The following is a 50,809-nucleotide window of genomic DNA, read 5'->3' on the forward strand; positions in this document are numbered from 1 at the left end:
AGGTCGAGCACGCCGTTTTCGGTCGCGCGTGCGGCGATCGCCCTCAACTGCTTCACCTGCGCGGCGCTCGTGGCGACGAGCAGCTTGCCGGCGCGCCGGTGCGGCACATGATGGGTCTCGCAGAATTCGTACAGCAGGTCGCGCCCGTGCACGCACGACGTCGCCTTCAGCGACCCGCGCGGATAGTAGAGCCCCGCGTGGATCACTTCGCTGTTGCGCGAACTCGTACCGGTGCCGATCGCATCGGCGCCCTCGAGCACGAGCGTTTCACGCCCGCGCGCGGCCAGTTCGCGCGCAATCGCCAGACCGACGACGCCCGCGCCGATCACGACACAATCCATCTGCTCCATGACGTTTCGCGCCGCTAGCGCGTCGAGGGGAGAGAAGGGAATTGTACGTCCCGGTTCATCCGCTTGCCGAAGGTCGTGCAGCGTCTCGCGACGCCGCCGTGCTTGACGCGCCGTGCACGGCGCGACGCGCGGCACTGCGCGGCGCGCACGCCGCCAGGGCCGGGGCCGTGCGCGCGCCGCGCGTTCAGAAGCCGATCGGCCGGCGCTTCGCCGCGCCTTCGTCGGCCCGGATGTCGCGCGGCCCGATCGCGTCGCGCCCGTCGAGCCGTGCGGCGCCGAACGCGTGCAGCAGCGCGCGGCGCATCGTGCGCGGCGGGGTCGCGGCCAGCACGTCGAGCGCGTCGTCGCCGAGGGTGTCCGGGAAGCGCCGCCCCCACGCGTGCGACGTGCGGATCTCGTCGTAGATCGTCTGCGCGATCCGGCGCGCGCCGGCCGCATCGGGCGGCTCGATCTCGTACACGTTCATCCGGTTGAGCAGCGGCTCCGGAATCGCGTGCACCTCGTTCGCGGTCGCGATCCAGATCACGTTGCCCGCATCGATCGGCACTTCCGCGAATTCGTCGATGAATGCGCGCGCGGTGTCGTGCTCGAGCAACGCATACAGCGCGCCGAGCGGATCGTATTGCGCATCGCTGCCGGCCTTGTCGATCTCGTCGACCGCGATCACCGGGTTCGCGTAGCTGCCGTTCACCAGTGCATCGAACACCTTGCCGGGCTTCGCGTTCTTCCATTGCGACGACGCACCCGACAGGATCCAGCCGGCCGTCAGCGAACTCATCGGCACGTAGTGGTACGCGGTGCCGAGGAGTTGCGCGAGCGCCTTCGCGAAGTGCGTCTTGCCGATGCCCGGGGGCCCGAGCAGCAGGATCGGCATCAGTTCGAGCCGGTCCTCCGTTTCGAGGCACAGCGCGACCTGCTTGCGCACGTCTTCGAGCGGCTCGGCGAAATTGGGCAATGCCTCGCCGAGCGCGTCGAACGACGGCATCCGGTTCGGCTTCACGCAGAAGCGCAGATTGCCCGTCTTGAGCATCCTCTCGTAGGTGGCGCGCAATGCGTCGCTCGCGCTCTCGTTCAGGTCGCTCAGCGCCGTCTCGACCTGCTCGAGGTCGTACACCGTGCTGAAGGATGCCACCGCCAGTTCCTGTTTCACCATCGCCGTCGTCATACCAACCTCGCTGCCGCGTGCCGTCACATGACCATCAGACCCTTACGATTTCAGTGTAGCGATCCCGCATCCCCGCGCAAGCAAGCAGCCACGCGAGTCTGCTGCTAACACCCGCGCGCACTGCACGCCGGCGCGCCGCGGCGTATGATCGTCGGTTCACCCACCCGCCGCACCGGCCTGGCCGACCGCGCCCGCACGGCGCGTCGGACTCCGTCCCGAAGGTATGCCGATGTCCGTCCCCACTGCTGTCCCGCGCGTCGATGCCGATGCGATCGACGCCGTCGACGCGGCGCTCACGTCGCGCCGTGCGGTCCGCGCGTTCCTGCCGACGCCGGTGCCGCGCGACACGCTCGAGGCGATCCTCGAAGCCGCGAGCCGCGCGCCGTCGGGCACCAACATCCAGCCGTGGCGCGTGTACGTCGCGACGGGCGCCACGCGCGATGCGCTCGCCGCCGCGCTCACCGCGGCCCACGACGATCCCGCGCGCGACGAGAAGTACGTCGCCGAGTACGACTACTACCCGCGCGAGTGGGTGTCGCCGTATATCGACCGGCGCCGCAAGGTCGGCTGGGACCTGTACGGGCTGTTGAACATCGGCCGCGACGAGAAGGCGCGCATGCATGCGCAGCACGCCCGCAACTTCCGCTTCTTCGATGCGCCGGTCGCGCTGTTCTTCACGCTTGACCGCGTGATGACCTACGGTGCCTGGCTCGACTGCGGGATGTTCCTGCAGGGCGTGATGACGGCCGCGCGCGCACGCGGGCTCGATACCTGCCCGCAGGCCGCGCTCGTGCCGTTTCACCGGATCATTACCGAACACCTCGGCATTCCCGCCAACGAACAGCTGGTGTGCGGGATGTCGCTCGGCCATGCGGATCCCGACGCGATCGAGAACCGCCTCGTCACCGAGCGCGCGCCCGTTGCCGAGTTCACGCGCTTTTTCGCTTGAAAACGCATGACGCGGCCTTACCTTTCGAACAGGAACGCATCGTGCGGCGAACCTGCGGCGACGCGTCCCGTCACATCGCGACCGAAATCGATCGGGCGTAAGATGTGCGTCCGTTCCCCGCTATTCCGCGTTTCCGGAGACGTTTCATGCTGAAACACGGCCTGGCCGTCCTGCTCGCGAGCGTCGCGCTCGCCGCCCATGCGCAGAGCCCCGCACCGGCCTCCGTCGCATGGGAGATCCAGGTGGTACGCGACGGTCAGACCATCGACACGTTCCAGCAGCGCACCACCGTGGGTCAGACCCGTACCGATACCCATCGCTATCCGTCCGCCGTGCCGGTCGGCTGCGGCAATGCCGCGCGCGTCGTGCCGACCGAGCGTTCGCGCACGGTGACGGTCGCGCCGCTCACCGTCGATGCCGGCGCGAACACGGTGTCGCTCGCGCTCGACGTGCAGGAAACGATCGACGACGAAGGCGCGAAGCCGGCCGATCCGTGCGTGCCCGCGTCGCCGCGGCAAATCGTCGCGAGTCACCCCGGCCTGACAGTCGGCGCCGATGCGTGGACCGACTGGACGCTCGTCGAGCAACATCCGCACCTCGTGTACCGCGTGCGTGCGCACGTCGCGAAGGATTGAGCGTCATGTCCGCCGACGCCCTGTCCCTGCCGTTCGCCGAACCGCACGCCGCACCCGACGAAATCACCGCGGTGAGCTGGAACCTGCACAAGGGCCGCTCGCCGCTCGGCTTTACCGCGTGGAACGCGATGCGCAACTGGATGCAGTCGACGCACGCCGACGTGTATTTCCTGCAGGAAGCGATGGCGCGCCGCATGCCGCGCCCCGTGCTCGCGCCCGGCTTCGGCGCACCGATGGACGACTCGGTCGACGACATCTGGCACTGCCAGGCCACCGAGATCGCACATGCGCTCGACTGGCAGATCGCGCTCGGGCCGAACGTGTTCAAGCCGTCGTGGCGGCACGGCAACGCCATCCTGTCACCGCATCCGCTCGACCTCGGCGGCCGCTGGGACATCTCCGCGCACCGTTTCGAGCGGCGCGGGTTGCTGGTCGCGCGCGCGACGCTCGCGGGCGCCCGGCCGGTCACGCTGCTGTGCGCGCACCTCGCGCTCACGCGCGCGGCACGGTTGCGCCAGATGCACTGGATCGCGCACTGGATCGTGCGCAACGCAGGCGACGGCCCGCTGATGCTCGCCGGCGACTTCAACGACTGGCGCAACGATTCGGTCGCGCTGTTCGGCGAGATCGGGTTGTCCGAGGTCGCGACGCTGCTCGGCGAATCGGGCCGCACGTTCCCCGCGTTCTCGCCGGCGCTCGCGCTCGACAAGATGTTCGTGCGCGGGCTGACGCCGCTCGAATGGCGCGCGCCGTCCGGCGAAGCCGCGTGGCTGTCGGACCACCTGCCGTACATCGCGCGCCTGCGCCTCGATCCGCAATAGCGCTCCGACCTCGGCCCGCTCACGGCCGAAAAACTGAAAGGCGATTGAAATAATTCGTTGCGCCAAATCCGCGCGGCCACGGGGGTCAAGCCCGCGATCCGCGTCAACAGGGTAAAATAACGAGTTCCTCAATCGTCTGTCATCGAGAAGGCGCGTGTCCGACGCGCCGGCCGGCCGATCCGTGATCGGGCCGTCGCACTCGGTTTTTTTTGCCCGTTTTTGGGCCCGTTACTCGCGTTCGCTACGCGCGTCCGTTTTCAAAGCCATGAGCAAATACGACACCGCCACCGTCCAATCCGTCCATCACTGGACCGACACGCTGTTCAGCTTCACCTGCACCCGTGAGGCGAGCCTGCGCTTCAACAACGGCGAATTCACGATGGTCGGCCTCGAGGTCGACGGCAAGCCCCTCGCGCGCGCCTACTCGATCGTCAGCCCGAACTACGAAGAGCATCTCGAATTCTTCAGCATCAAGGTGCAGAACGGCCCGCTGACGTCGCGCCTGCAGCACCTGAAGGTGGGCGACACGGTGCTGATCGGCAAGAAGCCGACGGGCACGCTGGTCGCCGACAACCTGCTGCCGGGCAAGACGCTGTGGATGCTGTCGACGGGCACGGGCCTCGCGCCGTTCATGTCGATCATCCGCGATCCGGACATCTACGACCGCTTCGACAAGGTGATCCTGACGCACACGTGCCGCCTGAAGGGCGAGCTCGCGTACATGGACTACATCAAGCACGACCTGCCGGGCCACGAGTACTTGGGCGACATCATCAAGGAAAAGCTCGTCTACTACCCGACGGTCACGCGCGAAGCGTTCGACAACGAAGGCCGGATCACCGACCTGATCGCGACGGGCAAGCTGTTCACGGATCTCGACGTCCCGCCGTTCTCGCCGGAAAACGACCGCGTGATGCTGTGCGGCAGCACCGCGATGCTGAAGGACACGACCGAGCTGCTGAAGCAGGCCGGCCTCGTCGAAGGCAAGAACAGCGCACCGGGCCACTACGTGATCGAGCGCGCGTTCGTCGACTGATCGATCCCCAAATTTGCGCATCATCAAAAACCGGAGCAAAAGCTCCGGTTTTTTTTCGTCCCTACTTGGCGAATTCGTAACAAATTGGGATCATCCCATCTCAAATAGTTACATTTGGATACGTCATCGTCCGGTGCTCGGGTGTCAGTGTTTTTCCTACAACACCTTCATTCCGATTATTCACATTTACCCTTAAATGTCCGCCTGACATGACCTTTTCAGAAATTTTGAGATATTATTCGCCGCGCGTGGTTGCCGTTCGGATGAGAGTGGAAGGGTCGGATGCAAGTGTTACAAGACGTAACTTTTGTTACCTCGGCAGGGGGCGATTCTCTGGTGGCGACCGTCATCGAAACGGCAGCCGATCCACGCAGCCAGCCGGTGTCTGAACCGCTTTCTGACAGCAGGGAGAGTCATGGATACGTCGCTTAACGCGCCTTTGGGCGCCCACGCCCCGTTCCCGTCGCAACAGCGCGTGCCGGGCTGCGTCGCGACTCCGCCCATTGCCGACGCCGCGCCGAAACGTGGCGCCTCCGCCGCGCGGATCGCAGCGCTGTCTGCCCAGTTGCTCGCCGCCGACGAAGCGGCCCGCCGCCATCTGGCCGGCGAGCTGCACGACGGGCTCGGTGCCGAACTCACCGCTGCGCGTTTCGCGCTCGCAAACGTTCAAACGTGGCTGCCGGCCGATGCGCCGGAGGGTTGCCTGCGCGCACTGGCGCTGGCGCAGCAGGCGCTCGACGCCGCGACCGACGCGAATCGCCGGCTGATCGACGAGCGCGGCACGCCGGCGCTCGACGCGGGCCTGGTCGGCGCGCTGTCGTCGTGGGCCGACACTCATGCGGCCCGCACGGGCCTGCGCACCAGCTTCGTCTGTGCGGCCGACGCGCGCCTGACGCAGCTCGCCGGCGCCGGCGCGCTCGCGGTGTTCCGCGTCGCGCAGGAAGCGTTGTCGAACGTCGCGAAGCACGCACGCGCGACGTCGGTCGACGTGCGCATCGCCACCGACGGCACGCACCTGTCACTGATTGTCTCCGACGATGGGACCGGTTTCTCGCGGAGCCGCCGTACCGGCTACGGCCTGGCCGGCATGCGCGCCCGCTGCGAGGCGTTCGGCGGCAGCTTCGAGACGGCCACGCCGGCCACCGGCCACGGCACGCGCGTCACCGCGCGCTTCGCTTGGGATTCGCTGCTCGCGGTGCCTGTCGCGGCCCGCCGCGCGTCGCTTTCGTGAGGTAGCCATGAGCCTGAACATCCTGCTCGTGGACGATCACGCGATCGTCCGGCAAGGGATCCGCCAGTTGCTGATCGACCGTGGCGTCGCGCGCGACGTCACCGAGGCCGAAACCGGCGGCGACGCGATGGCCGCCGTCGACAAACAGGAATTCGACGTGATCCTGCTCGACATCTCGCTGCCGGACACGAACGGCATCGAGGTGCTCAAGCGCCTCAAGCGCAAGCTGTCGCGCACGCCGGTGCTGATGTTCTCGATGTATCGCGAGGATCAGTACGCGGTGCGCGCGCTGAAGGCCGGCGCGGCCGGCTACCTGTCGAAGACGGTCAACGCCGCGCAGATGATCGGCGCGATCCAGCAGGTCGCGGCCGGCCGCAAGTACGTGAGCCCCGCGATGGCCGAGGCGCTCGCCGAATACGTGTCGTTCGAGAACGAACCGCTGCCGCACGAGAAACTGTCCGACCGCGAATACCAGACGCTCTGCATGCTCGCATCGGGCAAGCGGCTCACCGACATCGCGAACACGCTGTCGCTGTCCGTGAAGACGGTGAGCGTGTACCGCTCGCGGCTGCTCGAGAAGATGCGGCTGTCGAACAACGCGGAGCTCACGTTCTACGTGATGAGCAACCGGCTCGTCGACATGGCGCCCACGGCCGGCGCCTGATTCCCCCACGTTTCGCCCGATTGGTCCGGGCCAGCGACGCGGCACCTGCCGCGTCGCCGCCCGCTGTCGCCCGCCTGAAGCGCAAGCGCTTGTTTTATCGGACGATTTTGTGACACAGCGCTGCGCTGCAGCGGGTCTTGCGCGCCAAATCGGCTAAAATTACGGGTTTTCACTCAGTCAGCGCTACCGCGCCCGCGCGCGCTGGCGATTCATCCGCAATGTCTCTCTTCCGCAAGAAAAACGTCGATCGCATGATCGCCGGCGCGCATGCCGCCGGGCTCAAGAAAGCGCTCGGCGCGATCGACCTCACCTTCCTCGGCATCGGCGCGATCATCGGCACCGGCATCTTCGTGCTGACCGGTACCGGCGCCGTGCAGGCCGGCCCCGCCCTGATGCTGTCGTTCGTGATCGCCGCGATCGCGTGCGGCCTCGCCGCGCTGTCGTACGCGGAATTCGCGTCCACCATTCCCGTCGCCGGCTCGATCTACACGTATTCGTACGCCACGCTCGGCGAGCTCGTCGCGTGGATCATCGGCTGGGACCTGATGCTCGAATACGGCCTCGCGTCGTCGGCCGTGTCGGTCGGCTGGTCGGGCTACCTGCAGTCGCTGCTGCAGGGCTTCGGGCTCACGCTGCCCACCGTGCTGACGGCCGCGCCCGGTGCGGTGCCGGGCGTCGTCACGTGGTTCAACCTGCCCGCGTTCCTCGTGATGATCGTGATCACGACGCTGCTGTCGATCGGCATCCGCGAGTCGACCCGCATCAACAACATCATGGTGTTCATCAAGGTGTCGGTCGTGCTGCTCGTGATCGCGGTCGGCGTGTTCCACGTGACGCCCGCGAACTGGAAGCCGTTCATGCCGCACGGCTGGAACGGCGTGTTCGGCGCGGCGGCCGTGATGTTCTTCGCGTTCATCGGCTTCGACGCGGTGTCGTCGGCGGCCGAGGAAGTGAAGAACCCGAAACGCGACCTGCCGATCGGCATCATCGCGTCGCTCGCGGTGTGCGCGGTGCTGTACGTGACGGTCGCCGCGGTCGCGACCGGCATCGTGCCGTCGGCCCAGTACGCGAACATCTCGCACCCGATCTCGTACGCGCTGCAGAAGGCCGGCGAGACGTGGGTGGCAGGCTTCATCGATCTCGGCGCCGTGCTCGGCATGCTGACCGTGATCCTCGTGATGAGCTACGGCCAGACACGCGTGATCTTCGCGATGTCGCGCGACGGGCTGCTGCCGGCAGCGCTGTCGCGCGTGCACCCGCGCTACGCGACGCCGTTCCTGACGACCTGGCTCGTCGGCCTGTTCTTCGGGCTGATCGCCGCGCTCGTGCCGCTCAACGTGCTCGCCGAGCTGATCAACATCGGCACGCTCGCCGCGTTCTCGATGGTGTCGATCGCCGTGCTCGTGCTGCGCCGCACGCACCCCGACCTGCCGCGTGCGTTCCGCTGCCCCGGCGTGCCGGTGGTGCCGATCCTCGCGGTCGCGTCGTGCCTGTTCCTGATGCTGAACCTGCAGCCCGTCACGTGGGCCGCGTTCGGCATCTGGCTCGTGATCGGCCTCGTGATCTACTTCCTGTATTCGCGCCACCACTCGAAGCTCGCGCACGGTCGCCACGACGCGCACTGAGCGACGTATCGGCGCGCGCAGGCCGCGCGTCGCGACGAACACCGCGCGGGCCCATCACTGGTGCCCCGCGCGTTCCCGAACCGGCCGCGGCGCCGCTCCCCCGATCGACCGCTGTCCGATCGTCGCAATATCTTGCCCGATTCTCCGGATTTGCCCGCACGAGCCAGCGCGCCGCCTGCACGTGCGCGCCGCGCGGTTCATAATCGCGCCATCGAACGGCGGCCCGCATCGGCGGTGTCGCCCGGCAACAGGAAGAAGATGATGGAAAGCGTCGATCTCGATGTATTGAAATCCAGCGCGCGATGGCTCGAAGAAGGGCGCCGCGTGCTGCTCGTGACGGTCGTGAAGACGTGGGGCTCGTCGCCCCGCCCCGAAGGCGCGATGCTCGCGGTGCGCGAGGACGGGCTCGTGGTCGGCTCCGTGTCCGGCGGGTGTATCGAGGACGACCTGATCACCCGGGTGCACGCAAGCGGGATCGCGGCCGACGCGCGCCCGGAAGCGCTCAAGTACGGCGTGACGGCCGAGGAAGCGCACCGTTTCGGGCTGCCGTGCGGCGGCACGATCCAGCTCGTGCTCGAGCCGCTCACGCGCGACAGCGGGATTGCCGCGCTGTGCGCGGAAGTCGAGGCCGGCCGCCTCGTCACGCGCACGATGACGCTCGCGACCGGCCGCGCATCGCTGTCGCCGGCGCAGGCAGCCGACGGGCTCGCGTTCGACGGCGAGCGGCTCGTGACGATCCACGGGCCGCGCTACCGGATGCTCGTGATCGGCGCCGGCCAGTTGTCGCGCTATCTGTGCCAGATCGCGGTCGGGCTCGACTACCAGGTGACGGTGTGCGATCCGCGCGAGGAATACACGGATGCGTGGGACGTGCCGGGTACGCGCGTCGTGCACACGATGCCCGACGATACGGTGCTCGACATGAACCTCGATGCGCGTTCGGCGGTGATCGCGCTCACGCACGACCCGAAGCTCGACGATCTCGCGCTGATGGAGGCGCTGAAGACGCCCGCGTTCTACGTGGGCGCGCTCGGCTCGCGGCGCAACAATGCGGCACGGCGCGAGCGGCTGCGCGAATTCGACCTGAACGAAGCGGAACTGGCCCGGCTGCACGGGCCGGCCGGCATCTACATCGGCAGCCGGACGCCGCCGGAAATCGCGATCTCGATCCTCGCCGAGATTACCGCCGCGAAGAACAACGTGTCGCTGCCGACGATCCTGCAGGTCGAGGGCGCGAAGGCCGCGCGCGAGATCGCGGCGAACAGCGGCGCGGCCTGCGGCCTCTGATCGCTGGCGACGCCGGCGCGCGGTCGCGCCAGGCAGGCGTCCGCGACGGGCGAAGCGGACGGAAGCGAACGAAATCGACGAAAGCGCACGCGCCGGCGCCAGGCCGGCGCGTGCCGCCGATCAGGTCAGGCCGGCGGCCAGCGCCGCGGCGACCGAACCGACCACCAGCACGACGCCGACCGTGCGGCGCTTGTTCAGCTCGGTCCACAGCAGCACGCCGGTCAGCGACAGCAGGATCAGCGAGCCCGCGATCGTGTCCATCAGCAGCACCCAGCCGAGATTCATCCCGACGCCGCGATGCAGGTTGTTCAGCGTCGTCAGGAACGTGTTGCCGGTGCGTTTCACCGCGACGTAGCCGTTGCCGACCCAGTATTCGGCCTGCACGTTCTGGTGCGGGCCGAACAGGCCCATCTGCCAGTGCTCCGGCTGCATCACGCGCTTGTCGCCCCATGCGACGGGCTGCGCCGGCTCCTTGCGCATGCGGCCCGGCTTGCCGTCGAAATGCAGTTCGTGCTGCAGCCACTTCGTCATCGCGGCGGGCGTCTTCGGCGCCGGATCCGGCAGCGCGATCTGCATCTCCTCGACCTGCGGCTCGCCGGTCGAAATCTTCAGCGGCGGCGCGCGGTGGTTGAGCAGCACGCCCGTCACGCCGAACAGCAGCCCGAGCACCGCGCCCCACAGCCCGACCCAGCCATGCACCTTGCGCAACCACTTGATGAAGGTCGCGCGGCGCGAACGCTGGCGGCGCGCGGCCAGTTCGTCGTCGCTCAGCGGGCGGGCCGCCGGGTGCAGCACGGTGACGCCGGCGCGGGAAGTCCCCGTCTTGGACGGATTGATCGTTTCGGGCGCGTTCACGCGAGTGATTCCATTCGTTCAAAACAACGGGCGGCGCGCAAAGCGTGCGCGCCGCCCGGGCAGTATGAAAATGAGAATGGATATCATTACACAAATCTATTGCATGCTCAATCCGCCCGGATACGGAGCGGCAAGCTCGTCGAGCGAGGAAATGCGGGCGAAGCGCGAGCGTTGCAGCACGATGCCGATCGATAGGCGAAAAATACCGACAGAATGACCTTGCAAGGTCAAGGCGGCATTTCGTAAGAAATCGCGCGGCGCAGCGCCGTTCAGCGCAACGGCGGCAGCGGAAAGCGCGATGCGGCGGCGTCCGGCGCGGGTTCGGTACGGTCGAGCGAGTACAGCCACGCGAGCAGATCCGCGACCGCCTGGTAGAGCTGCGGCGGAATCCGGTCGTCGAGATCGACCTGCATCAGCAGCGACACCATCTCCGGCGCCGTATGCACGTATAGCCCGGCATCATGCGCGCGCGCAACGATCATCTCGGCGAGCGCGCCGTAGCCCTTTGCGACCACGCGCGGCGCGGCATCGCCGCCCTGCGGATCATAGACGAGCGCGGCCGCGCGCTTGCGGGACGTCATGCTCATGACAGCACCTCGTCGTCGGTATCCGGCGCACGCGTCGCCGGGCCGCTGGCCAGGATCGACGTCGACGCCGAACCGCGTGCATACGCGGCGGCCGCCGCCTGGGCCGCAAACAGGTCGAAGCCGTCCGGGCCGTCGTCGACCGCGCGGATCGACAGCCCGCCCACCTTGAGCCCCGACACTTCGAGCCGTTGCCGCAGCGCCGCCTCGTGCCGCGTGAGCCGGTCGGCACCCGTCTGGTTCGCCCGCAGCCGCGCGACGAGCTGCGTGCCGTTCAGCACCAGCTCCGCGTCGACCGTGCCGAGCGACGGCAACGTCAGCGTGAGGCGCGTGCGCCACGCGATGCCGTCTCCCGTGTCGCCGTCGCCGTGCGGCGCACGGTTGCCCGGATCGTCGGGCTCGATCGTCCAGTCGAGCCGCGCGCCGGGCCACGCCTCGCCCGCCCAGCGGAACTGGTCGGTCGCGAGCGCGTCGAGCTGCTGCCTGACGAGCGGCACGGCGGCCGGATGCACGGTCGCGAGCGTCTGCGCCTGCGCATCGGACGACGCGGTGGCCAGCTCGGCCCGCGCGGGCGTCCAGCGCGCATCGGGCCGGTCGCCGAGCAGATCGGCCGTATCGTGCGGCAGCGGCGCCCCTTGCCGCGCGCCTGCCGGCAACGCCTGTGCGGGATCCCGCGCCGGCGCACCGCCCTGGGCCGGCGCGCCCGGCTGCGCGGCGGCGCGCGCGGACGCAGGCAATGGCGGGCGCTGCGCGAGCAGCTCGTCGAGCGGATCGGTCGAGCCATGCTGGGCGGCATCCGGATCGGCCGGCGCGAGCGCGGCCGCGAGGCGCGCCTGCGGCTCGCGCATCAGCGCCGCGAGCGGACGCTGGCCGGCCAGCCACTGCGCGAGATGGGATTCGTAGAAAAGGCCGCTTTCGCTCACGGCCTGCGCGAGCGCCGCGCGCAGCGCCGCGACGGGCAACGTCGCAGCCGCGTCGCGCGCCGCCGCAGCCGACGACGCAGCAGCCGAAGCCGAAGCCGGCGTGGAGGCCGCAGCCGGATCGGCGGCGGCTGGCGCGCGGGCCGGCGCAGCCGTATCGGTCAGCAGCACGGTGGGGTCGGCCAGCAGCGGCGCGCGCCCGACAACGGCCGGGGTCGCGTCGCCGCCCGCGCGCGAGATCGCGTCGAGCACGCGCCCGACATCGGACAGGGCGGTCTGGGTGGAAGCCGGCGGCGCGGCAGGCGGACTGCCGGCCGAAGGCGTGGACGACGCGCCGTTGCCCGGCGTGCCGACCTGCGAGGTCGCGCCGCCGCTGGCGGGTGCCGACACGGTGCCGGTCAGCAGGCTGTCGAGGCGGCTCGCCAGCAGGGCCGCCGCAACGGAGTCGATACCGGTCATGATCGGAGCCTGCTCATCTCAGCCACATCGTTGCGAATCCGGTAACGGCACGCCGGTGCCGTCCGCGGGAACTGCGCGCGTGCGCCAGCGGAGGCGTGCGCCCCGCGCCCGTTTCCCCGGAAACGGGCCCTACCCGCGCGCGCGGTAGAGATCGGTCAATACCTTGGTCGAGCGCCGCGCCTCGAACAGCGCGGACAGCCGCGCGAGGTCCGGGCTCGCGAGATCGCGAATCGCGGCGTCGTCGGCCAGGATGCGGCGGATCAGGTCGAGCTTGCGGCCGAGATCCGATTCGTCGAGCACGACGCCCGGATCGGCCTCCTTCAATCCGTCGACCAGCTGCATGAATTCGGCCTGCAACTCCGGCAACGCGCTCCAGTCGGCGCTGCGGGCAGCGCCCAGCATTCGGCCCGACACGGCGGCGAGCGCCTCGTAACGTTCGAAGTATTCGGCCTTGCGATTCATCGTGATGCTTCCACTGCCTGTTGTGCGGCCATCCGCGCGACTTCCGGGGCGATCCCCGTCCATGCTTCCTCGAGCGTCGCGAGCAGCCCGTCGACTTCGACCAGCATCGTGTCGCTCGCCTGCGCATTGGCTTCGAGCAGACGCCGGGTGATATACGCATACAGCGCGTCCAGCCGCGCCGCGATCTCGCCGCCCGCATCGAGGTTCAGCGACGCCTTCAGCCCGCTGTCGACGATCCGGATCGCCTTGCCGATCGCTTCGCCGCGCGCGGACACATTGCCTTGCTGCAAATGCATGCGCGCCAGCGCAACCGCCTGCCGCGCACCCTGGTACAGCATCGCGATCAACCGGTGCGGGGAAGCGCCCATCACCCCGGTCTCGACGCCGACACGCGCGTATGCACTGGCTCCAGCGTGTCCTGGGGAAAACATGCGCTTCTCCTTGTTGTGCCTTGGCTATACGGGAACCGCCGCCGTGCATCGCACGACGCGGCCTTCACCGGAGTTATCGGAAGGGATTTGGAAAGCTTTAGGCAAGCGGCGCGTGCCGCCTGGCGCAGCAAGGCCGGCCCGCAGCTCAGGCCGGATGGCCGTCCACGGATCGCTTTCCCTGAATAGCCGCCGTGTCAAACCGCCATCTGCATGATGTCGTTGTAAGCGCTCACCAGCTTGTTGCGGACCTGGAGCCCGAACTGGAAGCCGATGTTGGCTTTCTGCATGTCGACCATCACGTCGTTCAGCGACACGTTCGGCGCGCCGACCTCGAACGCCTGCGCCTCGCCGAGCGCGTGCTGCTGGTCGCCGCTGATCTTGTCGAGCGACGCCTTCATCGCGCTGGCGAACGTGCTGGCTGTCGCCGCGCCCGAGCCGGCCAGTGCCGCCGTCGGGCTCGCGACGCCGCCCGACGCCTGCGCGGCCATCGACTGCATCTGTTGCAACACCGAACCGATTCCGCTGACGTTCGCAGTCATGCTGTCCCCAAAACTGAGAGAGAGACCCGGACGCACCGGGAGATCCGCCGGCGCCGCACCACGCGCGCCATGCCGGATTCCGAAAAAGGATAGCAGCGCGCCGCGCGTCAAAGCCGCGAAAGTACGGGGGAAACCCCGCTCTTTTCGGTCGATCGGAGTGCGGCCCGGGTCACGATAATCGCATCGTGTCATTGTCCGCCCGCTCGTCCGAGCGAGCTCAGTCGTCCCGCTCCGGAGAAACTCGACGCATGGATTCGCAGGCCAACTCGCTGATCAACCCAGACGCCCGCGCGGGCCTCGCCAGCCCGGCGCCCGGCGCCGCCGCGGCCGCCGCGTTGCCAGGCGTGGGTGGCGCAGGCGCGGACTTCGGGCTTGGCGGCTTCGCGGAACGCATCCCCGGCATCTCGCGGATGAAGGGCAACCCGAAGCTGCCGTTCCTGATCGCCGTCGCATTCGCGGTCGCAGTCATCACCGCGCTCGTGCTGTGGAGCCGCGCGCCCGACTACCGCGTGCTGTACAGCAACCTGTCGGATCGCGACGGCGGTGCGATCATTGCCGCGCTCCAGCAGGCAAACGTTCCCTACAAGTTCGCCGATGCCGGCGGCGCGATCCTCGTGCCGTCGAACCAGGTGCATGAAACGCGCCTGAAGCTCGCCGCGATGGGGCTGCCGAAGGGCGGCTCGGTCGGCTTCGAGCTGATGGACAACCAGAAATTCGGCATCAGCCAGTTCGCCGAGCAGATCAACTACCAGCGCGCGCTCGAAGGCGAGCTGCAGCGCACCATCGAATCGATCAACGCGGTGCGCGGCGCGCGCGTCCATCTCGCGATCCCGAAGCCGTCGGTGTTCGTGCGCGACAAGGAAGCGCCGAGCGCGTCGGTGTTCATCGACCTCTACCCGGGCCGCGTGCTCGACGAGGGCCAGGTCCAGGCGATCACGCGGATGGTGTCGTCCGGCGTGCCCGACATGCCCGCGAAGAACGTGACGATCGTCGACCAGGACGGCAACCTGCTGACCCAGACCGCCTCGGCATCGGGCCTCGACGCGAGCCAGCTCAAGTACGTGCAGCAGGTCGAGCACAACACGCAGAAGCGCATCGACGCGATCCTCGCGCCGATCTTCGGCGCGGGCAACGCGCGCTCGCAGGTCAGCGCGGACCTCGATTTCTCGAAGCTCGAGCAGACGTCGGAAAGCTACGGCCCGAACGGCAATCCGCAGCAATCCGCGATCCGCAGCCAGCAGACCAGCAGCTCGACCGAACTCGCGCAGGGCGGCGCGTCGGGCGTGCCGGGCGCGCTGTCGAACACGCCGCCGCAGCCGGCTTCCGCGCCGATCGTCGCCGGCAACGGCGCGAACGCGCCGCAGACGACGCCGGTGAGCGACCGCAAGGACCAGACGACCAACTACGAAGTCGACAAGACGATCCGCCACCTCGAACAGCCGATGGGCAGCGTGAAGCGGCTGTCGGTCGCGGTCGTCGTCAACTACCAGCCGGTCGCCGACGCGAAGGGCCACGTGACGATGCAGCCGCTGCCGCCCGCGAAGCTCGCGCAGGTCGAACAGCTCGTGAAGGATGCGATGGGCTACGACGCGAAGCGCGGCGACTCGGTGAACGTCGTGAACAGCGCGTTCTCGACCGCGAGCGACCCGTACGCCGACCTGCCGTGGTGGCGCCAACCGGACATGATCGCGATGGCGAAGGAAGCGGCGAAGTGGCTCGGCATCGCGGCGGCCGCTGCAGCGCTCTACTTCATGTTCGTGCGCCCGGCGATGCGCCGCGCGTTCCCGCCGCCCGAGCCGGCCGCGCCGGCGCTCGCCGCGCCGGAAGATCCGGTCGCGCTCGACGGCCTGCCGGCGCCGGAGAAGGCCGAGGAACCCGACTCGCTGCTGCTCGGGTTCGAGAGCGAGAAGAACCGTTACGAACGCAACCTCGACTACGCGCGCACGATCGCCCGCCAGGATCCGAAGATCGTCGCCACCGTCGTGAAGAACTGGGTGTCCGATGAACGCTGAAGGCTTGACCAAGAGCGCGCTCCTGCTGATGTCGATCGGCGAGGAAGAGGCCGCGCAGGTATTCAAGTTCCTCGCGCCGCGCGAGGTCCAGAAGATCGGCGCCGCGATGGCCGCGCTGAAGAACGTCACGCGCGAGCAGGTCGAGGACGTGCTGCACGAATTCGCGAAGGAAGCGGAGCAGCACACCGCGCTGTCGCTCGATTCGAGCGACTACATCCGCTCGGTGCTGACCAAGGCGCTCGGCGAGGACAAGGCCGGCGTGCTGATCGACCGCATCCTGCAGGGCAGCGACACGAGCGGCATCGAGGGCCTGAAGTGGATGGATTCGGCCGCGGTGGCCGAACTGATCAAGAACGAGCATCCGCAGATCATCGCGACGATCCTCGTGCACCTCGACCGCGACCAGGCGTCGGAAATCGCGTCGTGCTTCACCGAGCGGCTGCGTAACGACGTGATCCTGCGGATCGCGACGCTCGACGGCATCCAGCCGGCCGCGCTGCGCGAACTCGACGACGTGCTGACGGGCCTGCTGTCCGGCAGCGACAACCTGAAGCGCAGCCCGATGGGCGGCATCCGCACCGCGGCCGAGATCCTGAACTTCATGACGAGCGTGCATGAGGAAGGCGTGCTCGAAAGCGTGCGCCAGTACGACGCCGAACTCGCGCAGAAGATCATCGACCAGATGTTCGTGTTCGAGAACCTGCTCGACCTCGAGGATCGCGCGATCCAGATGGTGCTCAAGGAAGTCGAGTCGGAAACGCTGATCATCGCACTGAAGGGCGCGCCGCCGGCACTGCGCCAGAAGTTCCTCGCGAACATGTCGCAGCGCGCGGCCGAACTGCTCGCCGAGGATCTCGACGCGCGCGGCCCGGTGCGCGTGTCCGACGTCGAAACGCAGCAGCGCCGCATCCTGCAGATCGTGCGCAACCTGGCCGAGAGCGGCGCGATCGCGATCGGCGGCAAGGCGGAAGACGCGTATGTCTGATTCGGCGAGCGATCGCGCGGGCACCCTCACCGCCTACCAGCGGTGGGAGATGGCGTCGTTCGACCCGCCGCCGCCCCCGCCGCCGCCCGACGACGCGGCAGCGGCCGCCGCCGCGCTCGCCGAGGAACTGCAGCGCGTGCGCGACGCCGCGCACGCCGAAGGCCATGCGGCCGGCCACGTCGAAGGCCAGGCGCTCGGCTACCAGGCCGGTTTCGAGCAGGGCCGCGAACAGGGTTTCGAAGCCGGCCAGGCCGACGCGCGTGAACAGGCCGCGCAGCTCGCGGCGCTCGCCGCGTCGTTCCGCGAGGCCGTGTCGACCGTCGAGCACGATCTGGCCGCCGACATCGCGCAGCTCGCGCTCGACATCGCGCAGCAGGTCGTGCGCCAGCACGTGAAGCACGATCCGGCCGCGCTGGTGGCCGCCGTGCGCGACGTGCTCGCGGCCGAGCCCGCGCTGTCCGGCGCGCCGCATCTCGCGGTGAATCCGGCCGACCTGCCCGTCGTCGAAGCCTATCTGCAGGACGATCTCGATGCGCTCGGCTGGAACGTGCGCACCGACGCGTCGATCGAGCGCGGCGGCTGCCGCGCGCACGCCGCGACCGGCGAGGTCGACGCGACGCTGCCCACGCGCTGGCAGCGCGTCGCCGCCGCGATCGGCAAGGTGAGCACGTGGTGACGCGGCCGCCCGAGGCGCTCGCGCACGACGGCATGACGCCGCTGGAGCGCGAACTCGCGCTCGCGTCGTTCGGCCCGGACGCGCACAACGCCGCGCTGGACACCGCACCCACCACCCCGCACGCCACCGCTGCAGCGGCCGATACGGCCGACGCCACGCCGCGCGCACCGCACAACCCGCATCTCGCGCACTGGCGCACCCATTTGAACGGGCTCGCCGCGCGCAGCCAGCGCGCGCTGCCGCTACGCCCGTGCGGGCGCCTGACGCGCGCGGCCGGCCTCGTGCTGGAAGCGATCGGGCTGCGCCTGTCGGTCGGCGCCGAATGCACGATCGAACTGCCGCCCGGCAGCACGCTGCCGCACGCGGAAGCCGAAGTCGTCGGCTTCGCCGGCGATCGCCTGTTCCTGATGCCGACCACCGACGTCGCGGGCGTGCTGCCCGGCGCACGCGTGTGGCCGCGCGAAAGCGCGCCCGTCGCCGATCCGCTCGCGGGCGCGAAGCGGCTGCCGGTCGGCTGGGAAATGCTCGGGCGCGTCGTCGACGCATCGGGCCGCCCGCTCGACGGCCTCGGCCCGCTCGCGTCGAAGGTCGACGCGCCGCTGTCGGCACCGTCGATCAACCCGCTCGAGCGCGAACCGATCCACCACGTGCTCGACGTCGGCGTGCGCGCGATCAACGCGCTGCTCACCGTCGGCCGCGGGCAGCGGATGGGCCTGTTCGCAGGCTCCGGCGTCGGCAAGTCGGTACTGCTCGGCACGATGGCGCGCTATACGAGCGCGGAAGTGATCGTGATCGGGCTGATCGGCGAACGCGGCCGCGAAGTGAAGGAATTCATCGAACAGATCCTCGGCGAGGACGGGCTCGCGCGCTCGGTCGTCGTCGCGGCGCCGGCCGACGTGTCGCCGCTGCTGCGGATGCAGGGCGCGGCCTACGCGACGTCGCTCGCCGAGTATTTCCGCGACCAGGGCAAGCACGTGCTGCTGCTGATGGATTCGCTCACGCGCTATGCGATGGCGCAGCGCGAGATCGCGCTGGCGATCGGCGAGCCGCCCGCAACGAAGGGCTATCCGCCGTCGGTGTTCGCGAAGCTGCCCGCGCTCGTCGAGCGCACCGGCAACGGGCCGGAGGGCGGCGGCTCGATCACCGCGTTCTACACGGTGCTGACCGAAGGCGACGACCAGCAGGACCCGATCGCCGATTCGGCGCGCGCGATCCTCGACGGCCACGTCGTGCTATCGCGCGCGCTCGCCGAGGCCGGCCACTATCCGGCGATCGACATCGAGGCGTCGATCAGCCGCGCGATGACCGCGCTGATCGACGAAACGCACCTCGACCACGTCCGGCAGTTCAAACAGATGCTGTCGCGCTACCAGCGCAATCGCGACCTGATCGCGGTCGGCGCGTACGCGCCCGGCCGCGACGCGCAGCTCGACCGCGCGATCGCGCTCTATCCGCGCATCGAGGCGTTCCTGCAGCAGGGCTTTCGCGAGTGCGCACCGTTCGCGTCGAGCCTTGCCGGGCTCGATGCACTGTTCGACGCTTACGGAGGCTGATCCCGATGGCACACGGCTTTCCTCTTCAGTTGCTGCTCGACCGCGCGCAGGAAGATCTCGACTCCGCGACGAAGCAGCTCGGCACCGCGCAGCGCGACCGCACCGCGGCCGCCGAGCAGCTCGACGCACTGCTGCGCTATCGCGACGAATACCACGCGCGCTTCTCGCAATCCGCGCAGCACGGGATGCCGGCCGGCAACTGGCGCAATTTCCAGGCGTTCATCGATACGCTCGACGCCGCGATCGCGCAGCAGCGCAACGTGCTGGCCGCGGCCGACGTCCGTATCGACGAAGCCCGCCCGAACTGGCAAAACAAGAAACGCACCGTCGGCTCGTTCGAAATCCTGCAGGCGCGCGGCGTCGCGCAGGAAGCGAAACGGGACGCCCGGCGCGAACAGCGCGACGCCGACGAACACGCCGCGAAGATCCTGCGCATGCGGGCCGACGCGGCCCGTTCGTCGTAACCGACCACCGCATTCGAACGAGAGAACCGACATGCCTCCCCTGCCCCTGCTCGGCGCGTTGCTCGACACCGCCGGCACCGCACTCAAGGCCGCCCGCGGCGCGGGTTCGTCCAGCGCCGCCGGCACCGATGCCGCGACCGCGACGACCGCCGTGCCGTTCGCGCAGACGCTGAAGCAAAGCGTCGCCACGCGTCGCGATGCGTCGAATGCCGGCGTGCCGGACGCGTCGACGCAACAGGCTTCGTCGAAACCGGCCGCCGGCACGAAGCCGTCCGCCGCCGCAGACGACGACACGACCGACGATACGACCACGAACGCCGCCACCAACCCCGACGCCGCCGCGCTCGCGGCGGCTGCGGCCGTGCAGGCGCAACTGCAGGCGCGCACGGACAACGCGATGCCGGCCGACGCGGCTGCCGCCGCGGCCGCTGCGCAAAAGACGGCCGTGTCCGGCCAACCCGATGCCACGGCCACGCTGATGGATCACGCGGCCAAGGACGTTACCGCGGCCACACAGGCCGCACCGGCGACGAGCCGCGACGTGCTGCAGGAGGCCCTCGCCAAGCTGACGGGCGGCGCGGGCGCGATCGCGATGCCCGCAGCCGGTACGACGGCGTCCGCACCCGCCGCGACCGCGGCGACCGCATCGGCCGGCACCGCCGCGCCGCTTACACCGAAGGTGCCGACCTTCGACCGCACGCTCGCCGACGCGAAGGGCGCGCTCGCCACCCAGCAAGCGCCGGTGCAAGCCACCGCGCAGGCGCTGCAGGCCAACGCGAACGCGCAGTCGGGCGAGCAGCACGCGCTCGCGGCAGCCAGCGACGCGGCGGACCCGGCCGCCAGCGCGACACTCGCGGCCGGCGCCACCGCGGCGGCCGCGGCCCAGGCGAACCTGCAGCTGTCGCCGGCCGCGGGGGCGATCGCCGCCGCGAACGCGCACGTGCTCGCGCCGCACATCAGCACGCCGGACTGGACGGACGCGCTGAGCCAGAAGGTCGTGTTCCTGTCGAATGCACACCAGCAGAGCGCCGAACTGACGCTCAATCCGGCCGATCTCGGGCCGCTGCAGGTCGTGCTGCGCGTCGCGGACAACAACGCGCATGCGCTGTTCGTGTCGCAGCACGCGCAGGTGCGCGAAGCGGTCGAAGCCGCGCTGCCGAAGCTGCGCGAGGCCATGGAAGCGGGCGGGCTCGGGCTCGGCAGCGCGACCGTCAGCGACGGCGGCTTCGCCTCGCAGCAGCAAAGCCAGCAGCAGACCTTCGCCGGCGGCCAGTCGTCGCGGCGCGGGAGCGGCGGATCGTCAGCCGGCGATGCACCGGTCGGCGCTGCGCAATCCGCACCGGCCGCCGCGAGCGTGAGCCGCGCCGGCCTCGTCGATACGTTTGCCTGAGCATGGCCGCCGCCGTGCGCGCGCCGCTCAGCGGCCGTGCACCGCCGCGGCTGCCTCGCCGCGCGGCACTGCGCCCTTGCGCGTGGCGACGATGAAATCCGCCGCGCGTTCGCCGATCATCACCGACGGCGCATTCGTATTCCCGCCGACCAGCGTCGGCATCACCGACGCATCCACCACACGCAACCCTTCGACGCCGCGCACGCGCAGTTGCGGATCGACGACTGCACGCGCGTCCGAACCCATCCGGCAGGTGCCGACCGGGTGGTAGATCGTGTCGGCATGCTCGACGATCGTCTTGCGCAGTTCCGCTTCGCTCTGGTCGGCCCGCGTGTACAGCTCGCGCCCGCCCTGCGACGCGAGCGGCGCCTGCGCCAGGATCTTGCGCATCGCCTGCGTGCCGCGCACGAGCAGGTCGAGATCGCGCGTATCGCTGAAGAAGCGCGGATCGATCAGCGGCGCGTCGCGCGCATCGCCGCTCGCGAGCGCCACCGTGCCGCGGCTGAACGGCCGCAGCGCGCACACGTGCAGCGAATAGCCGAAACCCCAGTGCATCTTGCGGTTGTGGTCGTCCACGAGCGCCGTGCAGAAATGCAGCTGCAGGTCGGGACGCTCGAGCGACGGGTCGCTCTTGATGAAGCCGCCGGCCTCCGCGACGTTGCTCGTCATCATCCCGGTGCGGCTCGAGAAATAGCGCGCGAGCGCGGGTGTCATCTTCGCGATCCCGCGCAGGCACACGCCGACCAGTTCCGATGAATTCACGCGCGTATTGATGATGAAATCAATATGGTCGATCAGGTTCGTGCCGACGTCCGGCGCATCCTGCACGACCGCGATCCCGTGCCGGCGCAGCTGCTCCGCCGGGCCGATCCCCGAGCACATCAGCAGTTGCGGCGAATTGAACGCGCCGGCCGACAGGATCACTTCCGCGCGCGCGTCGAGCGTCTCGACGCGCCCGTTGCGCGCGACCGCGACGCCGGCCGCACGCTTGCCGTCGAACGTGACGCGCAGCACCGTCGCATCGGTGATCACATGCAGGTTCGGCCGGTCGTGGCCGTAGATATACGCGCGGGCGACGCTGCAGCGCGAGCCGTCGCGGTGCGTAACCTGGTAGAAGCCGACGCCTTCCTGCGTCGCGCCGTTGAAGTCGTCGTTCAGCGGATAGCCGGCCGCATGCGCGGCCTGGGTGAATCGTTCGGAGAACGGATTGCGAAAGCGCAGATCCGACACCGTGAGCGGGCCGTCCGCGCCGTGCCACGCATCGGCACCGCGTTCGTTGCCTTCCGCGCGGCGGAAATACGGCAGCACGTCCTGCCAGCCCCAGCCGGTCGCGCCGAGCTGCGCCCATTCGTCGTAGTCGCCCGGATGGCCGCGCGTGTAGATCATCGCGTTGATCGCGCTCGAGCCGCCCATCCCGCGCCCGCGCGGCTGGTAGCCGCGCCGCCCGCCGAGGCCCGGCTGCGGCACCGTCTCATAGCCGTAGTTCGTGCCGAGCTTGAACGGCACCAGCGCCGCGATGCCGACGGGCATGTTGACGAGCAGGTTGCGCTCCGTATGCGAGCCGGCCTCGATCAGCGCGATCGTCGCATCGGGGCAGGCATCGGCGAGACGGCCTGCCAGGCTCGACCCGCCCGAACCGCCGCCGACGATGATGTAGTCGTATTGCATGTCACGTCTCCGTCGTGTCATGGAAGGCCGCCAAGCGACCGCGTCCCCTCTTGTAATGTTCGGGCATTGTAGGAATGGCCGTCGCGCGCGCGGCGCGCCGATTCAAGAGCGATTCCTCTAAACGCTCGCGTGAACTAAATTTAAGATGTATCGATTCGCTTGGCGCGACGCGCCGGCCACGAGAAGCCGATCCGTTGCGAAACGGGAGTGACGACGATGCAGCGCCAGGTTCTGCAGGCCGCGTGCCGACCGGGTGATCCGGATGCGATGCGCGCAGCCCGCATTTCATTTCAAACGGCTGCCCGCGCGGGGATGCTTAACGTCATGCGCGTGGTCGATCGAAATCGAACGGCACGTGTCGTCGCCGACCGTTTGGATGAGTGCTGGCCGCAGCGGCACGATGCGCCGCGGCATGATTTGACGGACCTGTCGCGCTGCCCCGCTTCGGTGCGCCGGCAGGTAGTCGCGCCTCAGCATCGCGTGCCCGGCAACGGTCGCGTCGCACTACCTGCACATGCGCATCGACACGGTTTCCGGATGCACACACCGTCGCGCGGATGCGACGCCCGCTGCACGCTTCAACCGGTTTTCGAGCACACGTCGCATCCGGCCCCGTGCCGCGCGACCCGCACCACCCCGATCCGCGTCGCCGCGCTCGCCGAGCGTGCGCGTGCGGCGTGACGGCCGGCCGACCCGCCTGGCCCAACTGGAGGAGACGACATGAAGAACGACCTGCCCGAACTGGCCCCGCAAGCCCAGCCGTCGGTGGATGCGCTGACGGCGCTGCTGCGCGACCAGCGCGCAGCCTACCTGCGCGCGCCGTATCCGGCATGGGAAACGCGCGTGCAGCACCTGCGCGCGCTGCGCACGATGCTGATCGACCATGCGGATGCCCTCGCCGAAGCGATCAGCGCCGATTTCGGTCATCGCGCGAAACAGGAAGTGCTGCTGTCGGAAATCTGGATGGCGAAGGAAGAGATCGACGACGCGCTCAAGCACGGCAAGCGCTGGATGAAGCCGATCCGCAAGCCGATGAACAAGTGGCTGCGCCCGGCGCGCGCGAAGGTGATTCCGCAGCCGCTCGGCGTGGTCGGCATCGTCGTGCCGTGGAACTACCCGGTGCTGCTCGCGGCCGGCCCGCTGATCTGCGCGCTCGCGGCCGGCAACCGCGCGATCATCAAAATGTCCGAACTGACGCCGCGCACGTCGGCGCTGTTCGAGCAGCTCATTGCCAAGACCTTCACGCGCGACCACGTCGCGGTCGTGAACGGCGATGCGGAAGTGGGCGCCGCGTTCAGCGGGCTGCCGTTCGATCACCTGCTGTTCACCGGCTCGACGCACGTCGGCCGCCACGTGATGCGCGCGGCCGCCGACAACCTCACGCCCGTCACGCTCGAACTCGGCGGCAAGTCGCCGGCGATCGTCGGCCCGAACGCGCGCTTCGATGCAGCGGTCGACGCGATCGTCGCGGGCAAGACGCTGAACGCGGGCCAGACCTGCATCGCGCCCGACTACGTGCTGCTGCCGCGCGGCATGGAAGCCGCGTTCATCGAGCGCGCGCGCGCCCGGTTCGCGAAGATGTATCCCGACCTGTCCGCCAACGGCGACTACACGACGATCGTGTCGCCGCGCCACTACGCGCGGCTGCAGCAGCTCGCGAGCGACGCGCAGGCAGCCGGCGCGCAACTGCATCCGCTGTCCGACGCGCGATCCGATCCCGCCTCGCGCCGCTTCGTGCCGTGCGCGGTCACGCAGGTGCCGGCCGCGTCGCAACTGATGCAGGAGGAAATCTTCGGGCCACTGCTGCCGCTCGTGCCGTACGAACGGCTCGACGAAGCGATCGCCTACGTGAATGCACGCCCGCGTCCGCTCGCGCTCTACCTGTTCGACGAGGACGGCGGCACGATCGACCGCGTGATGCGCGAAACGATCTCGGGCGGCGTCACGGTCAACGAAACGCTGATGCACATCGCATGCGGCAGTTTGCCGTTCGGTGGGGTCGGGGCGAGCGGCATGGGCGCCTATCACGGCTACGACGGCTTCGTGACGTTCTCGAAGATGAAGCCGGTGCTCACGCAGGCGCGCCTGAACGCGCGCAACCTGCTCGCGCCGCCGTACGGCAAGCGCTTCGCCGCACTGATCAAGCTGATGCTGAAGTTCTAGGCGAAACGGAAAACGGGCCGCGCGCAGCGCGCCGCGGCCCGCGCAGGCGTGCCGCGCGGCGAGGGTGCCGCGCGCGCCGTCACACGGGCCAGAGCGGCCCTTCCTGCATCGCGCCGATCTGCTCGCGCAACTCGAGCACGCGCGCTTCCCAGTAACGATGCGTGTTGAACCACGGGAATGCGGCCGGAAACGCGGGATCGTCCCAGCGCCGCGCGAGCCATGCGGCGTAGTGGATCAGCCGCAGCGTGCGCAGCGCTTCGACGAGATGCAGCTCGCGCGGCTCGAATTCGCAGAAGTCCTCATAGCCGGCCAGCAGGTCCGCCAGCGCACGCGATGCGCCTTCGCGATCGCCCGGCAGCAGCAGCCACAGATCCTGGATCGCGGGCGCCATCCGGCTGTCGTCGAAGTCGACGAAGTGCGGGCCGGCATCGGTCCACAGCACGTTGCTCGGATGACAGTCGCCGTGCGTGCGCAGCAAGCGGATCTCGCCCGCCCGCTCGAACGCGGCCTCGACGCCTTCGAGCGCGAGGTTCACGGCCGTCTCGTATGCGGGCCGCACATCGTCCGGAATGAAATCGTGCGCGAGCAGGTAGTCGCGCGGCTCATAGCCGAACGTCCTGATGTCGAGCACGGGACGCGCGACATACGGCTGCGTCGCGCCGACCGCATGGATCCGGCCGATGAAGCGGCCGAGCCATTCGAGCGTGTCGCTGCGATCGAGATCGGGCGCGCGACCGCCGCGCCGCTCGAAGATCGAGAAGCGGAAGCCGTCGAACGCGTGCAGCGTGCGGCCGTCGAAGGTGCGGGCGGGCACCGCCGGAATCTCGCGCGCGGCGAGTTCGGCGACGAACGCGTGCTCTTCGAGGATCGCTTCGTCCGACCAGCGCGCCGGACGGTAGAACTTCGCGACGACCGGCGGGCCGTCTTCGATACCGACCTGATAGACGCGGTTTTCGTAGCTGTTGAGCGCGAGCAGGCGCCCGTCGGTGCGCAGGCCGGCCGGTATCAGCACGCTGTCGAGCGCGTCGAGCACGCACTCGGGCGTGAGTCCGGCAAACGGCGGGCCGGCGGGAGAAGCGGGAGCGGAAGTGACGTCTTTCATGCCCCGCATTGTGCCGTCAGCCGGACTGAAAGACGAGCGCCCGTTAGTGAAGCGCCGCGCCGGCCGGCAGTACGGATTCGCCGGTGTCGATCAGGTCCTCGAGAAAGAACGGCTCGGTGTTGAGTTCCTTGGACTCGCCCGGTACGCCCGCGTACCAGGTCACCATGGCCATGTCGCCCAGGACGCGCTGGACGATGCCGCGCGCGCCCTTCGGCACCGCGATATGGGTAGTGCAGACAATCGACCCGACATGCATGATGGTTCCCCACTCTTGAATCTTGAAACCCGGCCCGCTGGGGGCCGGCAAATGCACGATCCGCGCGCTCTCGTCGGAGCGTTGCGCGTAATCCCATTGTTCACGGTTTATCGAAGCACGAAAAGAAGAAGAAGCAGGCGAAGTGCCGCGAATTCGTCGAATGTCTCCAATCAACCACTGCGCCGGGGTAGACGCTTGCCCGCCCGGTTACCCCCATCATACCCTGTCGAATGTGACTGGCCGCCGAATCCCCGGCATCACCGCGGCGCGTACGTGACGGACGCCCCACATGCACCGTGAATCCGGTATCGGGTCACCAGGCAATTTCGCGCGACTGCGATTGCCGAATCGCGCGACGCCGTCATCGCCTTCCCCCTGCTTCGAACGCAGCCCGCACAGCAACGGTTGCCCACGCATCGCCCTCCGACCTTCGCCGTGCGATGCGCCACCGACTTGTGTTGCATCCGATGCAGGCCTTGCGTTACCTTTGATGCTCATTCGCGTTCAAGCGCATTCCGACACGATGCATCCGCTCACGTCCGTCCTCGCACAATCCCGGCCGCAGTTCGACTCGCGGCCGCAGGCGTGCGCGCATCCGTCGGTCCTTCCTCCTCCTGTCGCCCCGCCGCTCGTCGGCGCCGCGCCGCCCCCTCCGGCGGCACGCGTCGGCTGACCAGCCGGCTTTTCGTTTCGTCTTCCATTCGCCCGCAGGCTCGCATTCGTGCGTCGTGACGCACGGCGTGCTGCTGCGCGCGCGGATGGAACATTCCGATCCGTTCGACAGGTGATTCACATGGTTTCGTTCAAACGCGCGCTCGCCGCGCATGGCGCGACGTCGCTCTTCGTGCTGCTGTGGAGCAGCGGCGCGATCTTCGCTGAACTCGGGCTGCGTCACGCGTCCGCGTTCGTCTTTCTCACCGCACGTTTCGCACTGGCATCGCTCGTGCTGCTCGGGCTGGCCCTCCTGCGCAAGCGCTGGCTGCCGCCGCGCGGCGAACGGCGCATGGCCGCGCTGACCGGCTTGCTGATGATGGGCGGCTATTCGATCTTCTACCTGCTCGCGCTCGAACGCGGGATCGCGCCGGGCGTGCTCGCGACGATCCTCGGCGTACAGCCGATCCTCACGCTCGCGATCGTCGAGCGGCGCTGGCAGCCCGTGCGCATCGCGGGGCTCGCGCTGTCGCTGGCCGGTCTCGCGCTCGTCGTGTTCCGCGGCACCGGAGACGGCGGCCTGTCGCTCGAAGGCATCGCGTGCGCGCTCACCGCGCTCGTCGCGCTGACCGCCGGCTCGCTGCTGCAAAAACGCGTCCGTGCAGCGCCCGCCGACGTGCTGCCGCTGCAGAATGCGATCGGCCTCGCGCTGTGCGTGGCGATCGTGCCGTTCCGGCCGGTGTCGTTCGACGTGAGCTGGGCCTTCGTGATCCCGCTGCTGTGGCTCGGCATCGTGATTTCCGTGATCGCGCAACTGCTGTTCTACCGGTTGATGCAGCGCGGCGATCTCGTCAACGTGACGAGCCTGTTCTATCTCGTGCCCGTCGTCACCACGCTGATGGATGCCGCGTGGCTCGGCAACCGGCCCGAGCCGCTCGCGCTCGCCGGCATGGGCGCGATCATCGCGGGGCTCGCGCTCGTGTTCCGCGCGCCGGCCGCCCGCGTGCAACCCGACCGCGCATGAACGGGCGTGCCGCCGCGCCCGCGGGTGCGGCGGCACGCACCGGAACATACGACGAATCCGCAAAAATCGAAAGGCGCGAGAAAGATGCGCGCAAGGCGTTCGTCGAATTTGCGGGAAAAATGCGCGATTCGCGGGGCTTTCCGCTGATTTTTAATGGTTCGGATAGCGAAAAGCGCTGCCGGTTGCCTATACTCGAATTGACCGCCCCGCTCGCAATCGGGCCGGACCAAGACTAGAAACACCCGGCATGGGGCCGGAGCAAGCGCGCATGCGCCCGCTCCGGTCGACCTTGGAGACACGCATGACGACCTACTTCACGATCGGCGACTTCATCCTGTTGATTCCGATGGCGCTGGCCGGAGCGCTATTTCTCGGCGCGGTGCCGTGCGCGACCGAATTCCGCCACAACCTGCTGCGCGTGCTGGGCGTCATCCTCGGCGTCGGCGTCGCGGTATTGCTCGTCGAAGGCCTGCCTGCGCTGATCTAGTGGCGCACCACCCGTGCGTGACGTGCATCGCTGCACTGCAGCGATGCGACGTGTTGCGCGCAAGCCATTGATACGGCACGCGATGTTTCGCATGCCGTATCGACTGCCGGTCAGATCGCCTGATCGGTGGACGGCTTTTCCCACAGATTGATGCCGCCTTCCGTCGCGTAACGATCGATCTCCGCGAGCTCTTCCGCCGAGAATTCGAGGTTCTTCAATGCGCCGACGTTTTCACGCACCTGCTCCGCGCGGCTCGCGCCGATCAGCGCGGACGTCACGCGGCCGTTGCGCAATACCCAGGCGAGCGCCATCTGCGCGAGGCTCTGCCCGCGCCGTTCGGCGATCGCGTTGAGCTTGCGCACATGGTCGAGGTTGTCCGCGCTCAGGTGATCCTGCTTCAGCGAGCCGCCGCCCGGCTTGTTCACGCGCGCGTCGGCCGGCACGCCGTTCAGGTACTTCGACGTGAGCAGCCCCTGCGCGAGCGGCGTGAACGCGATGCTGCCCGTGCCGATCTCGTCGAGCGTGCCGAGCAGTTCGGTTTCGACCCAGCGATTCAGCAGGTTGTACGACGGCTGGTGGATCAGCAGCGGCACCTTGTACTGCGCGAGCAGCTCGGCCATCTCGCGCGTCTTCGCCGCCGAGTACGACGAAATGCCGATGTAGAGCGCCTTGCCCTGCTGCACGGCCGACGCGAGCGCGCCCGCCGTTTCCTCGAGCGGCGTGTGCGCGTCGAAGCGGTGCGAATAGAAGATGTCGACGTAGTCGAGCCCCATCCGCTGCAGGCTCTGGTCGAGGCTCGCGAGCACGTACTTGCGCGACCCGCCGCCGCTGCCGTACGGCCCCGGCCACATGTCCCAGCCGGCCTTGGTCGAGATCAACAGCTCGTCGCGATACGGCCGGAAATCTTCCTTCAGCAGCCGACCGAAGTTGGTCTCCGCGCTGCCGTACGGCGGCCCGTAGTTGTTCGCGAGATCGAAGTGGTTGATGCCGAGGTCGAACGCGGTGCGCAGAATGTCGCGCTGCGTCGAGATCGGCGTCGTGTCGCCGAAGTTGTGCCACAGGCCGAGCGACAGCGCGGGCAGTTTGAGCCCGGATTTGCCGCAGGTGCGGTATTGCATGTCTGCATAACGTTCGGAAGCTGCTTCGTAGGCCATGAGTCGGTTCCGTCAGGACATCGGGAGAAGGGACGCGCGCCGGCCGCGCGTGCGGCGCGGCGGCGGCGAAGGAGTCATACGACGACTATGGTAGCGAAAGCGGCCGGAACGCGCTCGACGGCGCGACGATGGACGCGGCCGCGGCCGTCGCCTACACTGCGGCGTCTCGAATCACCGTTTCTGCGAGGTTGGTATGTCCCGGGTCATCTCGGTTGCGCTGCTCGTCGGCGGCGTCGTGCTGCTGTATTTCGGCGGCCAGTCGTTCCATTCGATCAACGACAACGTGTCGCGCTTCTTCACCGGTTCGCCCGCGACGAAGACGATCCTGCTGATCGTGGGCGGCGCCGTCGCATCGTTCATCGGCCTGATCGGCCTCGCGATGCCGGGCGGCAAGCGCTGAGCGCGCAGTCGCGCGATGCACGCACGGCCCGCGTCATACGCTCGGGCCGCGCCAAGCGAAACGGGCGGCCAGGCCGCCCGTTGTTCCATGCACCCGCCATGCGCTGCATCGCGTCATCGCCGCGGCCTTGAAGGCCGCCCGCTCCGCGCCTAGAACGGCACTTCCGATTTCGATGCCGAGCGCGTGCCGGGCACGGGCCGGTTGCTCGCGCCGTGATACGTATACACGAGCGAGAACTTCACCTGGTCGGAACGGTTCTGCCCGGCCGAATGCAGCGTGTTGCTGTGGAAGAACACGACATCGCCCGTCTGCAGCGACGGGCACGTGGCCGCATCGATCATCTTCCGGTTCTCCGGCAGGTCGCTGCGGAAGAACTTCGCATCGTCGAACGCTTCGGGCCCGAATTCGGCCGTATGCGACCCCGGTACGAGCCACAGTGCGCCATTCTCGTTCGTTTCCGGCCCGAGCGCGAGCCACACCGACACCATGTCCGGACGCTCGAACGACCAGTAGCGGAAATCGCGATGCCAGCCGGTCAGGCTGCCGTACGCGGGGTGCTTCGTCATCATGCAGTTGTGATGCGCGCGCGACAGCACCGGTTCTTCGCCGAAATACTCGCGCATCCACGCACCGATTTCGGGTGCGACCGCGCGCTCGGCGAAGGCCGGATCACGCGAGTACGCGTCGAGCAGCCGCCGCACCGTGTGCCCGCCCGGCGCATGCTTGGACTCGGGCGCGCCCGGATAGCGCAGGTCCGCCTCGAACTCGATCGGCTCGGCCGCCTCCCGCAACTGACGCTCCGCGATCTGCCTGAGCGCCGCGCACTGCTCGTCGCTGACGAGACCACGCGCGACGACGAAGCCGCGCTCGCGCAATTCCGCGACTTGCGCGCGGATCGATTCCGACTGCAATGGAGACGACATGGGATGCCAGATGCTTATTGTGTGAATGTGACGATTGTAAATCGGCGCCGGATGCCGCGAACAGCACCATTGTCGTGCGCAGGGGCATGCCAATCGCGAATTTGATCCGGCTCAAGGGAACTGTGCGGCGCGGCGCTGGCCTCAGCGACAGGCGGTATGCGGCACACGCGTTATGGCACAAGGGTTTATCGCGACTTTTGCCCGTCATGAATCCCCTGTAGCCTGTCGCGGCCTGTCAATTCTGGCGGGCGCGGCGCGCAACGGGTTTCGGTAAGATCCGTTGCGCAATCCGAGGCCGTTCATACCAGTGCGCTCCCAAAGGCGCCATCCATACAAGCGAAGCATCGTTCACATGCCATTCCGTCTGACTTCCCGTCTCAGCCGCGCTGCGAAGCGCGTCGTGCCGCCCGCTCCTGCCCGCTCGCTGCGCCATCACCGCGCACGCACGCAGGCGCTGGCCGAGCGTACGCCCGCACATAGCCGGCTGGACGGTATCCGTGCGTGGTTCCACGCATTTTTCTCGATGATGAGCACGCAGGCGTTCTCGCGCCGTGCCGGCCTGCGCTCGCTACTGCAGAAGCCGTCGTCGCTGCGCGCGCTCGCGCTGCGCCGCACGCTCGGCCCGCAGCGCCGCGTCAACCGCCCGCGCCGCCTCGCGGCCAGCAACGGCTGGTTCGGGTTCGGCGCGCGCTGAGCGCACGCCGGCGGGCACCGCCGCGCGACGATCGCCGTCGCGCCGTTACCCGATCGCTGCGGCGATCGGACGCAAAAAAAACCCCGGCTAGCCGGGGTTTTTCATTTGAGGCGAACGACGCTCACGCGACGCGTGCCGTCGGCTCGACGCCGGCCGCTTCGGCCAGGGCGAGCGCCTTGTCGGTCGCTTCCCACGAGAACTCCGGCTCTTCACGGCCGAAGTGGCCGTAAGCAGCGGTCTTCTCGTAGATCGGGCGCAGCAGGTCGAGCATCTTGATGATGCCCTTCGGACGCAGGTCGAAATGCTCGCGCACGAGCTTCGTGATCACCGCATCCGACACGCGGCCCGTGCCGAACGTGTTGACCATCACCGAGGTCGGCTCGGCCACGCCGATCGCGTACGACACCTGGATCAGCGCGCGCGACGCGAGGCCGGCGGCGACGATGTTCTTCGCGACGTAGCGGCCTGCGTATGCAGCCGAACGGTCGACCTTCGACGGATCCTTGCCCGAGAACGCGCCGCCGCCGTGCGGTGCGGCACCGCCGTAGGTATCGACGATGATCTTGCGGCCGGTCAGGCCGCAGTCGCCCTGCGGGCCACCGATCACGAATCGGCCGGTCGGGTTCACCAGGAACTTGATGTCGCCCTTGATCAGGTCGGCCGGCAGCGTCGGCTTGATGATTTCCTCGATCACGGCTTCGCGCAGCGCCGGCAGCTCGATGTCCGGTGCGTGCTGCGTCGACAGCACGACGGTGTCGATCGAATCGGGCTTGCCGTCGACGTAGCGGACCGTCACCTGCGACTTCGCGTCCGGGCGCAGCCATTGCAGGCGGCCGTCGCGGCGCAGGCTGGCCTGGCGCTCGACGAGGCGGTGCGACAGGTAGATCGGCAGCGGCATCAGTTCCGGCGTTTCATCGCACGCGTAACCGAACATCAGACCCTGGTCGCCCGCGCCCTGGTCGAGGTTGTCGTCGTGTGCACGATCGACGCCCTGGGCGATGTCCGGCGACTGCTTGTCGTACGCGACGAGCACCGCGCAACCCTTGTAGTCGATGCCGTAGTCGGTGTTGTCGTAGCCGATGCGCTTGATCGTGTCGCGCGCGATCTGGATGTAGTCGATGTTGGCCGTCGTGGTGATTTCACCGGCCAGCACGACGAGACCCGTGTTGCACAGCGTTTCCGCCGCGACGCGGGAATATTTGTCCTGCTCGAGGATGGCATCGAGGATCGCGTCCGAGATTTGGTCCGCGACTTTGTCCGGATGGCCTTCAGAGACGGATTCGGACGTGAAGAAATAATCGTTTGCCACTTTTTCAGGCTCCTGTGTGGTTACGGTTGGTTTCACGTAGCCAGCTTCGTTGGGCCTGAAGCGGCGACGCTTTAGCGGATTACCAGGACCGGGCAGCGTGTGTGACGCCAACCGGCTTCGCCCCGCAAGTTGTCAGTTAACTCGGCGAAGCCCGTATTATAGCGGCTTTCCTGAATTGTCACAGAGCGCCGCCCGTGCTGCATCTTCCGCTGTCTCACCACCCTGTTTGCAAAGCGCCGGCCAGCCGGTCCCACGGAGGTTTCGCATGCTAGGTCGTCTAGCCACGCACCTCGCCATTGGCTTGCTGAAACTGCTCGCCCTGTTGCCGTACGGCCTGACCGCACGGTTCGGCGATGGTCTCGGCTGGCTGCTCTACAAGATCCCCAGCCGGCGAAAGCGCATCGTACACACCAATCTGAAACTCTGCTTCCCTGACTGGAGCGACGAACGCCGCGAGGAAATTGCCGGGCAGCATTTCCGCCATGCGATCCGCAGCTACGTCGAACGCAGCGTGCAGTGGTTCGGCTCGGAGAAAAAGCTCGCGAAGCTGATCCAGGTCGACAGCGCGGTCGACCTCGACGATCCGGACCTGCCGCCGACGCTGTTCCTCGGCCTGCATTTCGTCGGCATCGAGGCCGGCTCGATCTGGCTGAATCGTTCGCTGCATCGCCGCTGCGGGTCGCTCTACCAGCCGTTCTCGAACGCGGTGCTCGAGGCAGAGGCGAAGAAGGCGCGCGGGCGTTTCGACGCCGAGATGGTCGGCCGCGCGGACAGCGCGCGCGTCGTGCTGCGCTGGCTGCGCGACCGCAAGCCGGTGATGCTCGGCGCCGACATGGACTATGGGCTGCGCAATTCGACGTTCGTGCCGTTCTTCGGCGTGCCCGCGTGCACGCTGACGGCGGTCGGCCGGCTCGCGAAGACGGGCCGCGCGCAGGTCGTGCCGTTCATCGGCGAGGTGCTGCCGAACTACAAGGGCTACCGTCTGAAGGTATTCAAGCCGTGGGATCACTACCCGACCGGCGACGACGATCTCGACGCGCGGCGGATGAACGCATTCCTCGAGGAACAGATCCCGCTGCTGCCCGAGCAATACTATTGGGTCCACAAGCGCTTCAAGACGCGCCCGAACGGCGAGCCGAGCCTGTACTGAGCCATGCTCATGAGAGCGCGGTCACGTGCGTGCCCGCGCTCTCGCCACCTTGGGCACGCCTTTCGCGCGCGCCTGCCACAAGTCGTAAGCGGATTGCTGGGCGAGCCACAGATCCGCGCGACCGCCGTTTTCCTCGCCAAGCCACGCCTCGATGCGCAACGCCATTTCCGGCGAGATCCCCGCATGACCATGCAGAATGCGCGACAACGCCGCACGCGTGACGCCGAGTTGCGCCGCGGCCTCGGTGACGGTCAGGCCGAATGCCGGCAACACGTCGTCGCGCAGCGATTCGCCTGGATGCGGCGGATTGAAGATGCGAGTCATCGCTTGAATCACCTCAGTGGTAGTCCTGGTAATCGACCAGAACAGCGTCGGCACCCTCGAAGCTGAACGTCAGACGCCAGTTGCTGCTCACGCTCACCGCGAAACGGCCGTCCAGTCCCCGGGCAAGGCCGTGAAACCGCCAGCCCGGCACGTTCATGTCGAGCGGCCGGCTCGCGATGTCGAGACGTGCAAGCTGGCGCCATAACCTTGGCGCATGGTCGGGCCGGATGCCCGCCTTGTTCCCGTTCGTGAAAAACGCTTCCAGCCCCTTGTGCTGCCACGACTTGATCATGGATCTCCCAGATTCGAGTCACGATGTCGACAGCATGGCCCATGCGTATAGCCACACTATACGAATCGCTTGATTGCGTTGTCAATTTGACCTGTACGAAAGTACGCGTCCGCGCCATCCCGTGTTTTCGCCGAACCCTGCTGGCACCACGACAGGCCCGTCACACCGCATCAATCTGCCCGCCTGTCGCACACGCGACCAGTCGACCGATCGGCAGATGTACCCCATTTCGCCCCCACCCGCCTCCGCCCGCGCAGGACGCCCCCTGTCGGCTGCATGTATCATTTGCGGTTGAGATCAGCACGACGAACGAGGCCGCCCGGCATGGCGCGGCGTCACGCGCGCCGCGCTGACCGCCTTGTTCGCCATGGAAATCCGGACCCAGTGAAACTCTCGTTCACCAAGATGCACGGCGCGGGCAACGACTTCGTCGTGCTCGACGGTTATTCGCGCGCATTGCCGCCGCTCACCGAAGCGCAGGTGCGTGCGCTCGCCAACCGCCACTTCGGCATCGGCGCCGACCAGCTGCTGCTCGTCGAGAAACCGACCGTCGACGGCGTCGATTTCAAGTACCGGATCTTCAATTGCGACGGCGGCGAGGTCGAACACTGCGGCAACGGCGCGCGCTGCTTCGTGAAGTTCGTCAGCGACCGCGGCCTGACCGACAAGCGCAGCGTGCGCGTGCAGGTGATGAAGGGCCTGATCACGCTCACGATGCAGGACAACGGCGAAGTCGTCGTCGACATGGGTGCGCCCGTGTTCACGCCGGCGCGGGTGCCGTTCGACGCAGCGGGCCTCGACGGCCGCACCGAGGGCCGCGACACGTTGTGGCCGCTCGACGTCGGCGGTGCGACACGCTGGATCTCGACGGTGACGATGGGCAACCCGCACGCGGTGCAGGTCGTCGACGATGCCGAAGCGTATCCGGTGCTCGAAGAAGGCCCGCTGATCGAGCACCACGCGCGCTTCCCTGAACGCGTGAACGCCGGCTTCATGCAGATCGTGTCGCGCAGCGAAGTGAAGCTGCGCGTGTACGAACGCGCGGCGGGCGAGACGCTCGCGTGCGGCACCGGCGCGTGCGCGGCGGTCGCGGCCGGCATCCGGCGCGGCCTGCTCGATTCGCCGGTGACCGTGCACACGCACGGCGGCACGCTGACGATCAGCTGGGACGGCGCGCGCGACGAAGCCGCCGCGCTGATGATGGCCGGACCCGCCACGACCGTGTTCGAAGGCGAGATCGACCTGAACGTCTGACCCTGCAACGTCCTTGATAACTGAACGCCCCAGCCACATGAACGATCGCGAAGTCGCCGACTACCTGCTCGCCAACCCCGAATTCTTCGCGCAGCACGCCGAACTGCTCGCGACGATCCGCCTCGCGAACCCGCACGGCAAGGCCGCGATCTCGCTGCAGGAGCGGCAGATGGAGATGCTGCGCGACAAGAACAAGCATCTCGAGCGCCGGCTCGCCGAACTCGTGCGCTACGGCCACGAGAACGACAGCCTGTCCGCGAAGTTCAGCCGCTGGACCGCACGCGTGATCGCGGAACGCGATCCGTACGCGCTGCCGCGCACGATCGCCGACGGCATCGCCGAAGTCTTCGACGTGCCGCAGACGGCGCTGCGCGTGTGGGATGTCGCCGACACCTACTCGCAGGCCGATTTCGCACGCCAGGTCGGCGAGGAAGTGCGCCTGTTCACGAACGGACTGTCGACGCCGTACTGCGGGGCGAACACGGGCTTCGAGGCCGCGCAGTGGCTCGCGCCCGCGATCGCCGCCCCGGCCGCGCATGCGGCGGAAGGCGCGGAAGCCGCGTCGTCCGCCGGCGACGGCTCGGCCGCATCGGTCGCGCTGCTCGCGCTGCGTGCGCCGCTCGCCGGCAACGATGCGCCCGCGTTCGGCCTGCTCGTGCTCGGCTCGCCCGACCCGCGCCGCTTCCACGACGGGATGGCCACCGACTTCCTCGCGCAGATCGCGACGCTCGCGAGCGCCGCGCTCACGCGCCTGCTGCCGCACTGATCCTGCCGCACGCGATGACAGACGATCCGATCGCCGCCTACCTGTCGAACCTGAAGCACGTCAGGCAGCTGTCGGAACACACGCTGCGCGGCTACACGCACGAACTCGACGAGCTGAAGAAGCTCGCGAACGGCCGGCCGCTCGAAGCGCTGACGGCCGCCGACGTGCGCGGCGCGGTCGCGCGTGCACATTCGGGCGGGCTGTCCGCCCGGTCGATCTCGCACCGGCTGTCCGCGTGGCGCGCGTTCTACCGCTGGTTCGCGCAGCGCGTCGAGATGCCCGCGAACCCGGTCGCCGCGGTGCGCGCGCCGAAACGCGCGAAGACCTTGCCGAAGGCGCTGTCGGTCGACGATGCTTCCGCGTTGATGGACGCGCCGCTCGCCAACACGACCGAAGGCATCCGCGATCACGCGATCCTCGAGCTGTTCTATTCGTCGGGGCTGCGCCTCGCCGAGCTGATCGGGCTCGACGTGATGTACACGCAGGCCGACGGCTACCGCTCGACCGGCTGGCTCGACCTCGCCGAAGCCGAAGTCACCGTGCGCGGCAAGGGCAACAAGGAGCGCAAGGTGCCGGTCGGCCGCAAGGCGATCGATGCGCTGAACGCGTGGCTCGCGGTACGCGGCGAATTCGTGAAGCACGATCCGCATCCGCTGTTCGTGTCCGTGCGCGGCAACCGGATGTCGCCGGGCGTCGTGCGCGAGCGCGTGAAGCGCGCGGCGCTCACCGCGGGCATCCCCGCCAACGTCCATCCGCACGTGCTGCGCCACTCGTTCGCGACGCACGTGCTGCAGTCGAGCGGCGACCTGCGCGCGGTGCAGGAGCTGCTCGGCCACGCGAGCGTCTCCGCGACGCAGGTCTATACGTCGCTCGACTTCCAGCATCTCGCGAAGATTTACGACAGCGCGCACCCGCGCGCGAAGAAGCGCGACTGACGCGCGTCCCGTGTTACCCGCCGCGCGCGGCGACCGGCCACGGCCGGCTTCGCGCACGGCCCATTTCGATCTCATCATGCAAACCGTCACCCTCAAGCCGTCGAAGGAAAAATCGCTGCTGCGCCGCCATCCGTGGATCTACGCCAATGCGATCGACCGCGTCGACGGCAAGCCCGCGCCCGGCGCGACCGTGATCGTGCGCGCGCACGACGGCCGCTTCCTCGCGCGCGGCGCGTACAGCCCGCAATCGCAGATCCGCGTGCGCGTGTGGAGCTTCGACGAGAACGAGCCGATCGACCACGCATTCTTCAAGCGCCGCGTGCAGCGCGCGGTCGCGCACCGCACGACGATGGTGTCCGGCACGGGCGCGGTGCGGCTCGTGTTCGGCGAAGCCGACGGGCTGCCGGGGCTGATCGTCGACTACTACGTCGCGGACACCGCCGAAGCCGGCGCCGCCCCGCGCGGCCAGCTCGTCTGCCAGTTCATGGCCGCGGGCGTCGAGGCGTGGAAGGATGCGATCGTGAAGGCGCTCGTCGGCGCCACGGACTGCCCGAACGTCTACGAGCGCTCGGACGTGTCGATCCGCGACAAGGAAGGGCTCGAACAGACGACCGGCGTGCTGGCCGGCGATGCGCCGCCCGCGACACTGATCTCGAACGAAAACGGCGTGCGCTATCACGTCGACGTGCCGAACGGCCACAAGACGGGCTTCTACGTCGACCAGCGCGACAACCGCGCGCTGGTCGCGCAGTACGCGGCCGATCGCGACGTGCTGAACTGCTTCTGCTACACCGGCGGCTTCTCGCTCGCGGCGCTCAAGGGCGGCGCGAAGCGCGTCGTGTCGATCGACTCGTCGGGCGATGCGCTCGCGCTCGCGCAGCAGAACGTCGTCGCCAACGGCTTCGACGCCGAACGCGCGACCTGGCTCGACGCCGACGCATTCAAGACGCTGCGCCGCCTCGTCGACGAAGGCGAGCGTTTCGACCTGATCGTGCTCGATCCGCCGAAGTTCGCGCCGACGCGCGACAGCGTCGATCGCGCGGCGCGCGCGTACAAGGACATCAACCTGAGCGGCTTCAAGCTGCTGCGTCCGGGCGGCCTGCTGTTCACGTACTCGTGCTCCGGCGCGATCGACATGGACCTGTTCCAGAAGATCGTCGCGGGCGCGGCCGCCGACGCGAAGGTGGACGCGCGCATCCTGAAACGCCTCGGCGCGGGCGTCGATCACCCGCTGCTCGCGGCCTTCCCGGAAGGTGAATATCTGAAGGGCCTGCTGTTGCAAATCGTCTGATCGCCCCGATCTACGCGCGTAACCGTTCGCCGGCCGCGCCCTGGCGCCCGGCGGATCCGCGCTCCCGCCTGTCGTTCGGACGACGGGCGAGGGCTTGACAGGTATGTTTCAATGGATGGTTGTGCGCCCCGGCTGGCAAAGCCCCGGGCGCGATGCACATCCTGGTTTTGACCCCGATTCACGAACCACAGGCGATTGACATGGCCACTCCCGTCACCATCCTCACCGGCTTTCTCGGCAGCGGCAAGACGACGCTGCTCAAGCGCATCCTGAACGAACAGCACGGCATGAAGATCGCCGTGATCGAGAACGAGTTCGGCGAAGAGAACATCGACAACGAAATCCTCATCCAGGATTCGAACGAGCAGATCATCCAGATGAGCAACGGCTGCATCTGCTGCACGATCCGCGGCGACCTCGCGCGCACGCTCGGCGAGCTCGCCGCGAAGAAGCGCGAAGGCAAGCTCGACTTCGACCGCATCGTGATCGAAACGACTGGCCTCGCGAATCCGGGCCCGGTCGCGCAAACCTTCTTCATCGACAGCGAAATCGCCGACGATTTCCTGCTCGACGCGGTCATCACGCTGGTCGACGCGAAGCACGCGAACGCGCAGCTCGACGAGCACGAAGTCGTGCAGCGCCAGGTCGGCTTCGCCGATCGCCTGTTCATCACGAAGTCGGACCTGGTCGACGACCAGACGGTGGCCGGCCTCAAGCACCGCCTGATGCACATGAACCCGAAGGCCGCGATCAAGGTCGTGAACTTCGGCGAAGCGGACATCAAGGAAATCTTCGACCTGCGCGGCTTCAACCTGAACGCGAAGCTCGAGATCGACCCCGACTTCCTCGCCGAGGACGATCACGCGCATCACCACCACGATCACGACCATGATCACGATCACGCCAGTTGCGACCACGATCACGGTCAATGCGCGCACGATCACGGCCATGGCCACCACCCTCACCACCACGCGCACCACGACGACAAGATCAAGTCGTTCGTGTACCGCAACGACCGCCCGTTCGACCCGAACAAGCTGGAAGACTTCCTCGGCGGCATCCTGCAGATCTACGGCGAGCGGATGCTGCGCTACAAGGGCGTGCTGTACATGAAGGGCGTCGATCGCAAGGTCGTGTTCCAGGGCGTGCATCAGATGATGGGCAGCGACCTCGCGTCGAAGTGGCTGCCGGTCGAGAAGAAGACGAACAAGATGGTGTTCATCGGCGTCGATCTGCCGCAGGACCTGATCACCGACGGCCTCGACGCCTGCCTCGCCTGACGCGCGCGGGCAACCGCCGCACACGCCGCCGCGAGGCCGCCGCGCAGGCGGCTGCGGCGGCCGCGGGGCGCCCTTTTCGGGCAGGGTTTCGCCGTCATCGCTTTTTCGCGATTTGCGCGTTATATTTTCTAGATATTGGCGCAGCCGACGGGGATCGACCCGATACGGCGCCCGCTTGCGATTCAGTTACAATACGTGCCCGCTGGAGTACGGCAACAAACAGGCCCGGTTCTTGCTGAACCAGTTTTCCGGGCATCGCAACCGCGCCGGATCGCCAATCCGCCTCCCGGCCGCGGCCGATGCGATGTGCCGCGCAGCACACCGGTTCGCAGCGCGCGCAACTCCGCGCCAGGCCTATCCTGGTATTTGAGAACCGGTTTTCCAGAGGCTTTCGGCCCCGCGGCGGCAAATCGCAAATGATTGCAAGGGCGGTTGCGGGTAATCCCAAAGTGCAGGCAATATCTATCGATTTGCCGCACATTGAAGAAGCAAGCAGATGACGAAGAAACTCTTGACCGAAGCCGAAATCCTGAAGATGAGCGACAAGGATTACATGAATGAGGATCAGCTCGCCTTCTTCAAAAATCGGCTCGAACAGTTGCAGGCGGACATCCTCAAGAATGCAGGCCAGACGACCGAGAACCTGCGCGAGACGGTGATCGTGCCCGATCCCGCCGATCGCGCGACGATCGAGGAAGAGCACGCGCTCGAACTGCGTACGCGCGATCGCGAACGCAAGCTCCTCAAGAAGGTTCAGCAGTCGCTCGCCCGCATCGATTCCGGCGATTACGGCTGGTGCGAGGAAACCGGCGAGCCGATCGGCATTCCGCGCCTGCTCGCGCGTCCGACCGCCACGCTGTCGCTCGAGGCGCAAGAGCGCCGCGAGTTGCGCCAGAAGCTGTTCGGCGACTGATCGAGCGGCGTTCCGCTCAGACACGCTGCTTCCCGAAAGCGCGCGGCCTGCCGCGCGCTTTTTGTTTTTCCGGCACCGGTTCCCCGCCAGCCGCCGATTTGCCCCACCCGCCTCTTGATATCCCGGCGCCCGCCCTAAAATGAAACGGACGCGCGCCGGGCCGCTTCCCGGCGCACTGCGAGTTACGCGGCGGCGCCTCGCGCCCCCCGACTCTTCCCCGTTTTTCTCAAGGAACGCAGATGGAGCAATTTCACGGCACGACCATCGTTTCGGTCCGGCGCGGCGACAAGGTCGCGCTCGGCGGCGACGGCCAGGTAACCCTCGGCAACATCGTCATGAAGGGTGGCGCGCGGAAAGTGCGGCGGATCTACAACAACCAGGTGCTGGTCGGATTCGCGGGCGGCACCGCCGATGCGTTCTCGCTGCTCGACCGCTTCGAGGCGAAGCTCGAGAAGCACCAGGGCAACCTGACCCGTGCGGCCGTCGAGCTCGCGAAAGACTGGCGCACCGACCGGATGCTGCGCCGCCTCGAGGCGATGCTGATCACGGCCGACGCCACCACCACGCTCGTCATCACCGGCAACGGCGACGTACTCGACCCCGAGGAAGGCATCTGTGCGATCGGCTCGGGTGGTGCGTATGCGCAGGCGGCAGCCCGCGCGCTCGCGGAGAACACCGAGCTGTCGCCGCGCGAGATCGTCGAGAAGTCGCTCGAGATCGCCGGCGACATGTGCATCTACACGAACCACAACCGCATCATCGAAACGATCGAGTAAGGACCGCACCATGAGCACCATGACCCCTGCCGAGATCGTCTCGGAACTCGACAAGCACATCATCGGCCAGGCGAAGGCGAAGAAGGCCGTCGCGGTCGCGCTGCGCAACCGCTGGCGCCGCCAGCAGGTCGCCGACCCGCTGCGCCAGGAAATCACGCCGAAGAACATCCTGATGATCGGGCCGACGGGTGTCGGCAAGACCGAAATCGCACGCCGCCTCGCGAAGCTCGCCGACGCGCCGTTCATCAAGATCGAAGCGACCAAGTTCACCGAAGTCGGCTACGTCGGCCGCGACGTCGACAGCATCGTGCGCGACCTGATCGAGATCTCGGTCAAGCAGACGCGCGAATCCGAAATGCGCAAGGTGCGCAGCAAGGCGACCGACCAGGCGGAAGACCGCATCCTCGACATCCTGCTGCCGCAGCCGCGCGCGGTGGGCTTCGGCGGCAACGCCGAGCACGCGAACGACGACAACAACGTGACGCGCCAGACGTTCCGCAAGCGCCTGCGCGAAGGCCAGCTCGACGACAAGGAAGTCGAGCTCGACCTCGAGCAACCGTCGGCCGGCATGGACATCATGGCGCCGCCGGGGATGGAAGAGATGACCGAGCAGATCCGCTCGATGTTCTCGAACCTCGGCAGCGGCAAGAAGCAGCGCCGCAAGGTGAAGATCAAGGAAGCGCTGAAGCTGCTGACCGACGAGGAAGCGGCGAAGATGCTCAACGACGAGGAAGTGAAGACGAAGGCCGTGCAGAACGTCGAGCAGAACGGCATCGTGTTCCTCGACGAGATCGACAAGATCACGTCGCGCAACAACGAAGGCAGCGGCGGTGAAGTGTCGCGCCAGGGCGTGCAGCGCGACCTGCTGCCGCTCGTCGAAGGCACGACGGTCAACACGAAGTACGGGATGGTGAAGACCGATCACATCCTGTTCATCGCGAGCGGCGCGTTCCACCTCGCGAAGCCGAGCGACCTGATTCCGGAACTGCAGGGCCGCTTCCCGATCCGCGTCGAGCTCGACTCGCTGTCGGTGAACGATTTCGAAGCGATCCTCATCGCGACCGACGCAAGCCTCGTCAAGCAGTACCAGGCGCTGCTCGCGACCGAAGACGTACAGCTCGAATTCGCCGACGACGGCATCCGCCGCCTCGCGGAGATTGCCTATTCGGTCAACGAGAAGACCGAGAACATCGGTGCGCGCCGGCTGTACACGGTGATCGAGAAGCTGCTCGAGGAAGTGTCGTTCTCGGCCGGCAACCACGCCGGCGAGCGCGTGACGATCGACGCGAAGTATGTCGACCGCGCACTCGGCGAAGTGTCGCAGGACGAAGACCTGTCGCGCTACGTGCTGTAACGCGCGCGGCGTCGGACGAAAAACGGGCGGCCCCTGACGGGGTCGCCCGTTTTTTATCGCCATGCGATACGGCGCACGGACTGCCCCCGGAGCGAGGCTGATGGCAAGCGTTTCGGTGCGTCCCTATAATCTGGACTCCTCTGACTACGAACGGACGCATTCGTCACCGCCTCCGAATGACCATCTATCCGTCCATCGCCGGCCGAATCGTGCCGGCCCTGCTCACGCTCACGCGCGCCGACATCCTGTCGCTCATGCGCCGGATCAGGCGGGAGTCGCTGCGGCGCTACAACGTCGCGTTCGTACTCGCATGGCTCGGTACGCTGGCGGGTATCGCGCTCGCCAGCGTGGCGTTCAGCGTCGGCATCCAGTCCATCGCGACCGGCGTATCGGCGAAGCCGTGGCCACTGGCCGTGCCGCTCGTGATCGGCGGGTTCGCGCCGTTTCTCGCGAACCTCATCTACTCGACGCTCATCGCGCGCCTGCTGAAACGCGAGATCGTCGCCTGCCTGTCGCGGGCCTCGCGCTCGCACGTCTGACGCGTCCCGCTTACTGCCGCACCGGCTTCTTCGCGAGCTTGCGCTGCAGCGTGCGGCGGTGCATGTTCAGCGCACGCGCGGTCGCCGAAATATTGTTGTTGTTCTCGGCCAGCACGCGCTGGATGTGCTCCCATTCGAGCCGGTCGACCGACAGCACGACCGGATTCTCCAACGCTTCGTCGGCCTGCACTTCGGTCGCGTTGGTCTGCAGCGCGGCCAGGATCGACTCGACGTTCGCGGGCTTCGCGAGATAGTTGTCGGCGCCTTCCTTCACCGCCTGCACGGCGGTCGCGATGCTCGCGTAGCCCGTCAGCACCAGGATCCGCGCGTCGGGCTGCAGGTCGCACAGCGGTGCGATCAGGCTCAGGCCCGAATCCTCGCCGAGATGCAGGTCGACGGTGATGAACTGGAACTTGCCGCCCGCGGCGAGCCGCAGCGCCGCCTCCTTGTCGTGCGCCTGCTGGACCGCGTAACCGCGCCGCTCGAGGCCGCGCGCGAGCGTGCCCGCGAACACCTCGTTGTCGTCGATCACCAGGAAATTGTTCTCGCTCATGTGGTTTCTCCGTCTACGTGTTGGTTGAGGCGGCCGATGCCGCGACGCGCACGACCGGCAGCCGCAGCACGGCCCGCGTGCCGCGCGCGGCGGTCGTACCGGCCGGGCGGCTGTCCGGCGGCGTGCCGCTTGTCCGTTCGGCGACGCGCTGGCCCGCGCGCGGTGCCGATCCCGCCGCGGCGTGACCATTCGCCGCACTGCCGGCCCGTCCGTTGCCGCCCGCCGCGCGCGGCACGACATCGGACAGTTCGATCTCGCCGCCGAGCCGCGCGGCCGCGCTGAACGCGAGATACAGGCCGACCCCGTGCCCGCCCTGCGTGCTGTCGACCGGCATCGCGCCGAGCGATTCGCGCAGTGAGGCCGGAATGCCGGGCCCGTCGTCGCATACCTCGAATTCGATCTCGTCGGCCGTGCCGGCGTGCGCGACCTTCGCGGCCAACGTCACGCGCCGCGGGCTCGCGCGCGCGGCGTTGTCGAGCAGGATCGTCAGGATCTGGCCGGCCGCGACCGTGTCGTCGAGCGCGACGCCCGCCGGGCGCGCGCCGAGCAATTCGAACTGCACGTGCGGATGCCGCAGGCGCCAGTGCTCGACGAACGTGTCGAGCCAGTCGTCCACCGGCTGGCGGCTCGCGGGCGCGCTCGCGCGGCTGCGCAGGCGCGCGAGCGCCGACGTGCAGAGCGTCATCTGTTCCTCGAGCACCTTCAGGTCGGCCTCGTAGCGGGCCAGCCCCGGATCGTCGCGGGCCGCGTCGCGCAGCTCTTCGGCGAGCATCGCGATCGTCGACAGCGGCGTGCCCATTTCGTGCGCGACGGTGGCGGCCTGCACGCCGAGCGCGACCGCCCGCTCGTCGCGCAGCAGGTGCTGCTGCGCCTCGCCGAGCGCCGCGTCGCGCTGGCGCAGCGCATTCGACATGCGCGCGACGAACCACGCGATCAGCCCGACGCTGACCATGAAGTTCGCCCACATCCCGGTACGGTAGTAGTCGAACAGGTTCGCGGGATTGTCCATGTTGAGCGGCACCGAGTCGAAGCCGAGCGCCGCGTAGCACGCGACCGCGAACGCCGCGAGCCAGATCATCAGGTGCCACGGCAGCACGGCCGCCGCGATCGCGAGCGAAGGCAGGTACAGCGACACGAACGGATTGGTCGTGCCGCCCGACAGGAACAGCAGCGCGGACAGCGCGCCGAGGTCGACCCACAATTGGCCGAGCAGCTCGAAATTGGTCTCGGGCCGCGCACGCAGCACGCGCACCCAGGTCAGCGCGTTGAAAACGATTTCGAGCGCAATGACCATCAGCATCGCCGGCAACGGCAGATGCACGCCGAAATAGGTCTGCACGACGCCGATCGTCACGAGCTGGCCGATGATCGCGAGATTGCGGAGCCAGAACAGGTGACTGAGGTTGACGCGCCCGGTGGTGGTGATTCGTTGCATCCGAGCAGTTTACCCGTTTAGCGGGCGGCGCCTCTAGCGGGGCCGGATCGGAGCGCATTGAACGGGACGCCCCGTGAGCGGCCGATGCCGTCAGCCGGCCGCGCCGGCCATCCGCTGCGCGATCTCGTTGGCCAGGCACTCGGGGCAGCGGCAGCGGGCGCCGGCCGCGGGCGGCGTACCGCCGGGCAAGACCGGCATCGACGCGCACCAGCACTCGAACGGCTGCGTGCGGGCGCCGCAGTCGAAGCTGCGCCCGCAGTGCGGGCACCGTGCACGGCGCGGGGCGGAACGGGCGTCGACGGCAAGATCGGTCATGGCGGAGCGCTCGAGCGGGCGGGAAGCCGCCCTACGCGACAAGCATAGCGCGGCGAACGGATTTTGCACGCCGGCCGTTCGGCCGAGGGCCATCGCGAACGCTCGCGAACCGCCCCTCCGCCGACGCCCGCGCAGCGCTACCCGTCGCGCGGCGCACATCGCGCCGCGCCATAGCCGGCGGGCCGCCGCGCGCGGTGCCCGGGCCGCGCCACCGGTGTTCCGGCCCGTCCAAAAACCCGATGCTGCGCTGCGCCACTCCTGTACAATTCGCCGTGTTTCAACCGTTCCCAGCCAGAGCCGCCGCCATGTCCGAGCCCATCGACCTCTCGCAGATCGCCCCCACGCTGAAAGCAGAAATCCTCGCCGAGGCACTGCCGTACATTCGCCGTTATCACGGCAAGACCGTGGTCATCAAATACGGCGGCAACGCGATGACGGAAGAGCGGCTCAAGCAAGGCTTCGCGCGCGACGTGATCCTGCTGAAACTGGTCGGCATCAATCCGGTGATCGTCCACGGCGGCGGTCCGCAGATCGATCACGCACTGAAGAAGATCGGCAAGGCCGGCACCTTCATCCAGGGCATGCGCGTCACCGACGAAGAGACGATGGAAGTCGTCGAATGGGTGCTGGGCGGCGAAGTGCAGCAGGACATCGTGATGCTGATCAACCACTTCGGCGGCCACGCGGTGGGCCTGACGGGCAAGGACGGCGGCCTGATCCATGCGCGCAAGCTGCTGATGCCGGACCGCGACAACCCGGGCCAGTACATCGACATCGGCCAGGTCGGCGAAGTCGAGGCGATCAACCCGGCCGTCGTGAAGGCGCTGCAGGACGACGCGTTCATCCCGGTGATCTCGCCGATCGGCTTCGGTGAAGATGGCCTCTCCTACAACATCAACGCCGACCTCGTCGCGGGCAAGCTCGCCACGGTGCTGAACGCCGAGAAGCTGCTGATGATGACCAACATCCCGGGCGTGATGGACAAGGACGGCAACCTGCTGACCGACCTGTCCGCACGCGAGATCGATGCGCTGTTCGAAGACGGCACGATCTCCGGCGGCATGCTGCCGAAGATCTCGTCGGCGCTCGACGCCGCGAAGAGCGGCGTGAAGTCGGTGCACATCGTCGACGGCCGGATCGAGCACTCGGTACTGCTGGAAATCCTGACCGAGCAGCCGTTCGGCACGATGATCCGCTCGCATTGAGCAAGCGCAGCAAGACCGCCACACCCGACTTGCCGGCCCCGCTGCGGCGCCGGCGCGTGTCGCGCAGCCGGCCCCGCGCCGGCGCGCCGGTGTGGCTGTTCGATCTCGACAACACCCTTCACCACGCATCGCACGCGATCTTTCCCGAGATCAACCGCGCGATGACGCAGTACATCATCGACGCGCTGCAGGTCGAGCGCGCCGAAGCCGACCGCCTGCGCACCGGCTACACCGAGCGCTACGGCGCCGCGCTCCTCGGCCTCACGCGCCATCATCCGATCGACCCGCACGACTTCCTGCGCGTCGTCCACACGTTTTCCGACCTGCCGGCGATGGTGCGCGCCGAGCGCGGCCTCGCGCGCATCGTCGCCGCGCTGCCGGGCCGCAAGCTGATCCTGACCAACGCGCCGGAGAACTATGCGCGCGCGGTGCTGCGCGAGCTGCGCATCGAGCGGCTGTTCGAGCGCGTGATCGCGATCGAGCACATGCGCGACCGGCGCACGTGGCGCGCGAAGCCCGATCACACGATGCTGCGCCGGACGCTGCGTGCCGCGAACGCACGCATGGCCGACACGATCCTCGTCGAGGATACGCGTGGCCACCTGAAGCGCTACAAGCGTCTCGGCATCGGCACGGTATGGATCACGGGGCACCTGCCGGACCATCTGCCGGTTACCGGACGCCCCCACTATGTCGACCAGCGCATTCGTTCGTTAAAATCGCTGCGACTGGGCACACGATCGGGGCGACAAAAATGCAGCCGACTTACCCGCAGGACCAAGCCGTAAAGGAAGACCAGGCCACACCCACCCGCGCGCGCCCGAAACCGGGCGAGCGCCGCGTGATGATCCTGCAGACACTCGCGACGATGCTCGAGGCGCCCAAGCCCGAGAAGATCACGACCGCCGCGCTCGCGGCCCGGCTCGACGTGTCGGAAGCCGCGCTGTACCGGCATTTCACCAGCAAGGCGAAGATGTACGAAGGGCTGATCGAGTTCATCGAGCAGGCCCTCTTCGGGCTCGTCAACCAGATCGTCGCGAAAGAGCCGAACGGCGTGCAGCAGGCACGCACGATCGCGCTGACGATGCTCAATTTCGCCGCGAAGAACCCCGGCATGACGCGCGTGCTGACCGGCGAGGCGCTGGTCGGCGAGGACGAGCGGCTCACCGAGCGCGTGAACCAGCTGCTCGACCGCATCGAGGCGACCGTCAAGCAATGCCTGCGCGTCGCGCGCACCGAGGCGAACGCGCCGCAGGACGGCGCGCTGCCGTTCGTGCTGCCGGCCGACTACGATCCGGCTGCCCGCGCGAGCCTGCTCGTCAGCTACGTGATCGGCCGATGGCACCGCTTCGCGAAGGGCGGGTTCCAGAAACCGCCGGGCGAGCAGGCCGACGCGCATCTGCGGCTGATCCTGCAGTGAGATGACGCGGGCGCGGCGGCCCCGCCTCCGCGCCCGAATCCGCGCGCCGCGATTTCCGCTATACTTTGCCGACTGTCGCCCCTCGGGCGGCAGCCAGACACGCGCCGATTTGCTGACTCGATTGCGGGCGCGCGAACCAGCCAGGGCCTTGATTCGTCCTCGTCCCGGCGGTTCACTACAAATGCGGCTAAAGAGGTCGTCAGCCGCGCATCTCCGACTCCGCGCATCGCCGACACCATTTAGCTGCCCAGTCATAAGGCGGAACGAATGGAATCGATCGGCATCGTCGCTCCACAGACCATGCACTTCGCCGAACCGCTGCGCTTGCAAAGCGGCAGCGTGCTCGGCAACTATCAGCTCGTCGTCGAGACGTACGGCGAACTCAACGCCGCGCGCTCGAACGCGGTGCTCGTCTGCCACGCGCTCAACGCGTCGCACCACGTCGCCGGCGTCTACGCGGACGATCCGCGCAGCACCGGCTGGTGGGACAACATGGTCGGCCCGGGCAAGCCGCTCGACACCAACCGCTTCTTCGCGATCGGCGTGAACAACCTCGGCTCGTGCTTCGGCTCGACCGGCCCGATGAGCGTCGACCCGTCCACCGGCAAGCCGTACGGCGCAAGCTTTCCGGTCGTCACCGTCGAGGACTGGGTGCACGCGCAGGCGCGCGTCGCGGATGCCTTCGGCATCGAGCGCTTCGCCGCGGTGATGGGCGGCAGCCTCGGCGGGATGCAGGCGCTCGCGTGGAGCCTGATGTATCCGGAGCGCGTCGCGCACTGCATCGACATCGCGTCGACGCCGAAGCTGTCCGCGCAGAACATCGCGTTCAACGAGGTCGCGCGCTCGGCGATCCTGTCCGATCCCGATTTCCACGGCGGCGACTACTACGCGCATGGCGTGAAGCCGAAGCGCGGCCTGCGCGTCGCGCGGATGATCGGCCACATCACGTACCTCTCCGACGACGACATGGCCGAGAAATTCGGCCGTGCGCTGCGCCGCGCCGACGGCGCGCTCGACGCGTACAACTTCAGCTTCGACGTCGAGTTCGAGGTCGAGTCGTACCTGCGCTACCAGGGCGACAAGTTCGCCGACTACTTCGACGCGAACACGTACCTGCTGATCACGCGCGCGCTCGACTACTTCGATCCGGCCAAGGCGTTCGACGGCAACCTGACGGCCGCGCTCGCGCACACGCAGGCGAAATACCTGATCGCGAGCTTCTCGACCGACTGGCGTTTCGCGCCGGCCCGTTCGCGCGAGATCGTGAAGGCGCTGCTCGACAACAAGCGCACGGTCAGCTACGCGGAAATCGATGCGCCGCACGGCCACGACGCGTTCCTGCTCGACGACGCGCGCTATCACAACCTGATCCGCGCATATTACGAACGAATCGCCAACGAGGTGGGCGCATGAACCAGCAAGCGCTGAATTCCCTGTCCGCGCGCGCGGACTTCCGCACGATCGCGCGCTGGGTCGAACCGCGCTCGACGGTGCTCGACCTCGGTTGCGGCGACGGCTCGCTGCTCGCGCTGCTGATGGAAGAACTGGACGTGACCGGCTACGGGATCGAGCTGAACGACGCGGGCGTGCTCGCGAGCGCGAAGAACGGCATCAACGTGATCCAGCAGAACCTGGAAGACGGCCTGCGCCTGTTCGAGGACCACAGCTTCGACATCGCGATCCTGTCGCAGACGTTGCAGACGATCCACCAGACGGCCGCGATCCTGCGCGAAACCGCGCGGGTCGGGCGCGAATGCATCGTGTCGTTCCCGAATTTCGGCTACTGGCCGCACCGGCTGTCGGTGCTCAACGGCCGGATGCCGGTGTCGAAGTCGCTGCCTTACCAGTGGCACAACACGCCGAACGTCCGGGTGCTGACGATCGAGGATTTCGAGGCGCTCGCGCCCGAAGTCGGCGTGACAATCCTCGACCGCGTGGTGCTGCACGAAGGCCAACCGATTCGATGGGGAGCGAACTGGCGTGGTAGTCTTGCTGTCTACCGCGTCAAGCGCAGCTGAGCCGGGGAGCCGTTGACGGACGCCGTCGGGGCGGCCCCCCCCCCCAGCGGCCCCCCCCCCGCCCC

56 protein-coding genes (1 of these 56 running past the window's edge) are annotated in these 50,809 nt (G+C 68.0%); 36 read left to right on the forward strand and 20 right to left on the reverse strand.

Translation table 11 applies throughout. The features are described 5' to 3' along the window. On the reverse strand, positions 1-350 hold the start of the coding sequence (locus tag LGM56_RS34610; protein ID WP_226208023.1) for an NAD(P)/FAD-dependent oxidoreductase. It extends 760 nt beyond the left edge of the window; the window shows 350 of its 1,110 coding nt (coding positions 1-350); its start codon is at positions 348-350; the stop codon falls past the left edge of the window. 184 nt (positions 351-534) lie between these two features. Continuing rightward, a complete protein-coding gene (locus tag LGM56_RS34615) occupies positions 535-1,515 on the reverse strand; it encodes an AAA family ATPase (protein WP_226208024.1) in 981 nt (326 codons plus the stop codon). A gap of 229 nt (positions 1,516-1,744) precedes the next feature. On the opposite strand from LGM56_RS34615, the gene LGM56_RS34620 reads away from it, so the two are divergent. From LGM56_RS34620 to LGM56_RS34655, 8 genes are all read left to right on the forward strand, one after another. Beyond that, positions 1,745-2,464, forward strand: a complete 720-nt coding sequence (locus LGM56_RS34620; RefSeq protein ID WP_226208025.1) for a nitroreductase — start codon at positions 1,745-1,747, stop codon at positions 2,462-2,464. A gap of 146 nt (positions 2,465-2,610) precedes the next feature. Beyond that, the gene (locus LGM56_RS34625) at positions 2,611-3,099 is read left to right on the forward strand and encodes a hypothetical protein (protein ID WP_089441231.1); all 489 of its coding nucleotides are present in this window, start codon (positions 2,611-2,613) and stop codon (positions 3,097-3,099) included. A gap of 5 nt (positions 3,100-3,104) precedes the next feature. Then, positions 3,105-3,920: an endonuclease/exonuclease/phosphatase family protein gene (locus LGM56_RS34630; RefSeq protein WP_089495811.1), complete on the forward strand. Its 816-nt coding sequence runs from the start codon at positions 3,105-3,107 to the stop codon at positions 3,918-3,920. A gap of 265 nt (positions 3,921-4,185) precedes the next feature. Then, on the forward strand, positions 4,186-4,956 hold the full coding sequence (locus LGM56_RS34635; protein ID WP_089426542.1) for a ferredoxin--NADP reductase: 771 nt from the start codon (positions 4,186-4,188) through the stop codon (positions 4,954-4,956). A 415-nt stretch (positions 4,957-5,371) separates the two neighbouring features. Further along, positions 5,372-6,187, forward strand: coding sequence for a quorum system sensor histidine kinase RqpS (rqpS, locus tag LGM56_RS34640; RefSeq protein WP_226208026.1), 816 nt, complete (start codon positions 5,372-5,374; stop codon positions 6,185-6,187). A gap of 7 nt (positions 6,188-6,194) precedes the next feature. After that, on the forward strand, positions 6,195-6,851 hold the full coding sequence (gene rqpR, locus LGM56_RS34645) for a response regulator transcription factor RqpR (protein WP_059232953.1): 657 nt from the start codon (positions 6,195-6,197) through the stop codon (positions 6,849-6,851). Between the two features lie 218 nt (positions 6,852-7,069). After that, complete coding sequence (locus LGM56_RS34650; RefSeq protein ID WP_226208027.1) at positions 7,070-8,476, forward strand: amino acid permease; 1,407 nt, start codon at positions 7,070-7,072, stop codon at positions 8,474-8,476. Between the two features lie 261 nt (positions 8,477-8,737). Beyond that, entirely contained in the window at positions 8,738-9,763 is a 1,026-nt protein-coding gene (locus tag LGM56_RS34655; RefSeq protein WP_089495815.1) for an XdhC family protein, read from the forward strand. Between the two features lie 120 nt (positions 9,764-9,883). On the opposite strand, the gene LGM56_RS34660 is transcribed toward LGM56_RS34655, so the two are convergent. From LGM56_RS34660 to fliE, 7 genes are all read right to left on the reverse strand, one after another. Further along, a complete protein-coding gene (locus tag LGM56_RS34660; protein WP_089495816.1) occupies positions 9,884-10,618 on the reverse strand; it encodes a PepSY-associated TM helix domain-containing protein in 735 nt (244 codons plus the stop codon). 96 nt (positions 10,619-10,714) lie between these two features. Further along, positions 10,715-10,849 (reverse strand): hypothetical protein, encoded by a 135-nt coding sequence (locus tag LGM56_RS36900; RefSeq protein ID WP_256990017.1) that lies wholly within the window; start codon positions 10,847-10,849, stop codon positions 10,715-10,717. Positions 10,850-10,887: 38 nt separating this feature from the next. Next, complete coding sequence (locus tag LGM56_RS34665) at positions 10,888-11,205, reverse strand: EscU/YscU/HrcU family type III secretion system export apparatus switch protein (RefSeq protein WP_089495817.1); 318 nt, start codon at positions 11,203-11,205, stop codon at positions 10,888-10,890. Continuing rightward, positions 11,202-12,581 carry a flagellar hook-length control protein FliK gene (locus tag LGM56_RS34670; RefSeq protein WP_226208028.1) on the reverse strand — a complete coding sequence of 460 codons (1,380 nt, stop codon included), beginning with the start codon at positions 12,579-12,581 and terminating at the stop codon, positions 11,202-11,204. The genes LGM56_RS34665 and LGM56_RS34670 overlap by 4 nt, the downstream gene beginning before the upstream one ends. Before the next feature lie 129 nt (positions 12,582-12,710). Further along, positions 12,711-13,043, reverse strand: a complete 333-nt coding sequence (locus LGM56_RS34675) for a flagellar protein FliT (RefSeq protein ID WP_089426550.1) — start codon at positions 13,041-13,043, stop codon at positions 12,711-12,713. Continuing rightward, a complete protein-coding gene (gene fliS, locus LGM56_RS34680) occupies positions 13,040-13,474 on the reverse strand; it encodes a flagellar export chaperone FliS (protein WP_089495819.1) in 435 nt (144 codons plus the stop codon). The genes LGM56_RS34675 and fliS overlap by 4 nt, the downstream gene beginning before the upstream one ends. A 194-nt stretch (positions 13,475-13,668) precedes the next feature. Then, positions 13,669-14,013 carry a flagellar hook-basal body complex protein FliE gene (gene fliE / locus LGM56_RS34685; protein WP_046544213.1) on the reverse strand — a complete coding sequence of 115 codons (345 nt, stop codon included), beginning with the start codon at positions 14,011-14,013 and terminating at the stop codon, positions 13,669-13,671. 248 nt (positions 14,014-14,261) lie between these two features. Here fliE and fliF point away from each other — a divergent pair, with 248 nt between their 5' ends. From fliF to LGM56_RS34715, 6 genes are read left to right on the forward strand one after another with little or no spacing between them, the layout of a single operon-like run. Then, positions 14,262-16,025 (forward strand): flagellar basal-body MS-ring/collar protein FliF, encoded by a 1,764-nt coding sequence (fliF, locus tag LGM56_RS34690; RefSeq protein ID WP_089426552.1) that lies wholly within the window; start codon positions 14,262-14,264, stop codon positions 16,023-16,025. Next, positions 16,015-17,010 carry a flagellar motor switch protein FliG gene (gene fliG, locus LGM56_RS34695; RefSeq protein ID WP_069249110.1) on the forward strand — a complete coding sequence of 332 codons (996 nt, stop codon included), beginning with the start codon at positions 16,015-16,017 and terminating at the stop codon, positions 17,008-17,010. Before fliF ends, fliG begins: the two co-directional genes overlap by 11 nt. Beyond that, positions 17,003-17,686 (forward strand): flagellar assembly protein FliH, encoded by a 684-nt coding sequence (fliH, locus tag LGM56_RS34700; RefSeq protein ID WP_089441241.1) that lies wholly within the window; start codon positions 17,003-17,005, stop codon positions 17,684-17,686. Before fliG ends, fliH begins: the two co-directional genes overlap by 8 nt. 32 nt (positions 17,687-17,718) lie before the next feature. After that, positions 17,719-19,239, forward strand: coding sequence for a flagellar protein export ATPase FliI (fliI, locus tag LGM56_RS34705; RefSeq protein WP_264171072.1), 1,521 nt, complete (start codon positions 17,719-17,721; stop codon positions 19,237-19,239). A gap of 5 nt (positions 19,240-19,244) precedes the next feature. Beyond that, positions 19,245-19,703, forward strand: a complete 459-nt coding sequence (gene fliJ, locus LGM56_RS34710; RefSeq protein ID WP_226208029.1) for a flagellar export protein FliJ — start codon at positions 19,245-19,247, stop codon at positions 19,701-19,703. A gap of 31 nt (positions 19,704-19,734) precedes the next feature. Continuing rightward, positions 19,735-21,093, forward strand: a complete 1,359-nt coding sequence (locus LGM56_RS34715; RefSeq protein WP_226208030.1) for a flagellar hook-length control protein FliK — start codon at positions 19,735-19,737, stop codon at positions 21,091-21,093. Between the two features lie 27 nt (positions 21,094-21,120). On the opposite strand, the gene LGM56_RS34720 is transcribed toward LGM56_RS34715, so the two are convergent. Beyond that, the gene (locus tag LGM56_RS34720) at positions 21,121-22,761 is read right to left on the reverse strand and encodes a GMC family oxidoreductase (protein ID WP_226208031.1); all 1,641 of its coding nucleotides are present in this window, start codon (positions 22,759-22,761) and stop codon (positions 21,121-21,123) included. A gap of 207 nt (positions 22,762-22,968) precedes the next feature. Here LGM56_RS34720 and LGM56_RS34725 point away from each other — a divergent pair, with 207 nt between their 5' ends. Next, positions 22,969-23,442 carry a hypothetical protein gene (locus LGM56_RS34725; RefSeq protein ID WP_179254829.1) on the forward strand — a complete coding sequence of 158 codons (474 nt, stop codon included), beginning with the start codon at positions 22,969-22,971 and terminating at the stop codon, positions 23,440-23,442. 39 nt (positions 23,443-23,481) lie between these two features. Next, complete coding sequence (locus LGM56_RS34730) at positions 23,482-24,924, forward strand: coniferyl aldehyde dehydrogenase (RefSeq protein WP_089495823.1); 1,443 nt, start codon at positions 23,482-23,484, stop codon at positions 24,922-24,924. A gap of 79 nt (positions 24,925-25,003) precedes the next feature. Here LGM56_RS34730 and LGM56_RS34735 read toward each other — a convergent pair whose 3' ends face one another. After that, positions 25,004-26,026: a serine/threonine protein kinase gene (locus LGM56_RS34735; RefSeq protein ID WP_373452551.1), complete on the reverse strand. Its 1,023-nt coding sequence runs from the start codon at positions 26,024-26,026 to the stop codon at positions 25,004-25,006. Positions 26,027-26,069: 43 nt separating this feature from the next. Beyond that, positions 26,070-26,282, reverse strand: coding sequence for a hypothetical protein (locus tag LGM56_RS34740; protein ID WP_011353523.1), 213 nt, complete (start codon positions 26,280-26,282; stop codon positions 26,070-26,072). Between the two features lie 793 nt (positions 26,283-27,075). Here LGM56_RS34740 and LGM56_RS34745 point away from each other — a divergent pair. The 3 genes from LGM56_RS34745 to LGM56_RS34755 all read left to right on the forward strand — a co-directional run bounded on the left by LGM56_RS34745 (position 27,076) and on the right by LGM56_RS34755 (position 28,444). Continuing rightward, complete coding sequence (locus LGM56_RS34745; protein WP_226208032.1) at positions 27,076-27,957, forward strand: DMT family transporter; 882 nt, start codon at positions 27,076-27,078, stop codon at positions 27,955-27,957. Further along, positions 27,954-28,193 carry a hypothetical protein gene (locus tag LGM56_RS34750; protein ID WP_226208033.1) on the forward strand — a complete coding sequence of 80 codons (240 nt, stop codon included), beginning with the start codon at positions 27,954-27,956 and terminating at the stop codon, positions 28,191-28,193. The genes LGM56_RS34745 and LGM56_RS34750 overlap by 4 nt, the downstream gene beginning before the upstream one ends. A gap of 65 nt (positions 28,194-28,258) precedes the next feature. Continuing rightward, positions 28,259-28,444 (forward strand): hypothetical protein, encoded by a 186-nt coding sequence (locus LGM56_RS34755; protein WP_011353526.1) that lies wholly within the window; start codon positions 28,259-28,261, stop codon positions 28,442-28,444. Positions 28,445-28,554: 110 nt separating this feature from the next. Here the strand turns inward: LGM56_RS34755 and mgrA are convergent, their stop codons facing one another. Continuing rightward, the gene (mgrA, locus tag LGM56_RS34760) at positions 28,555-29,598 is read right to left on the reverse strand and encodes an L-glyceraldehyde 3-phosphate reductase (RefSeq protein WP_089495825.1); all 1,044 of its coding nucleotides are present in this window, start codon (positions 29,596-29,598) and stop codon (positions 28,555-28,557) included. 193 nt (positions 29,599-29,791) lie between these two features. Between mgrA and LGM56_RS34765 the strand changes: the two genes are divergently transcribed. Next, the gene (locus LGM56_RS34765; RefSeq protein ID WP_011353528.1) at positions 29,792-29,998 is read left to right on the forward strand and encodes a DUF3185 family protein; all 207 of its coding nucleotides are present in this window, start codon (positions 29,792-29,794) and stop codon (positions 29,996-29,998) included. 149 nt (positions 29,999-30,147) lie between these two features. Here the strand turns inward: LGM56_RS34765 and LGM56_RS34770 are convergent, their stop codons facing one another. Continuing rightward, entirely contained in the window at positions 30,148-30,921 is a 774-nt protein-coding gene (locus LGM56_RS34770) for a phytanoyl-CoA dioxygenase family protein (RefSeq protein WP_166896269.1), read from the reverse strand. 352 nt (positions 30,922-31,273) lie between these two features. Here LGM56_RS34770 and LGM56_RS34775 point away from each other — a divergent pair, with 352 nt between their 5' ends. Further along, on the forward strand, positions 31,274-31,615 hold the full coding sequence (locus tag LGM56_RS34775) for a hypothetical protein (RefSeq protein WP_089426563.1): 342 nt from the start codon (positions 31,274-31,276) through the stop codon (positions 31,613-31,615). A gap of 121 nt (positions 31,616-31,736) precedes the next feature. Here LGM56_RS34775 and metK read toward each other — a convergent pair whose 3' ends face one another. Further along, the gene (metK, locus tag LGM56_RS34780; RefSeq protein WP_039353866.1) at positions 31,737-32,924 is read right to left on the reverse strand and encodes a methionine adenosyltransferase; all 1,188 of its coding nucleotides are present in this window, start codon (positions 32,922-32,924) and stop codon (positions 31,737-31,739) included. A gap of 265 nt (positions 32,925-33,189) precedes the next feature. Between metK and lpxL the strand changes: the two genes are divergently transcribed. Next, positions 33,190-34,074 carry a lauroyl acyltransferase LpxL gene (gene lpxL / locus LGM56_RS34785; RefSeq protein WP_089495827.1) on the forward strand — a complete coding sequence of 295 codons (885 nt, stop codon included), beginning with the start codon at positions 33,190-33,192 and terminating at the stop codon, positions 34,072-34,074. A 21-nt stretch (positions 34,075-34,095) separates the two neighbouring features. On the opposite strand, the gene LGM56_RS34790 is transcribed toward lpxL, so the two are convergent. Together LGM56_RS34790 and LGM56_RS34795 are read right to left on the reverse strand one after the other, a co-directional pair. Then, entirely contained in the window at positions 34,096-34,398 is a 303-nt protein-coding gene (locus tag LGM56_RS34790; protein WP_089457101.1) for a HigA family addiction module antitoxin, read from the reverse strand. Between the two features lie 13 nt (positions 34,399-34,411). Next, entirely contained in the window at positions 34,412-34,690 is a 279-nt protein-coding gene (locus LGM56_RS34795) for a type II toxin-antitoxin system RelE/ParE family toxin (RefSeq protein ID WP_226208034.1), read from the reverse strand. Between the two features lie 384 nt (positions 34,691-35,074). Here LGM56_RS34795 and dapF point away from each other — a divergent pair, with 384 nt between their 5' ends. From dapF to LGM56_RS34840, 9 genes are all read left to right on the forward strand, one after another. After that, positions 35,075-35,944, forward strand: coding sequence for a diaminopimelate epimerase (gene dapF, locus LGM56_RS34800; RefSeq protein ID WP_226208035.1), 870 nt, complete (start codon positions 35,075-35,077; stop codon positions 35,942-35,944). 37 nt (positions 35,945-35,981) lie between these two features. Next, positions 35,982-36,710: a DUF484 family protein gene (locus tag LGM56_RS34805; RefSeq protein ID WP_089441253.1), complete on the forward strand. Its 729-nt coding sequence runs from the start codon at positions 35,982-35,984 to the stop codon at positions 36,708-36,710. 14 nt (positions 36,711-36,724) lie between these two features. Next, entirely contained in the window at positions 36,725-37,645 is a 921-nt protein-coding gene (gene xerC / locus LGM56_RS34810) for a tyrosine recombinase XerC (RefSeq protein ID WP_226208036.1), read from the forward strand. A 76-nt stretch (positions 37,646-37,721) separates the two neighbouring features. Beyond that, complete coding sequence (locus LGM56_RS34815) at positions 37,722-38,936, forward strand: class I SAM-dependent rRNA methyltransferase (RefSeq protein ID WP_069249126.1); 1,215 nt, start codon at positions 37,722-37,724, stop codon at positions 38,934-38,936. A gap of 200 nt (positions 38,937-39,136) precedes the next feature. Further along, positions 39,137-40,216: a CobW family GTP-binding protein gene (locus tag LGM56_RS34820; RefSeq protein ID WP_226208037.1), complete on the forward strand. Its 1,080-nt coding sequence runs from the start codon at positions 39,137-39,139 to the stop codon at positions 40,214-40,216. Between the two features lie 496 nt (positions 40,217-40,712). Then, complete coding sequence (dksA, locus tag LGM56_RS34825) at positions 40,713-41,129, forward strand: RNA polymerase-binding protein DksA (RefSeq protein ID WP_006477498.1); 417 nt, start codon at positions 40,713-40,715, stop codon at positions 41,127-41,129. A 239-nt stretch (positions 41,130-41,368) separates the two neighbouring features. Next, positions 41,369-41,905 (forward strand): ATP-dependent protease subunit HslV, encoded by a 537-nt coding sequence (gene hslV / locus LGM56_RS34830; protein ID WP_011353540.1) that lies wholly within the window; start codon positions 41,369-41,371, stop codon positions 41,903-41,905. A 10-nt stretch (positions 41,906-41,915) separates the two neighbouring features. Beyond that, positions 41,916-43,259, forward strand: coding sequence for an ATP-dependent protease ATPase subunit HslU (gene hslU, locus LGM56_RS34835; protein WP_226208038.1), 1,344 nt, complete (start codon positions 41,916-41,918; stop codon positions 43,257-43,259). Positions 43,260-43,435: 176 nt separating this feature from the next. Further along, positions 43,436-43,798 carry a hypothetical protein gene (locus LGM56_RS34840; RefSeq protein WP_226208039.1) on the forward strand — a complete coding sequence of 121 codons (363 nt, stop codon included), beginning with the start codon at positions 43,436-43,438 and terminating at the stop codon, positions 43,796-43,798. Positions 43,799-43,808: 10 nt separating this feature from the next. Here LGM56_RS34840 and LGM56_RS34845 read toward each other — a convergent pair whose 3' ends face one another. From LGM56_RS34845 to LGM56_RS34855, 3 genes are all read right to left on the reverse strand, one after another. Then, positions 43,809-44,351, reverse strand: a complete 543-nt coding sequence (locus LGM56_RS34845) for a response regulator transcription factor (protein ID WP_021156278.1) — start codon at positions 44,349-44,351, stop codon at positions 43,809-43,811. Between the two features lie 13 nt (positions 44,352-44,364). Then, complete coding sequence (locus LGM56_RS34850) at positions 44,365-45,786, reverse strand: ATP-binding protein (protein ID WP_089495834.1); 1,422 nt, start codon at positions 45,784-45,786, stop codon at positions 44,365-44,367. A 90-nt stretch (positions 45,787-45,876) separates the two neighbouring features. After that, the gene (locus LGM56_RS34855) at positions 45,877-46,101 is read right to left on the reverse strand and encodes a cysteine-rich CWC family protein (protein WP_089495835.1); all 225 of its coding nucleotides are present in this window, start codon (positions 46,099-46,101) and stop codon (positions 45,877-45,879) included. Positions 46,102-46,406: 305 nt separating this feature from the next. Here LGM56_RS34855 and argB point away from each other — a divergent pair, with 305 nt between their 5' ends. From argB to metW, 5 genes are all read left to right on the forward strand, one after another. Then, the gene (argB, locus tag LGM56_RS34860; RefSeq protein ID WP_006490510.1) at positions 46,407-47,306 is read left to right on the forward strand and encodes an acetylglutamate kinase; all 900 of its coding nucleotides are present in this window, start codon (positions 46,407-46,409) and stop codon (positions 47,304-47,306) included. Further along, positions 47,303-48,094 carry a pyrimidine 5'-nucleotidase gene (locus LGM56_RS34865; RefSeq protein WP_089495836.1) on the forward strand — a complete coding sequence of 264 codons (792 nt, stop codon included), beginning with the start codon at positions 47,303-47,305 and terminating at the stop codon, positions 48,092-48,094. The genes argB and LGM56_RS34865 overlap by 4 nt, the downstream gene beginning before the upstream one ends. Then, a complete protein-coding gene (slmA, locus tag LGM56_RS34870) occupies positions 48,061-48,726 on the forward strand; it encodes a nucleoid occlusion factor SlmA (RefSeq protein ID WP_226208040.1) in 666 nt (221 codons plus the stop codon). Before LGM56_RS34865 ends, slmA begins: the two co-directional genes overlap by 34 nt. Before the next feature lie 267 nt (positions 48,727-48,993). Beyond that, entirely contained in the window at positions 48,994-50,139 is a 1,146-nt protein-coding gene (metX, locus tag LGM56_RS34875) for a homoserine O-succinyltransferase MetX (protein WP_226208041.1), read from the forward strand. Then, positions 50,136-50,744 carry a methionine biosynthesis protein MetW gene (metW, locus tag LGM56_RS34880; protein WP_006755281.1) on the forward strand — a complete coding sequence of 203 codons (609 nt, stop codon included), beginning with the start codon at positions 50,136-50,138 and terminating at the stop codon, positions 50,742-50,744. The genes metX and metW overlap by 4 nt, the downstream gene beginning before the upstream one ends. The last annotated feature ends 65 nt before the right edge of the window (positions 50,745-50,809 follow it).

It is taken from the genome of Burkholderia sp. AU38729 (assembly GCF_020419725.1).
GTDB lineage: Bacteria > Pseudomonadota > Gammaproteobacteria > Burkholderiales > Burkholderiaceae > Burkholderia.

Bases quoted from the DNA above. Each gene is read 5' to 3' on its own strand.
- LGM56_RS34615 (WP_226208024.1), bottom strand. From the start codon at position 1,515: ATGACGACGGCGATGGTGAAACAGGAACTGGCGGTGGCATCCTTCAGC.
- LGM56_RS34620 (WP_226208025.1), top strand. From the start codon at position 1,745: ATGTCCGTCCCCACTGCTGTCCCGCGCGTCGATGCCGATGCGATCGAC.
- LGM56_RS34625 (WP_089441231.1), top strand. From the start codon at position 2,611: ATGCTGAAACACGGCCTGGCCGTCCTGCTCGCGAGCGTCGCGCTCGCC.
- LGM56_RS34630 (WP_089495811.1), top strand. From the start codon at position 3,105: ATGTCCGCCGACGCCCTGTCCCTGCCGTTCGCCGAACCGCACGCCGCA.
- LGM56_RS34635 (WP_089426542.1), top strand. From the start codon at position 4,186: ATGAGCAAATACGACACCGCCACCGTCCAATCCGTCCATCACTGGACC.
- rqpS (WP_226208026.1), top strand. From the start codon at position 5,372: ATGGATACGTCGCTTAACGCGCCTTTGGGCGCCCACGCCCCGTTCCCG.
- rqpR (WP_059232953.1), top strand. From the start codon at position 6,195: ATGAGCCTGAACATCCTGCTCGTGGACGATCACGCGATCGTCCGGCAA.
- LGM56_RS34650 (WP_226208027.1), top strand. From the start codon at position 7,070: ATGTCTCTCTTCCGCAAGAAAAACGTCGATCGCATGATCGCCGGCGCG.
- LGM56_RS34655 (WP_089495815.1), top strand. From the start codon at position 8,738: ATGGAAAGCGTCGATCTCGATGTATTGAAATCCAGCGCGCGATGGCTC.
- LGM56_RS34665 (WP_089495817.1), bottom strand. From the start codon at position 11,205: ATGAGCATGACGTCCCGCAAGCGCGCGGCCGCGCTCGTCTATGATCCG.
- LGM56_RS34670 (WP_226208028.1), bottom strand. From the start codon at position 12,581: ATGACCGGTATCGACTCCGTTGCGGCGGCCCTGCTGGCGAGCCGCCTC.
- LGM56_RS34675 (WP_089426550.1), bottom strand. From the start codon at position 13,043: ATGAATCGCAAGGCCGAATACTTCGAACGTTACGAGGCGCTCGCCGCC.
- fliS (WP_089495819.1), bottom strand. From the start codon at position 13,474: ATGTTTTCCCCAGGACACGCTGGAGCCAGTGCATACGCGCGTGTCGGC.
- fliE (WP_046544213.1), bottom strand. From the start codon at position 14,013: ATGACTGCGAACGTCAGCGGAATCGGTTCGGTGTTGCAACAGATGCAG.
- fliF (WP_089426552.1), top strand. From the start codon at position 14,262: ATGGATTCGCAGGCCAACTCGCTGATCAACCCAGACGCCCGCGCGGGC.
- fliG (WP_069249110.1), top strand. From the start codon at position 16,015: ATGAACGCTGAAGGCTTGACCAAGAGCGCGCTCCTGCTGATGTCGATC.
- fliH (WP_089441241.1), top strand. From the start codon at position 17,003: ATGTCTGATTCGGCGAGCGATCGCGCGGGCACCCTCACCGCCTACCAG.
- fliI (WP_264171072.1), top strand. From the start codon at position 17,719: ATGACGCCGCTGGAGCGCGAACTCGCGCTCGCGTCGTTCGGCCCGGAC.
- fliJ (WP_226208029.1), top strand. From the start codon at position 19,245: ATGGCACACGGCTTTCCTCTTCAGTTGCTGCTCGACCGCGCGCAGGAA.
- LGM56_RS34715 (WP_226208030.1), top strand. From the start codon at position 19,735: ATGCCTCCCCTGCCCCTGCTCGGCGCGTTGCTCGACACCGCCGGCACC.
- LGM56_RS34720 (WP_226208031.1), bottom strand. From the start codon at position 22,761: ATGCAATACGACTACATCATCGTCGGCGGCGGTTCGGGCGGGTCGAGC.
- LGM56_RS34730 (WP_089495823.1), top strand. From the start codon at position 23,482: ATGAAGAACGACCTGCCCGAACTGGCCCCGCAAGCCCAGCCGTCGGTG.
- LGM56_RS34735 (WP_373452551.1), bottom strand. From the start codon at position 26,026: ATGAAAGACGTCACTTCCGCTCCCGCTTCTCCCGCCGGCCCGCCGTTT.
- LGM56_RS34740 (WP_011353523.1), bottom strand. From the start codon at position 26,282: ATGCATGTCGGGTCGATTGTCTGCACTACCCATATCGCGGTGCCGAAG.
- LGM56_RS34745 (WP_226208032.1), top strand. From the start codon at position 27,076: ATGGTTTCGTTCAAACGCGCGCTCGCCGCGCATGGCGCGACGTCGCTC.
- LGM56_RS34750 (WP_226208033.1), top strand. From the start codon at position 27,954: ATGAACGGGCGTGCCGCCGCGCCCGCGGGTGCGGCGGCACGCACCGGA.
- LGM56_RS34755 (WP_011353526.1), top strand. From the start codon at position 28,259: ATGACGACCTACTTCACGATCGGCGACTTCATCCTGTTGATTCCGATG.
- mgrA (WP_089495825.1), bottom strand. From the start codon at position 29,598: ATGGCCTACGAAGCAGCTTCCGAACGTTATGCAGACATGCAATACCGC.
- LGM56_RS34765 (WP_011353528.1), top strand. From the start codon at position 29,792: ATGTCCCGGGTCATCTCGGTTGCGCTGCTCGTCGGCGGCGTCGTGCTG.
- LGM56_RS34770 (WP_166896269.1), bottom strand. From the start codon at position 30,921: ATGTCGTCTCCATTGCAGTCGGAATCGATCCGCGCGCAAGTCGCGGAA.
- LGM56_RS34775 (WP_089426563.1), top strand. From the start codon at position 31,274: ATGCCATTCCGTCTGACTTCCCGTCTCAGCCGCGCTGCGAAGCGCGTC.
- lpxL (WP_089495827.1), top strand. From the start codon at position 33,190: ATGCTAGGTCGTCTAGCCACGCACCTCGCCATTGGCTTGCTGAAACTG.
- LGM56_RS34790 (WP_089457101.1), bottom strand. From the start codon at position 34,398: ATGACTCGCATCTTCAATCCGCCGCATCCAGGCGAATCGCTGCGCGAC.
- LGM56_RS34795 (WP_226208034.1), bottom strand. From the start codon at position 34,690: ATGATCAAGTCGTGGCAGCACAAGGGGCTGGAAGCGTTTTTCACGAAC.
- LGM56_RS34805 (WP_089441253.1), top strand. From the start codon at position 35,982: ATGAACGATCGCGAAGTCGCCGACTACCTGCTCGCCAACCCCGAATTC.
- xerC (WP_226208036.1), top strand. From the start codon at position 36,725: ATGACAGACGATCCGATCGCCGCCTACCTGTCGAACCTGAAGCACGTC.
- LGM56_RS34815 (WP_069249126.1), top strand. From the start codon at position 37,722: ATGCAAACCGTCACCCTCAAGCCGTCGAAGGAAAAATCGCTGCTGCGC.
- LGM56_RS34820 (WP_226208037.1), top strand. From the start codon at position 39,137: ATGGCCACTCCCGTCACCATCCTCACCGGCTTTCTCGGCAGCGGCAAG.
- dksA (WP_006477498.1), top strand. From the start codon at position 40,713: ATGACGAAGAAACTCTTGACCGAAGCCGAAATCCTGAAGATGAGCGAC.
- hslV (WP_011353540.1), top strand. From the start codon at position 41,369: ATGGAGCAATTTCACGGCACGACCATCGTTTCGGTCCGGCGCGGCGAC.
- hslU (WP_226208038.1), top strand. From the start codon at position 41,916: ATGAGCACCATGACCCCTGCCGAGATCGTCTCGGAACTCGACAAGCAC.
- LGM56_RS34840 (WP_226208039.1), top strand. From the start codon at position 43,436: ATGACCATCTATCCGTCCATCGCCGGCCGAATCGTGCCGGCCCTGCTC.
- LGM56_RS34845 (WP_021156278.1), bottom strand. From the start codon at position 44,351: ATGAGCGAGAACAATTTCCTGGTGATCGACGACAACGAGGTGTTCGCG.
- LGM56_RS34850 (WP_089495834.1), bottom strand. From the start codon at position 45,786: ATGCAACGAATCACCACCACCGGGCGCGTCAACCTCAGTCACCTGTTC.
- LGM56_RS34855 (WP_089495835.1), bottom strand. From the start codon at position 46,101: ATGACCGATCTTGCCGTCGACGCCCGTTCCGCCCCGCGCCGTGCACGG.
- argB (WP_006490510.1), top strand. From the start codon at position 46,407: ATGTCCGAGCCCATCGACCTCTCGCAGATCGCCCCCACGCTGAAAGCA.
- slmA (WP_226208040.1), top strand. From the start codon at position 48,061: ATGCAGCCGACTTACCCGCAGGACCAAGCCGTAAAGGAAGACCAGGCC.
- metX (WP_226208041.1), top strand. From the start codon at position 48,994: ATGGAATCGATCGGCATCGTCGCTCCACAGACCATGCACTTCGCCGAA.
- metW (WP_006755281.1), top strand. From the start codon at position 50,136: ATGAACCAGCAAGCGCTGAATTCCCTGTCCGCGCGCGCGGACTTCCGC.